Raw genomic sequence first — 57,359 nt, forward strand, 5'->3', positions numbered from 1 at the left:
TCGGCTTATTCTGCGAGCGAACGGTCCGCAAGCGGAAATAAGCCGAAAAAATCGGCTAAGTCGGCTAACTCCGCTCGGGAGGTTTCTATCCTTACGGCCCCAGCCGCCTGCCGAGCGCGGTGCCGTTCTGAAGCTTATAGGCCATCAGCGCGATTTCCAGCCCGACGCGCTTATGCGGCTCCAGAAACGGCTCGCCGATCAGCTCGGTGAGCTTATCCATCCGGTTGTACAGCGTCTGCCGGTGGATGAACAGCCGTTTGGCGGTTTCATGCTTCGAGCCGAAGCATTTGAGATACATGTCGAGCGTCTCCAGCAGCTGCAGGCGGCTCTCCTTCTCCAGGCGCAGGATCGCGCCGAGATGGTCCTGGACGAACCGGTCCAGGAGCTGCGGATCGGGAATGGCCTTGAGCAGCTGGTACGCGCCGAGGCTGGAATAGAACACGACCGGGCCGAGCTCGGTCACGCTCCGAGCCACCTCCAGCGCCTGGGCCGCTTCGCGGAAGCCGAGCGGGGCATCCAGCAGCCTGCTGCGCGGCTTGCCGGCGGCGGCGCGCAGCGCGAGGCCGTCGAGCTGGTCTTCGCCGAAGCGGCGGATGTCCTCCAGCAGCGACTGCGAGGACGAGAGCAGCCGGTCGGAGGCGGCGGCAGGCGGAGCCTCCAGCGCCAGCAGGAACTGGAGTCCGCCGCTGCGCGCCTGCACGCTTCCCTTGAGGCTGTACTTGCGGATCAGCGTGCGCAGCAGCACGGCCAGATCCCTCAGCGCGGCTTCGAGGCGGTCTCCGCCATCCTCGGGGGACCGCTCCTCAAGCTCCAGCTGCCCCGGCAGGCTGAGGCAGATGCGGTCCTGCGGGATTCGTCCGGTCAGCCCGATCATAGTGCGGGCCTGATCCTCGCTCGCGATCCGCCCTTCCTGCAGCTCCGGGATAAGCTGGTCCTGCAGCCGGTTGTCGTGCTCCCGCCGGAATTGGGTGCGGAGCATGAGAGCGGCGATAGCGGAGGCGGCCGCATCCAGATAAGGAGAGAGCTGCGCGGCAGCCTCCCCGTCATTGTCGGGCAGAGGCGTTCCGACCGCCGCGAGCAGCTGGCCGTAACAGGAAACGGGCCGCAGGAGCAGGCTGCCTCCGCTGTCCAGCGGCAGCAGAAGCTCGCTTTTCCCGTCGCCGAGAACGCCTTCGCGCTCCAGCCGGCGGAACGGGAAATCGGCAAGGCCGGGCGCACCGCCGGAGACAGGAGGCAGCTGCGGGTAATGGCGATCCGCTTCAAGGAGGGAATAAAAGACGATTTGCCGTCCCGTATCCCCATGAAGCAGGCGAAGGACGGGCATAATATCGCTGTGCTGGAGCGTCAGCTGCTGCAGGCGGCGGGAGAAGCCCTCCGCAAGGTCCCGATGGGAGCGCTGACGGTTGATGATGAGAGAGTGGATGTCTTGGGTGATTTCCGAGAACCGCACCGGATGGTCGAAAACGATGACGGGGAAGCCATGCTGCTCCGCCAGCTCGAGCACCTCCGCGGGAACCTCTTCGATGCTCGTCCCGAGCTCGAGAATAAGTCCTGCGGCTTCCTGGCGGATAAGCTGGCGCAAATAGTCGAGACGGTCCTGCTGGGCCTGCTTCAGCCAGAGGCCGGTCGTCAGAATCAGGTCGTCCCGGCTGATGAACGGGGCTACCTGCACGATTTCGATGACATGCACCCAGCCGACGCGCTTGCCGAGGCCTACCTGGCCGGCGGCGAGCCGGGCATGGGCGAACAAGGGACGCTGAAGCACGTCCCGGACATGCAGATCGGTTGTTTTCACTCGCTAAGACACCTTTCCGGGCAATCGCGACATGCCGACGGCGGCAAAGCTGCCAGAACCGTGTGAGCAATCGGCAAGAAGTCGAGCCCAAGGAGAGAAAATATCGACAACGTGTAAGATGCCAGACTTGGCCCCTTCCCGTATCATGACGGTAGAAGGCAATATCCATTATAGACGAGGTGGCTGTCCCATGAAAATCGGAATTCCAAAGGAAATCAAAAACAACGAGAACCGCGTCGCCTTGACGCCGATGGGAGCCGTTGAATTCGTGCGCGCGGGGCATACGGTGCTGGTCGAGCGCTCCGCCGGAGCCGAAAGCGGATTCGAGGACTCCCAGTACGAAGCCGCAGGCGCGGTCATCGTGGCGGAAGCAGCCGATGTATGGGGCAAAAGCGACATGGTCATGAAGGTCAAGGAGCCGCTTTCCTCCGAGTACGGCTACTTCCGCGAAGGCCTCATCCTGTTCGCTTACCTCCACCTCGCGGCCGAGCCGCTCCTTGCCGAAGCGCTCCGCGAATCCAGCGTTACCGCCATCGCCTACGAGACGATCCGAGTGAACGGTGCGCTGCCGCTGCTCGCTCCGATGAGCGAAGTAGCCGGCCGCATGTCGGTGCAGGTCGGCGCTCAGATGCTGGAGCGCGCACGCGGCGGCAAAGGGATTCTGCTCGCCGGAGTGACCGGCGTCAAGCGCGGCAAGGTGGCCGTCATCGGCGGCGGCATCGCCGGCACGAACGCGGCTCAGATCGCAGTCGGCCTCGGCGCGGACGTGACCGTGCTCGACACCAATACGAACCGCCTGCGCGAGCTCGCGCTCATTTTCGGCAACCAGCTGCAGACGCTGCAGTCCACCTCGCACAACATCGCCGAAGCGGTTCGCGAAGCGGATCTCGTCATTTCCACGGTGCTGATCCCGGGCGGCAAGGCGCCGAAGCTCGTCACGGAGGAAATGGTCCGCTCGATGCAGAAGGGCTCCGTCATCGTCGACGTGGCCATCGACCAAGGCGGCAGCGTGGAGACGATCGACCGCATCACGACGCATGACGATCCGGTGTTCGAGAAGCACGGCGTCCTGCATTATGCGGTCGCCAACATCCCGGGAGCGGTGCCGTACACGTCCACGCTCGCCCTGACGAACGCCACGCTGCCGTTCGCGCTCCAGATCGCCCGGTCCGGAGCCCAGGACGCCATCCGCGCATCCCAGCCGATCCGCGAAGGCGTCAACACGATGGGCGGCCATGTCACCTACGAGGCGGTCGCCCGCGATCTCGGCTATGCGTACAAAGCACCCGAAGAGCTGATCGGCTGACCGTCGATCCACAGATGCGAAAATCCCCGAACCGGACGGTTCGGGGATTTTTTTATTTAGTTGAACGCAAACCCAGCTGCCGGCAGCGCTGCCCATAGCGGATAAGAACGGACCCGCGAGCCTGATCGCATGAGGACTCCGGGAGTTCCTCTCCTGCGGATGGCGGCGAGTACTGCGTCAATCGCCGGAGGGAAGATGCGGAATGACGATCTCCTGAACGGGTGCGGGCTGATCCAGCGTGGAATCGGAAGGCTTGGAGCTGATGAATACCCTCATGTCATCCGCGGCTCCCTGCAGAGACTCGTCGCGCATTGGGATGGAGCGGAATCCGTCCGGCGAGGCGGCGGCAGAGGAAGCGGACAGGGAGCCATAGACCTGGAATATGCTTTCCACCCGCGAGCGGCGGCTTTCCTCGACGGACACGAAGACGAGCAGGCGGTTGTTCTCCAGGAGAGCCCGGTACGCTTCCGCATCCTGCTCGGGGATGCCGAGACCGACCAGGCCTCCGACGACGCTGCCCGCTCCTCCGCCGACGGCGGCTCCAGCGAGCACGGTGGCGATAGGGCCGGCGGCCAGCAGCGGGCCTATGCCCGGTATGAAGAGAAGCCCGGCTGTGGCCAGAATGCCGGCTGCGCCTCCGAGCACGATTCCCGCGGCGGCTCCGGCGGCCAGCCCTTCGGTTCCGTTCGTGCCGGACACGCCTTCGTATTCCTCGCTTCCCCGGCGCAGGACGGAAATGTCCTCTTTGGAGCAGCCTGCGGCTTTGAGCTCCTCAATGACGGCAATGGCATCCTTCTCGGAGTTGAAGATTCCTGCAATCGGCGTTGTCATGGTGTTTCTCCTCCTCTTCGTTTTTGGGTCGGCGTATGGCGCTTCAGCTGAATACTCGTAGATACACGGCTTCGGCTGGAGGGGAAACAGGGCGGACAAGCAGGGTCCGAGATTTATTTTTAGAACGTCCCGCCGGAAAAAAAAGAAGCCCCCGTAAAAACGGAGGCCGCTGAAAAAGTTGTCGCTGCGTTCGCGGATCATTCTTCCGATCGCTGTTGTCCCCGTATTTCTCCGATTCTTGCCATTTTTGCGGTCGAAATGCAGTGACAAAGGTCACCACATCGTTGCTCCGGAACGATTCCGCGCCTTTCGCTTGTTTTTCAGCGGCCTCCAAAAACAGGGGCATCCATAAGTCCGCTATACCCCGCAAAACGGGGGTTCATAAGTCCGCTCTATTTGGCGTCGTCCAGCAGCCGCTCGCCGGAAATGCCGGGAGAGGTCATCTGGTACGGATTCAGAATTTCGGTGATCTCCTCCGGGGTCAGCAGTCCGCGCTCCAGAATCAGATCGCGGATGGACAAGCCGGTGCGGAGCGCCTCCTTGACGAGCTGCGCCGCGACCTCATAGCCCAGATGCGGGTTGAGGGCGGTCACGATGCCGAAGGAGTTGTTGACGTACGTCTCGCAGCGCTCGCGGTTCGCTTCCATGCCCTCGACGGCGTATTTCAGGAAGACGTCGACGCCGTTGCGCAGAATTTTTAGCGATTGCAGCAGGTTGAAGGCGATGACCGGGCCCATGACGTTCAGCTCGAACTGTCCGGCCTCGCATGCCATGCAGATCGTATGGTCGTTGCCCATCACCTGGAAGGCGACCTGGTTGACGACCTCGGCCATGACCGGGTTTACCTTGCCCGGCATGATGGAGGAGCCAGGCTGGCGCGGCGGGAGCATGAGCTCGGCGAGGCCGACGCGAGGACCGGATGCCATCAGGCGGATGTCGTTGCAGATCTTGGACAGATTGACCGAGCATACCTTCAGCGCGGCCGACAGCTCCGTGTAGCCGTCGCTGTTCTGGGTCGCGTCCACAAGATCCTCCGCCGCCTGGATCGGCAAGCCAAGCTGCTCCTGCAGATGGCGGATGACCGACTCGATGTATTCCGGCTTTGCATTGAGGCCGGTTCCGACGGCGGTCGCTCCCATGTTGACGGTGAGGATGTTGTCGGCCGAACGCTTGATGCGGGCGATGTCGCGCGCCAGGACGGCCGCGTAGGCGCCGAATTCCTGTCCCATCCGGATCGGCACCGCGTCCTGCAGATGGGTCCGGCCCATTTTGATGACGTCGTCGAACTGCACCTTCTTGTCCATGAACCCCGCATGGAGCGCTGTCAAAGCGGTCAGCAGGCTCTTGGTGAGTCCGAATGCCGCGATCTTGAGCGCGGTCGGAATCGCGTCGTTGGTCGATTGCGACATATTGACGTGGTTGTTCGGATTGCAGTGGAAATAATCGCCCTTCGGATAGCCGAGAATTTCCAGCGCCCGGTTGGCGAGAACCTCGTTCATGTTCATATTGATCGAAGTGCCTGCGCCGCCCTGGATGGAGTCGACGAGGAACTGGTCCGCGTATTTGCCGTCGATGATATCTTCCGATGCCTTGACGATAGCCTGGCCTACGGCAGGCTGCAGCAGGTGCACGTCCATATTGGCCCTGGCCGCCGCTTTCTTCACGTGAGCGAGAGCCGTCAGCAGCTCATGATGGATCGGCACGCCGGTGATCGGGAAATTCTCGACCGCCCGTAAGGTCTGGATTCCGTAGTAAGCGCTTTCGGGAACCTGTTTCTCCCCTAGAAAATCATGCTCGAGCCTGAAAGCCATTGTTCTCATCCCTTCTTGGATCCCTGTCCCAATCAATTGTAGTGTTTCCTGGCACGCTCCTATCATACCGCATTCTACATGGTTCGGGTATGCCCCCTCGCGGACGAAGCATAGAATGGAACAAAAGGAGGCGACGGCACATCATGAGTCCAACCGGCAACCATCCCGTCACCGATTCTGTCATCCGCCAAACGGAAGCTTACGGGGCGCGCAACTACCATCCTCTGCCCATCGTCATCAGCCGGGCGGAAGGCGTCTGGGTCGAGGATCCGGCAGGCAGCAGGTACATGGATATGCTGAGCGCCTACTCGGCTCTCAACCAGGGGCATCGGCATCCCGCCATCGTCCAGGCGCTCAAGGACCAGGCCGACCGCGTGACGCTGACCTCGAGAGCGTTTCATCACGACAAGCTCGGAGAGTTCTACGAGAAGCTGGCTTCTTATAGCGGCAAAGGCATGATTCTGCCCATGAATACAGGGGCAGAGGCAGTGGAAACCGCCGTCAAGGCAGCGAGACGCTGGGCCTACGACGTCAAGGGCGTGCCCGACGGGCTCGCGGAAATCATCGTCTGCGAGGGCAATTTCCACGGGCGCACGGTCACGGCCACCTCCTTCTCCTCCAGCGAGGAATACAGGCGCGGCTTCGGACCGTTCACGCCGGGCTTCCGGGTCATCCCTTACGGCGACCTGCCCGCTCTCGAAGCCGCTGTAACGGAACATACAGCCGCATTCCTCGTGGAGCCGATCCAGGGAGAAGCCGGAATCGTCATTCCGCCGAACGGCTATCTCCGAAAGGCCGCCGAGCTCTGCCGCGCCAGCAGCGTCCTCTTCGTCGCCGATGAAATCCAGACCGGCTTCGGGCGCACGGGCCGGCGCTTCGCCTGCGACTGGGAAGGCGTGGAGCCGGACGCCTATCTGCTCGGCAAAGCGCTCGGAGGCGGCGTCTTCCCCGTCTCGGCTGTCGCGGCGGATGCCGGGCTGCTCGGCGTGTTCGAGCCGGGCTCGCACGGCTCGACCTTCGGCGGCAACCCGCTGGCGGCCGCAGTCGGAATTGCCGCGCTCGAGGTGACGCAAGGGGAGCGGCTGGCGGAGCGCTCCGACGAGCTGGGAGCTTACGCTGCGGGACGCCTGGCCCGGCTGGCCAGCCCGCTCGTGCGGGAGGTGAGGGGCAGAGGCCTCTTTATCGGCATCGAGCTGTTCACGGAAGCCAGGCCGTATTGCGAGAGGCTGATGGAGCTGGGCCTGCTGTGCAAGGAAACGCATGAGCGGACGATCCGGCTGGCGCCGCCGCTGACGATAACCCGGCAAGAGCTCGATTGGGCGCTGGAGCGGCTGGAGCTCGTTCTGACCCCTTGAGCTCACGTCCGGATTGCGACGGCCTATAACGACGCCTTTAACGAAGCAGCAGCCGTCCCTCGGCCGCATCTTGTGCGGGAGAGGGACGGCTGCTGTATTGTTCGGACTTAAATATAGCTCAAGCCTGCCGTGTAAGGGAACGGAATCGGGAAATAAGGCCTCAGCATCCGAGCCTGCTCTTGGGTAAAAGGGAGCCTTGGACCGCTCGCCGGATCCGCCGGGGTCTGGACGGCGACCGCCGTCTCGGCGGAGGCATCCGCCCCGGAACGGCTGGTGGACCGGGTAGACCCGGCATCCGCTTCCGGAGCGGCACCTTGCCGGACGAAAGCGTCGGGACCGTCGTCCAGCTCGGCATCGGGCCCGTCGAACAGCAGCGCCGTCCACTCGCGCATGGAGAGCGGGATCTCGTCTTCTCCGAGCCGGAGCGCGAATTCGCCGCTGGGGCTGCGGACAGGCTCCATTACGGAAGGGGCGGCCAGCCCGTTTTTCCGCCTGCCTTCCAGATAGGGGCTCAGCTGCCGCCACAGCAAGGGGAGGTCGATGATTTTCACCGTCCCTTGGTTATGGCTCCCGGAATACAGGCTGCCTTGCAGCAGCAGCTGCATCTGCGTTTCGTGGGAGCCGACGAACAGCAGCAGGGAGGGAAGCCTCATCTCCTGCATGGCGGCCCTCATCGCGGCCAGCGCCTTGAAGTCGTCCCCGCCCCATTCCACGACGAAAGGCTCCATGTCCGAGCCGGCGGGGATAGGCCCGGAAGCGATGACGGCGTATGCGGCCAGCTCTCCGTCCTCCTCCAGGACAAAGGAACTGTGCGTGAAATCGTACATGCTCGCCACTGCCGCGCTCCGGAGCTGACCGGCCAGCTCCGCGACGCTGCGCCGGTAGGCGGCGGGCTTGGCGTTGGAAAGCGAGTGGAGACGGAACCAGTCGGAGGGCCGCAGAAGTCTCGCTCTCGGATCTGCTTGCGGCTGGACGCCGGCTTCGAGCCGGTAGCGGCGCATCGAGCCGAAGGCGTGGCAGCCGTTGCGGCGGTATAGGGAGCGCGTGCCGGAGATCAGCATAAGCGAGGCTCCGATGGCTTCGGCTTGATGGAACGCTTCGCCGAGCAGCACGCTGGCATGGCCTTGCCCGCGATAATCGGGATGGGTGCATACCGATCCGAGCGCGCAGGCGTCGAGCACGGCGTCCCCGACGGCGATCTGCTGCGGCACGAAGCCGATGAAGGAAACGACTCTCCCTTCCTCGATCACGCCGAGGGACAGGCCCAGAGCCGGGTCGAATATAGCGGGGAACGATTCCCCCATCGAGCGCTGGCCGGGATCCCGGAAGACGAGATCGGCGAGCTTGACTGCCTCGGCGAGCTCCAGCTTGTCCAGATGCTTCAGCTGCTTCATATGGAGCACTTCCTTCCGCAGGTGGATTTCCAGGCTGTGCCGGACGATCGGCTCCCGTCCTGTCCCGTCAGGGCCGATCGCCCCAGGGACAGGAAGGTGCGGATTCGAGCCCTTCAACACCCTTTTAAACGCATCCGGCGCACTCTAAAGCCGAAAGGTGCTTGCTGTCTTTTTATACCATGCCTTTTGCCGCGCCGGCAAATGCGCCATGCCCATGAAAAAAAACGGCAGGCCTGGCAGGCCTGCCGTTCAAAACCGGTCAAGAAGGCTGCTGAGCGCGTTGCTGCTTGCGGCGCTCCGCTCTTGATGTGAAGCGGAAGATCGGATCCAGCACCGCGTACACGCGCTTGCTCTCCTTGGTGAACAGCGGTCCCAGGATAGCCAGGATCAGGACGTAAAGCGCGGCGAACGGCTGGATGATGCCCGACAGGCCGCCGGCTATGGCCAGGTTGGCCATGATGATCGAGAACTCTCCGCGCGCCACGATCGTCAGTCCGATCTTGGCCGATGCGTACGGCGGCATCCCGGCGCTGCGGCCGGCCAGCATGCCCGCGGCGAAGTTGCCCGCCAGCGTCAGGGCGACGGCGATCAGAGCCATCCAGACGGCTCCGCCAAGGGCGGTCGGGTCGATGGTGAGGCCGAAGCCGAAGAAGAACAGAGCGCCGAAGAAATCGCGGAACGGCAGGATCAGCTTCTCGATTCGATGCGCATGCTTCGTTTCCGCGAGCACGAGCCCTACGAGCAGGGCGCCGATCGCTTCCGCGACATGGATCGTTTCGGCGAAGCCGGCAATGATGAACAGCGCCGCGAAGACGACGAGCAGGAACAGCTCGTTGGAGCGGATGTCCAGCCATTTGTTCAGCAGCGGAACGATTTTGCGGCCGACGAACAGCACGCCGAGCATGAAGAACAAGGCGATGAGCGCCGACAGGATTACGCCTCCCACCGAAGAGGAGGAGCTGAGCACGAGGCCGGAGACGATGGAGATATAGACAGCCAGGAAAACGTCCTCGAACATGATGATGCCGAGAATCATCTCCGTCTCCGGGTTGGCCGTCCGCTTGAGATCGACCAGAACCTTGGCGACGATGGCGCTTGAGGAAATGGTCGTGATTCCCGCAATGATCAGCACCTCGGCAAGCGGAAGGCCGGTGAGGAAGCCGAACAGCAGGCCGACGGTGAAGTTGATGCCGATGTAGATGCTTCCGCCCACGGCGATCGACTTGCCGGATTTGAGCAGCCTTCCGACCGAGAATTCGAGTCCAAGGTACAGCAGCAGGAAGAGGACGCCGATGCGGCCGAAGAAGTCGATCAGCTCGGCGCTGTGGATGAAGCGGAGATCGAAGTGGCCCCAGTGGAAGGCGTGCGGTCCTACAGCCATGCCGATCAGGATATAAAAAGGAATGACCGAAAATTTAAGCCAGGAGGACAGGATGCCCGCCATGGCGACAAGAGCGATCGCCAAGCCGATTTCCAGTACGATATGCTCCATGGTCACTCACATCCGTTCTTCAGGATGTCCCGGAACGCCTTCTGCTGTCCGCGTTCGCCTGCGACGATGAGCAGCGCCTCCTCGGTCAGGACCAGCTCGGGTCCCGGATTGATATGCTTGCCGCCTGACCGGTCGACTACCGCCAGAATGCTCGCGCCGGAGCGCTGCCTGACCTGGAGGCTGCCGATGGACTTGTTGCGGCATTGATATCCCGGCTCGACCCGGTACCACTCGATGATGAGGTCGTCCAGCGCCATCTCGATGCTTTCCACCGCGCGCGGCTTGTACTGCATGCCTCCCAGAATGGAAGCGATCATGCGGGCTTCGTCGTCCTCGAGCGTGAAGACGGGGAGGCTGTCATCGTAATCGTCCGTATAACGGAAGCATTCCCGCCGTCCGTCGTCATGCACGACGATGACAAGCTTGTCGCCGCCGATCGTCGTCAGTACGAATTTTTGCCCGATTCCGGGCAGATAGGTTTCACGGATATCCATTAGGAAATCCCTCCTGTTCATGAAATGTCTCATGGTCTGCTGGTTATAGAATGCCTAAATAACCTCTTTCCAATCAAAGGCTGCTCAAGAAAAGAAAGGCACGGTCAAAGCGCAGGGGAGAGCCAAGCCAGCCCTTGGAAAAGCAAGGGAGCGGCAAACAGGCCTCTGGAAACCGTGGAGCAGGACGAAGGTTTGGGAAGCGGTCATGAGTCTTCTACAAGCAGCTTGGCGCCATGGATCCTTTCAGGACGGGAAGAAGCTTCTGGGACAGGAGTCTGCGCTCGATGCGCGGGGAAAAGCTGGCCTTGAGAGGGAAGCAGGAAGACAGCAGGAACAGGAGCATGAAGGCTCCCGGAATTTTGGCGGTCTTCGGCATCGGCTTGGTCTTGAGGATGGCTGCGGCCTCATTGCTCGCGCTGGCGCTGGATCTTACCGTTGTGTGGATGCCGGTTTCCAGGCTGCGGACTACGGTCGCGGCGGAAGAGCTCTCGGCTGCTTCATGAATGCCGAGCGGAGGAGTGGGAGTAAACAAAGTCATGATGAGCACGATAAAAACCGATGAAAACAATCGATAGAACGAGCGTGAGTGCATCATCATGATCTTTTCCCCCTTTTTCCGTCTATTACCCTAATTATAAGCCGAAAAAGCGCCAAAATGCAAAAAAGACCGGTTCCCGCCGGACAATCCGGGGGAGCGGCCTTTGCTTCGGAGGCTTCGAAATCGAAGCCGGAAGGCTAGAATTTGCTGTCGTCGATGCTGTCCAGCCAGCCGTTGATCTGGCCGATGACGCTGGTGACGGCGCCGTCCTGGAAGGGCGAGATCAGTCCCGCGCTGGCCACGAGGCCGGTGAAGGATTTGCTTCCGCCGAGGCGGCAGAGCGCGAGATAATCCTGCCATGCGGTCTGGAAGTCCTCGCCCGAGCGCTTCCAGAACTGGAACGCGCACAGCTGGGCAAGCGTGTAGTCGATGTAGTAGAACGGCGTATGGAAAATATGGCTCTGCTTCTGCCAGAACCCGCCGCGCTCCAGGTAATCGTTGCCGTCGAAGCTTCTTCCCGGACGATAGGTTTCCTCGATTTCCAGCCATTTGGCTTTGCGCTCGGCAGGCGTCGCCTCCGGATGCTCATAGACGAAATGCTGGAATTCATCCACGGAAACGCCGTACGGAATGAACGACAGCGCCGAATCGAGATGGTTGAAGCGGTACTTGTCCGTATCTTCCTTGAAGAACAGCTCCATCCACGGCCACGCGAGGAATTCCATGCTCATGGAGTGGATCTCGGCCGCTTCCATCGTCGGCCAGAGGTATTCGGGAATGTCGAAGCCGCGGCTCATGTACACCTGGAAGGCATGTCCCGCTTCATGGGTCAGCACGTCGATATCATGCGAGGTGCCGTTGAAGTTGGCGAAAATGAACGGCGACTCGTAGGAGCTGATATACGTGCAGTAGCCTCCGCCTTCCTTGCCTTTTTTGCTCAATAGGTCCAGCAGCTCGCGGTCGGACATGAACTGGAAGAATTCGTCGAGCTCCGGAGCCATCTCCTTGTACATGCGGCGGCCGTTGTCGAGAATCCAGTCGGGATCTCCCTTGGGCGTGGCATTGCCGCTGGAATAGTTGAAGTCCTCGTCGTAGTAATGCAGCGTATCGACGCCGATCCGCTTGGCTTGGCGCTCGCGCAGCTTGATGACGGCCGGGACGATGTGCTCGCGGACCTGGCTGCGGTAGCCGGCGACCATCGCCGCATCGTAGTCGGTCCGTCCGAGGCGGTCGTACCCGAGCTGGACGTAGTTCTCATAGCCGAGCTTGCGGGCGATGGAGGTGCGGACTTTGACGAGATCGTCATAGATGCGGTCGATGACGGGCTCTTTTTCCGCAAAAAATCCGAACCGGGCTTCGCTGGCGCTGCGGCGCACCTCGCGGTCGGTGGACTGGGTGTAAGGAATGAGCTGGGAAAGCGTCAGCTCCTGGCCGTCGAACGGGATTTTGGCGGATGCGATCAGCTGGCCGTACTCCGTCTTCAGCTTGTTCTCCAGCTGCAGATCCTCGATGATTTCCGGCTTGAAGGTTTTAAGCGACAGCTCGGCGATATCCAGCAGCTGCTTGCCGTATTTGGCTTCCAGCTCCGAGCGGAATTGAGATTCCGTCAGCGCCCGGTAGAAATCCGTCGTGTACTCCTGGAGGACAGGGCTGAGCTCGTCCGCGTACTCCTGCTCGGCTTTGTAGAATTCATCGTTCGTATCCACGGAATGGCGGATATAGACCAGCTGGAACATGGACTCGACATCGCTGCGGCTTTTGTTGAAGGCGGCGATGGCCTCATCCTGGGCTTCGAAGCTTGCTGCCTCGCGGATCGAGGCGATCAGTTCCTTCAGACGGCCGGTGACGGCCTCGCGCTCGGGGCGCTCATAACGGTATTCGCTGAATTTGACTGCCAATGAAATCCACCTCTTTGGATAAAAGGATATGTACTGGTTTCAATTATAGCGGAATGAGATGGCGGTGATTAGGGTTTTTTTGGATTAATGCGAAAAGGCTGGGGGAAACGTTCGGCACCGAAATCGGCTTGCTATGCGAAAAGGCCGGAGGAAACGTTCGGCACCGAAATCGGCTTGTTATGCAAAAAGCCCGGAGGAAACGTCCGGCACCGAAATCGGCTTGCTGCGGCTGTAACCGTCGATGATAATATGGTATGGTTGGACGAGTGAAAAACGTTGGTGGAGGTTGCGGAAAATGAGCATGCGCGCAAATGGGACAGAGCCGCGGATTACGGTCGTGGGCAGCCTGAATATGGATTTGGTCATCAGCATGGACCGGATGCCGGTCGAAGGGGAAACGCTTGCAGGACGGGAGCTGCACACGCTGCCCGGCGGCAAGGGGGCCAACCAGGCAGCGGGAGCGGCGAGGCTTGGGGTTCGAACCGGCATGATCGGGCAGGTCGGAGACGATGCTTTCGGACGTCAAATGCTCGACCAGATGAAAAAGATGGGCGTACAATCGGAAGCCATCGGAGTCCATGAATCGGCGCCGACCGGAATTGCTTCGATCTATCATACCGAGGATGACAACTGCATTGTCATCGTAGCCGGAGCCAATGGGGAATGCACCGGCGAGTGGGTAGAGCGGCACCGGGAGCAGATCGAGCAGTCCCATGTGCTGCTCGTGCAGCTGGAGGTTCCGCTGGATGCGGTGCGCCGGTCGCTGGAGATTGCCCGTGCGGCAGGTGCCGCCACGGTGCTCAATCCGGCGCCCGCACAGGAGCTGCCGGCGGACCTGCTTGCCCTGGCGGATTATGTCACGCCGAACGAGACGGAGTTCGCGGCTCTTTCCGGCAAGGAGCCGGCCAGCGATCCGGAGATCGCAGAGGCGCTCGGGGTATGGCAGCGCGAGGTCGGCAGCCGCGTCATTCTGACGCGCGGCGGCGCGGGCTGCTCCTTCCTCGGCGAGGACGGCAAGCTGCAGACCGTGGCCGCCCCGAAGGTGAAGGTCGTGGATACGACCGGCGCCGGAGATACGCTGAACGCGGCCCTGTGCGTGAAGCTGGCGGAGCTTGCGGCTGGCGGCGGAAGCGCGCCGAATGACGGCGAGCTGCGCGAAGCGCTGGCGTTCGCCGTGCAGGCCGCCTCGCTGTCGGTCACGCGCTTCGGCGCGCAGGACGGGCTTCCGTCCCGTACGGAAGTGGACGCGGCGCTGGCTTCGGCCCGCTAGGCGGGGGGCAGGCTCTCCGCGGAGCGCGGGGCGCGTCGCTGCAGTAGGGCCGCAGACAAGCGAGCTGCGTTGCCGCTGCGCGGCTGGGTGGCGCAGACAGGCCGAAGCGCGAGAAGCATCGCTGCTGCGTGGCCGTACGGGCGCCGGCAGAGGGGCAGCATTGCCCGCTTTGCATGTCCGTAAGGGGATCCCCTGCAGAGGGGGGAGCAGCATTGCCGCTGCGTGGCAGTATGGGCGCTTGCAGTTTAATTTAGGGGAATCCAGTGTCATAACAACGAAGTGGGTACAAAGTGCTGGACTTTTATCGGACATAGGATCCGTTATTTTGGAATAACCCCCATAATTTTTGACTTATCGGACATAGGATCCGTTATTTGGCGGAAAATGAGCTGAAAACAGCCTTTTCACTCAAAATAGCGGATCTGATGTCCGTTAAATTTTTTATAACGGAGTAAATGGCCTAAATAACGGATCGTATGTCCGATAGAACGGCATCACATCTTACTGGCTCCTAAACTGGCCTTGCATCAAATCGGAACAGCCGTCCGGAGAGCACAAGTGCAGGGCAGTTAACTAGTAAGATAACTTCCGAGAGTACGTACGAGAATAGTTAGGTTAACCAGCAAGAAAGTCCTCGCCATGAATCGACGACCTTGAAGAGCAAAAGCTTGAGTTAGTTAGTTGGCTATCAAGATCATTCCCGCTATGAAACATCAACATGAAACGTACTGGCACTAAGGTAGTTAACCCGCAAAACAACCACGAACCTGCGACATTGAAGCGCAATGGATGAGTTAGTTGGCCAACAAGATCATTTCCTCCATGAAACATCGACATGAAGCGTACGAGCAGAAGGTAGTTAACCCGCAAAACAACCCCCGCCACGAACCTCGACATTGAAGCGCAATGGATGAGTTAGTTGGCCAACAAGATCATTCCCGCTATGAAACATCAACATGAAACGTACTGGCACTAAGGTAGTTAACCAGCAAAACAACCACGAACCTGCGACATTGAAGCGCAATGGATGAGTTAGTTGGCCAACAAGATCATCCCCGCCATGAAACATCGACATGAAACGTACTGGCATTAAGGTAGTTAACCCGCAAAACAAACCCGTTATGACCATCAGCCTTGATGAACATGAGCATGAATTAGTTAATCAGCACGATAATCCCCACCATGAACCATCGACCGTAAAGCGTACGAGCATGGGCTCGTTAACCAGCTCAATATACATCTCGCTCAAATTCCCTTAAAGCCAAATTTGATAGGACCGTATGCGTTTTGTGCCGCTTGCCGCTCTCAACAGCTGAAGCGAGGCCAGTTTTCCGAGAATCCGCCTGGCGTGCCTGTCGCTGACCTTGATATGGGCTGCAAACTCCAGCGGACTGAATGGGCGCAGAATCCGCCTTGCATAGCGGAGAGCCTCGGCCTCGGCTGCCGTAAGGGAAGCCGACAGATCCGTGCTTACGAATTTGCCGATAAAAGCCAAAATCAGCTGCTGGCATTGCTTGGGCTCGTCCACAATGGACGGGTAGGCTATCGGCAGGAATATCCACCCGTCCAATGCCAGCAGGCAGTGACGTCGGCAGAGATCCTTGAAGCGTCTAACGTCCAAATCCCTTGCATGAGGTCCGTAACCTTGGATTTCTATGCCGCCTTTGGCGTTTCCGGGTCTATAGGCCAGATCCAGGTACCGATAGCCGTTGGCAAAATCTCTCACTTCCCACTCGGGATACAAATGTTCAAAGTGGCCGACGGAAGGAAACCAGACCGTTCGGAGGAATTCAACCGTACCATGTCCGAGACCGACTTCGAGACGCTCTCTCCTGCGCGGGTTTTCTTCTTCCTGGATGTTCTTGCTCAGCCAAGCCTCGTATTCCGTCTCGAATAAAGATTGCATAGCTATCACTCCCTTTAGATTGGTTAACCAGGTATGATGCAACCCATCCAACGGGCAGAAAAAAAGCCGCCCTGGCCGCAGCAAAGCTGCGGACCAATGGCGGCATGTTCTTCATGACCGGCTGACAATATGGGGGTGAAAATGAAGTGCTAAAGATGCAAGCCCTTGCTTGCTGCCGAATCATCCTTGCAGACGAATCATCCTTGCTGCCGGCTCATTCTGGCAGGACAACAACCGGCTCATCCGCGTCAGACAAACAGGGGATGGACGATGGTCCGGTTGATAACCCCGGCAAGCTCCTCCGGCGTATAGCCGGTCTGGTCGCGAAGATGGTTCAGCGATTGGGGGGCGAGCGTCGATATGAGCAGATGGGCGTTGATGGGCGGACAGACTCCCGCTGCGGCAGCGCCGGTATCTACGGCCTCCTGGAGCAGTCCCTGCACCGTGCCGAACAGGAATTGGTAAGGAGGAGAGTCGAAAAAGGTCGACATTTCCTTCTCGCATCTGCGTCCGGCGAAAATGGCGGCGTAGATCGTTTCCATCAGCTGGATATTGTTCATCAGATTCAGCACAAGCTCGCGGATGACGAGCGTCGCTCTCTCTTTCACCGCCAAGGAAGCGTTTTCGGTTAGAGACCGTTGGACGTCTTCCTGAAGCCCGTTGAAATAATCTTCCATCAGCTCCATGCACAGCTCGCCCTTCTGTGAAAAGCGGCGGTAAAGCGTGCCTTGGCCGACACCGGCCGTCTTGGCGATCTGATGCATGCTCACGGCGTCGACGCCGTGCTCGGCGAACAAGGCGCGGGCCGTTTCTAGAATCGACTCGCTGAGTTCCTGGGACTCCTTGCGCTTATAAATCGAAGACATGAACGTCACATCTTTCTATAGCAAAATAGCCGTATTGACACCCGGACAATTGTCCGCTATAGTCAATACGTTCATTAGCGGACAATTGTCCGCTGTCAGTCGGGGCATCGTTGCTCAGTGTCCATATTGTATCTTTTTGCTGGCAGACGGTCAATGAACGCGACAAAGAGAAACCACGGAAACCGTGGAAACAAGGAGTGGGAAACCGGTGTCGAGCCAACCTCAAGCCTCACCTTCCGCAGCAGCGGAAGTATCCATGCGCGCCATCATGGTGCCGCTGGTCGCCATCATCATCGGCATGTTCATGGTCATTTTGGACGGGACGGCGATGAACGTGGCGCTGCCCCAGCTGCAGCAAGATTTCGGCGTCACCTCGCTGACTCTGGTCCAGTGGACGGTAACCGGCTACGCGCTTGCCCAGGCAGCCGTCATTCCGCTCGCCGGCTGGCTGTCCGACCGTTTCGGGGCCAAAACGATCTTTCTCGTCTCCGTCATCTTGTTCACGGTCGGCTCGGGCCTCTGCGCCTTGGCGACGACTGTGGATCAGCTGATCATTTACCGCGTGCTGCAAGGGCTCGGCGGCGGCATGGTTGCGCCGATCGCCATGGCGTTCACCTACCGAATCGCTCCTCCAGGCAAGGTCGGAGCCGTAATGGGCATGATCGGCATTCCGATGCTGCTCGCTCCGGCGCTCGGCCCGGTCGTTGCCGGCTGGCTCGTTCAGGACGTATCCTGGCACTGGATCTTCCTCATCAACCTGCCGATCGGCGTCGTCGCCGTCCTGCTCGGCCTGCGCACGCTGCCTGCCATCGATCGGCAGAGCGTTCCGGAGCTTGATATCAAAGGCATGATTTTCGGCCCTCTTGCCTTCGCCGGTCTCGCCTATGGCGTATCCGAAGGCGGCACCGACTGGGGCTCTGCGCGAACGATTACCGGCCTTGTTGTCGGTGGCGTATCGCTGATTATCTTCATTATCGTCGAGCTTCGTCGACGCAATCCGCTGCTTGAGCTGCGGGTGTTCAAATCCGCCAACTTCTCTCGGGGCGTCATCGTCCAGTGGATTTCCCAGATCGCGCTCTTCGGCACGATCTTCATGATTCCGCTGTTCCTCCAAACCGGGAAAAACTATACGCCTCTGGAAACCGGCCTCGTCTTGCTGCCGCAAGCGCTGGCGGCGGGCCTCTTCATGCCGATCGGAGGCAGGCTGTACGACCGCATCGGCGCTCGTCCGCTCGTCATCAGCGGGCTGACCCTGATTACGGGCGCAGCCTTCCTGTTCTCCCGCATTACCGTCGACACCGGCGTATCGGGCATGATCCTGCCGCTGGTCCTTCTTGGCGCCGGCATGGGCATCTCCATGATGCCGCTCAACACGCATATCATCCAATCGGCTCCGGCTCATCTGGTCGGACGCGTCACCTCGCTGACGGCCGCGCTTCAGCAGGTCATCTCGTCGCTGGCCATCGCCGGATTGTCCACTTACGTGACGAGCCGCATCAAGCATTATTCGCCGCAGCTCGGCCAGGATCCCCATAAGCTGCTGACAGCTTCTTATGGCGATACCTTCGCGATTCTGATCTGGGTCGCCGTGCTCGGCGTTCTCGTCGGATTCCTGCTGAATAAGCCGAAGCCTCAGAAAGGCGCGGACGGAAGCGAACGGAGTCCGGAACCGCAAATGATGATGGGCGGCCACTGAAAGAGACGTGGGCTGATGTCTTCAACGGCTAATCGCCATGGCACACTTGCTCTTGCCTGATTCTTTCTACAAAAAGCAGAACGCCCTCCGGCATGGCCGGAGGGCGTTCTGTATTTCAAACCAACGAAGGTCGAGCCCGGAACCTTGTTCCAGAAGCGTTCATGCCATGCTTGAGTCTCCAAGCAGCACCGCTTGATTCATAAACCGCCCATGCACCGCTTGTCTTAAACCTCCCATGCGCCGCTTGATTCATAAACCGCCCATGCAGCGCCGCTTGTTTCCTGCAGCGCCGTTTCTTTTCGGGAAGCTATTCCGGGCGAGGAGCGGTCCGGGAGCTGCCGGGAAACGGGTAACGCGAGCACCAGAGCACCCACCAGACCAGCAGCGGTTGAAACGCCAGCCGGAGCCAGAGAGCCGCAGGGGAGGTGTGCTCGGTTCCGGGAAACGGAATTCCTTGGGCCGCCGCATATATATTGGCAGGAAAAATGAGGATCAAATACAGCGCTGCAACCCTTCCAGTCCAGCCGCGCGCAGCCGGAAGGAGAAGCAGCACGGCAATGGCCGCTTCCAGCACGGCCGTCGCGTAAATGATCGGGACCCGCAGCGGGACCCAGCCGGGCAGCATCGAGGCGAAGCCTTCCGGCTCGCGCAAATGGTACAAGCAGGCTGAAATCATGAGAATGGCGAACAGGATGAGGCCGACCAGACGAGGCCATGTCGTGCGATGGGCTTTGGACAGGGATGGAGAGGGCATAGGAATCTCCTTTAAGCTTTCATAGGTCTGTGCATTCATACACGCCAACCATGCCCTTTGAAGCACTCGGGAACATGGAATGGAAAGGATGCGCTTCAAACCCAAACATCAAGAAAGCTTGCGGAAATCCAGGATAAAGGCCGCCAAAGAGGCGATCGCCGCAAGAGGCCGGACATGGTTCCGCGGAAGCCGATTATCCGGATAGAGCGCCCAGTTGTCTAGCCCATCGGCATCCGGCACGGCCGCGCTGCCAAACCGTCACATTGAACCATAGCGCAACCAGGGGGTTCATGATCGGGAGGGAAGGCATGAGGCCTGCCGGCTGGCCGCCTCTCTACAACCGGTAGCTCGCAAAGGGCTCGCCGTAGCGGAACGGGCGGCTGATCCGCTCAAGCTCGTCCTTGATGGACGGCTCCAGAGCAAGCTCGAGGCTGCGGAGGTTCGCCTCCAGCTGCCTGGCGCTTGTGGCGCCGGCGATGACGCTCGCCACGGCCGGCTTGTCCAGCAGCCAGCGCATCGACAGGGCCGCGGGCTCGCATCCGGCTTCCTCGGCCAGCTCGGATACGTCTTGGCCGAGGCCGATATAATCGCCCTTCATGAAGCGGCCGAACGCCGGATCCGTCTCCAGCCGGGAGCCTGCCGGGGCGTCGGCTCCAGCTGCATATTTGCCGGTAAGGATTCCGCCTGCGAGCGGGAAGTAGGGAATCAGGCCGAGGCCTTGATCCAGACATAAAGGCACCAGCTCGATCTCGGGCGTACGGTCGGCAAGCGAGTAGCTCGTCTGAATCGAGGCATAGCGGCTCAGGCCGAGACGATCGCTGATTCCGAGCGCTTTCATGAGCTCCCAGGCCTGATAATTGGAGGCGCCGATGTACCGCACCTTGCCGGAGCGGACCATGTCATCGAGCGTGCGGAGCGTTTCCTCCAGCGGGGTCTCGGGATCGAACGTATGGATCTGGTAAAGATCGACATAGTCCGTTCCGAGCCTGCGCAGGCTTCCTTCCAGCTCCGTCATGAGATGGCTGCGGGACGCTCCGCGGCTGTTCGGTCCTTCGCCCCTCGGAAGCCCGGCTTTCGTCGTCAGAACGATGTCGGCTCTTCGGCCCTGAATGGCTTTGCCGATGATCCGCTCGCTTTCGGTGCCGGCGTAGATGTTGGCGGTGTCGATGAAATTGATGCCGTGGCTGAAGGCGCTGTGCAGGATCGAGATGCTGGTCTCTTCATCGGCTCTTTTTCCGAAGGCGTTCGTGCCGAGACCGATGGCCGACACGCGCAGCCCGCTGGCGCCCAGCTTGCGGTATTCCATGGTTATATTCCTCCTTGACTGGTGATGGACGGCCCGGGCCGGGCCGATGCCGCGAATATTCCAACGCTTCCAATCCATACTAGCGCTAGGCCGGCTATATTGGCAATCCGAGTGAATCGAGGTGCAGCAAACGATGAAAGCCTGGAAGAGAAGATCACCCTCCGGTAAAAGACGGATATCGCCGGCAATGGCGTCCGTGCTGCTGCTGGCTGCTATTGCCGTCGCCGGGGCCGCAGCCGCTCCGTTCCGTCTCGACAAGGATGTCGTGGACGATACGACGGTCGTCAGCGCATCCCAGCTTGCCAAGCAAGCCGACTGCATCGCCGTCGGCCGCTTCTCGGACAGCGACCGGATGGTTCTGACCGACCGCACGGCTCCTCATGGGAGGCTGGTTAATTTTGTCCAGCCGTTCACCGTGGAGCGGATGCTCAAATGCCCGTCCAGCAGCACGGTCCGAATCATAACGACCGGCATCGAGCCGTTGCCGCCGCCTTCGCAGACGGAGGCCAACGAGCGGTATCCAGGAGCCTGGGCATCCGGGCCGGACTACCTGATCTTCCTCAAGAAGCTGGAAGGACAGGACGGCTATCAGGTGCTCGGCTTGCTGAAGGGCGTATACCCGATTCAGGCTGGAAAGACGGTGAGCCTGGAGCGTCAAGGCTTCCCGGAGCTGAACGGAGTGTCCAAGGAAAATCTGGAATCCGTCGTGAAGGGACTTGAAGGCCGCTGAGCTTGCGGCTGAATTATATCACAGACGGGCCGGAAGCCGCAGGCTTCCGAAGCGGGAGCAGCAGGATGCGGCTGCCAGGCAATGGACTCGGCATAGGCTCCGAACCGGCGGGAGCGAGCCGCTTCAGCAGCTCGGATGGAATGGCGGACAGGCTGCGGCTGTCCGCCATGAGCGCTGCTGCCCGATCCGGCCTTGCGATCATCGCTCCGTATGCGGCTGCAGCCGTCCTTTCCGGACCGCCGGCAATGGAAATGAGCCGCTGGCCGGGACGAAGAGGCGATCGATTCAAAAGCTTCCTCAGACCGGGGAGGTCCGGGCGTGCGATCAGCAAAGCATCCGGAAGCAGAACAGCCGGAAGAGGACTCCCGGAAGCCGGGAGCTTGCGGCGGGTCGCTTTTGGGGAGCGGGAAAATCCGATCGCCCGCAGCCGCGAGCATAGCGCGGTCAGGAACAGCCGGGGATCGCTGTTGAAATCCGGCGAGCCTTCAGGGCTCCCGTACCGGCAGCTCTCGTAATTCACGCGGATAACCCTGGCTCCCGTGCCGCGCAGGCAGCCGCAGAAGGCGGAGGTGCATCCGAGCGCCAGCACCAAATCCGGCTTGGATGGACGGGAACCGTCCGCGAGGCCGAGATGGAGCGGCGAGCCGGAGGGCAGCGAGTCCAGGCCTCCCAGGCTTGCTGCGGCGGGAATTCCGGTCAGCTCAAGCAATTCCCGGAGCTCTGCGGCGGCGCCGGAGAGGCGGACCCCCGCCCCGACAGCGAGGAGCGGACGTTTAGATACGCGCAGGCTGTCGATCAAGCCGTCGAGGTCGGAATCCCGAATCGGGGGCTCCGAGGCGAGCAGCTCCCAGTAGGCCTCCGATTCCTTGAACGGCTGCAGCGGAAGGGAATCGGCGTTTTGCTCCAGAGTGATTCCGGTCAAGCGGAACGATGCCCGGAGAGAGCGGGCGCGGTCAGCTAAAAAGAGGGCTTTGCCGATCTTGGCGTACAGGTCTGCAGCGCCCGCAACAGCGTCGAAAGAGGCGGCGTCCTCCGAATGGAACGGAGGCGTCGCTCCGTCGGCAGCAAGCCTGCCCGACGGCAGGGCAGGAAATCCTTCCTTCTCGCTGTATAAGAGCAATAACAGCGCAGTGCAGCCGCCTTGCGGCCCGCTTGTCCCGATGACGGCCGCAGGCCGGCCGGCTGCAGCCGAACAGCCTTCGGCCGCAGCCTCGGCCAAGGCGAGATCCGGCAATCCTTCGGCGGCGATGCCGGAGCGGGCCGCAGCGGCGAGTAAGGATGTCTTCTCCGGCGAAGCGGCGGACCGGTCATGGAACAGATGACGGATTCCGTGGCGGGCGAGCAGGTTCATGACGGCATCCGACAGTTTCATACCCGTTTGATGTCACTCCTTTGGATGGGATCTGGCAGCCGGTCATTTCAAGGAGCGGCTGCCGAGCAGCCGCTTCTTCTTCTCTATTTACATATGTTTTCAAGCCGGTCATGGAATGGGACATTCGGTGATTTCACCGGATCCGGACGTGAAATCGGGCGGATACGCAAAAGAAGGCGGCCCGGATATTCCGGACTGCCCTCGGTTCTACCAGGTCCGCGGACCGATGAGGTCGGCGAAGGTGGTCGTTTTGGGATAGGATTTGGCCAAAGCCATGCCTTTGCGGGCTTCGGAGCGGACGGCGGCGAGCTCGGGACTGGAATAGAAGAACAGCACCTTCTCGTCGCGCCGGTCGACGGGCTTGATCGGCTTGTCGTACAGAATGAACGCGGCCCAGGCGTCGGCGATGTCCTCTCCCGCCTGATAGGCGCTGGCCTCGCGGAAGAACAGCTTCGTGTAGATGGCGGTCATGGGCTTGCCGGCCCGCGCATCCCGCACGACTTCCGGCGTCCAGAATTTGCTGTAGTACCGGGTCATCAGCGAGTCCTTGCGGAAATAAGCCCATTGGCCGCTTCCCGGAGCGGGACCTCCATATGCCGAGCCGATGATTCCGCCCGCTCCGTCCGCAGCCGCGGACGGCGAACCCAGATGGTCCAGCTCGGAGCCGCCGGGACCTTGCTGGGTGACCAGGCGTCCGAGCTCATGGGCGAGCGCCCAGCGGGTGCGCTCCTTGGCTCCCGGCGTCAGGTCGGAAGGATCGAGAACGAGCCGGACCTGGGCTTTGCCGATCGTTTCCGTCCGGGAGACGGCTCCCCGCTTGATTTCCAGCCGGAACTGCCTGATGAGGGACAGATAGGCTTTCGGATACATGGCTTTTACCTGCGTCCACAGCTGCTCGGCGGCGGCCTGCTGCATCAAGGTGACTTTATATCCGCTCTCCGGATGCAGGTTCAGCCCCCCCGCGGCGCTGATGTCGTAAAGGCCGGCCGGAAGGGTAGAGCCGTAGATCTCGCTGCCTTTGATCCCGATCGCGGTCCGGGCGGCGGCGGGCAGAGCTTCGATCAGATCGGCCACTTCCTGGTGGCTCTCCAGCATGTCGGCGTACAAGCCGTGCTCATACTGCTGCAGGCCAAGCTCGGCTTTCTCCTCGAGGCGGTTGTAGGCGGATGGCGGCAGCACAGGCTTCGCCGCCGCCAAATACTTCGATATGCCGCTGAAATAGGCCGTGCCGGCCAGCGTGCCGGAAGGGCTGTCCGGAGCGGTCAGGCCGCTCTCGGAGCCGCTGCCGCTGCCGGATGAGCCGGAGGAAGCGCTGCCCGTGCCCGTCCCGGTCATGCGGCGGGCGCCGGCGTAGCGCTCCTGCCAGTATGCCGAAGTGAGGCTCGACAGCTTGACTCCATCCACCGTGGCGGCGGCGAACTCGCGGTTGCCGGTATAGATGCCGGCGAAAGTAATCGCGGAGCCGCTGCGGAAAAAGACGGCGTCGCCCGGCAGAAGCAGGCTTTGTCCGCCTACGTCGGCTCCCTGCTTGAACTGCTCCGCGATCGTGCGCGGCAAGTTCAAGGCCGCGGGCGAGTAGCGGTAGACGTAGTAGAGGAAGCCTGAGGCGTCGAAGCCCGTTGGCGACGCGCCGCCGTAGGCATAGGGAGTGCCGAGCTGATCCAAGGCGTAATCGGCGATTGCTCCCGCAGCTTGCTGGCGGTCAGCGCTTCCTGCTGCCGATGCCGCCTGCGGGCTGCCGCCCGCTTGCGTTCCCTGCGCCGCCGGAGCGGAGCTGCCGCCTGCTTGCGTTCCCTGTGCAGCCGAAGCTGCGCTTCCGCCCGCGCCTGACGCCGCCGAGACTGCGGGCGTCTGCGAGCCGCCGAGCATGCCTGCGGAAGCCTTGGCTGCGGTTCCGTCCGCATAGGCTGTGCCCCGGGTCTCCGGTTCCTCATGGCCCGGCTGCTGAGACCGCAGTCCCTGCCCGCTGGCAACGGGAGATGTCTCTTGTCCTGCTTTTGCTCCCGATTCATAGGATGCCGTGCCCGGAACCGCGTAAGCGGCCCCTCCCCCTGCTGCAAGCATGGCAATGGCCGTACCTGTCCAAATGATTCGCCTCAATAGGCTCACTCCTGACTGAATCTTGGTGTATGTAGGACGAATTTCGTCAAATCCTTCCGTATTATAACAGGATAGCGATTGAAGATAATCGGACCTAGGGCGCAAGACATATATACAACGATATCCAGTTATCGAGATATTGAGGCCTTTATTATCCGTGAAAATGGAAGGATAAGGATCGGAACCAAGGCCCAACGGCTCAGCCAGGAAGAATTGAAGGTATTTTGTGGGTCTTTCGAACCGTAATTTTTTGCCGATCGCCGCAGCGCCGAATGATTCCAATAGGGGCGCAATCAGGTATAATGAGGCATAAAGATCGTCGGCGGACCGGATATTCGCCGGCGGGCGCGGCTCAGGCCGCAGGAGAGGAGGAGCATCGATGAACGATTCGAAGGTCATCTCGTTCCGCGGGGTGACCAAGCAGTACGATGACGACGTTCCCGTGCTGAAGGATGTCAGCTTCGACATCGAGCGGGGCAAGTTCTACACGCTGCTGGGGCCGTCAGGCTGCGGCAAGACGACCATTCTCCGGCTGATCGCCGGATTCATGGAGCCGACGGCCGGGGAGATTCTCATGGACGGCAAGAGCATCAACTCGGTCCCGGCCAACAAGCGGCAGGTCAATACGGTCTTTCAGGACTATGCGCTGTTCCCGCATCTCAACGTTTACGACAACGTCGCCTTCGGGCTGCGCATCCGCAAGCTCAAGGGAGCGGAGATCGAGCGCAAGGTGAAGGAAGCTCTCCGCTTCGTCAACCTGGAGGGGTACGACAAGCGCGAGATCCGGGAGATGTCCGGCGGCCAGCGGCAGCGGGTGGCGATCGCCCGCGCCATCGTCAACGAGCCGCAGGTGCTGCTGCTCGACGAGCCGCTCTCGGCGCTCGACCTCAAGCTGCGCTACGAGATGCAGTACGAGCTGCGCGAGCTGCAGCGGCGGCTCGGCATCACGTTCATCTTCGTCACGCATGACCAGGAGGAAGCACTGGCGATGTCCGACGAGATTTTTGTCCTGAACAAGGGGATCATCGAGCAGAGCGGCACGCCGACGGATATCTACGACGAGCCGATCAACCGGTTCGTCGCCGACTTCATCGGGGAATCCAACATCGTGCCGGGACGCATGCTGGAGGACTACAAGGTGGAGTTCGCGGGACAGGCCTTCACCTGCGTCGACCGCGGCCTGCGCCGGGGAGAGCCGGTCGAGGTCGTGCTGCGTCCGGAGGATCTGGAGATGAAGCCGGCGGACGAGGGCCAGCTGCGCGCCGTCGTCGAGACCCAGCTGTTCCGCGGGGTGCATTACGAGATCATCTGCCGCGACGACATCGGCAACGAGTGGATGGTCCATTCGACCCGCAAGGCGATCGTCGGAGAGATCATCGGGCTTGATTTCGAGCCGGAGGCGATCCACGTCATGAGGTTCGGAGAGTCGGAGGCTGACTTCGACAGGCGTCTGGAGGGGTACGAGGACGCGGACGGGACGCGCGAGTCGGCCGAAGCGGGCGGAGCTGCCGGCGGCACGGATGCCGCGGGCGCGGCCGGAGGAGGAGCCGAGCCGGGCTCGGGAGCGCCTGAGCCGGCTTCCATCGAGACGGGCAGGCCCGGAGGGAACAGCTAGTGGCCGTCCGCAACCGCAACTTCTTCCTCGTTCCCTATGTCCTGTGGATTCTGCTGTTCGTGGCGGCGCCGATCGCGCTGACGCTGTACAAGTCCTTCTTCGATGTCGACGGAGCGTTCACGCTGGACAACTACGTCCGCTTCTTCACGCCGGTCTACCTCAAGATGACGCTGAGCTCGTTCTGGTACGCGTTCCTGATCACGCTGTTCTCGCTGCTGATCGCCTACCCGGCCGCCTGGCTGCTGACGCGGACGAAGCACAAGCAGCTGTGGCTGCTGCTCATCATCTTGCCGACCTGGATCAATCTGCTGCTCAAGGTGTACGCCTTCCTGGGCATCTTCGGGACGTACGGCGCCGTCAACCGGTCGCTGGAGTGGCTCGGCATCGGGGCGCAGCAAATTCTGTTCACCGATTTCAGCTTCGTGTTCGTCTCGGTCTACATCTTCATTCCGTTCATGATCCTGCCGATCTTCAATTCGCTCGAAGAGCTGAATCCGTCTCTCGTGTTCGCGGCGAGGGATCTCGGCGCATCGCCGTGGACGACGTTCCGCCGGGTCGTGTTCCCGCTGACGCTGGACGGCGTCAAGGCCGGCTGCCAGGCCGTGTTCATCCCGGCGCTGTCGCTGTTCATGATCACGCGGCTTGTCGCCGGCAACCGCGTCATTACGCTCGGCACGGCCATCGAGCAGCATTTTCTCGTCACGCAGGACTGGGGCATGGGCTCCACGATCGCGGTGTTTTTGATTATCGTCATGGTGCTGATCATGTTCGCAGCCGGTAAACGGGAGGTGAGAAGGTAGAAGTGAATGCCACCAGAAAATGGCCATGGTCCAATCTGTATCTGATCGCGGTCTTCGCGGTCATGTACGCGCCGATCTTCTATCTGACGTTCTACTCCTTCAACAGCGGCGGCACGATGCACGGCTACGAAGGGTTCACGCTGGATTGGTACAAGGAAGTGTTCGCCGATACCCGGCTGCTGATCATCGTGCTGAACACGCTCGTCATCGCCCTGCTGTCCGGCCTTCTGTCGACGGTGCTCGGCATCGTCGGCGCGCTCGCCATCTATGAGGTGCGACGGCGGCGGAACAAGAACACGCTGCTCAGCTTCAACAACGTGCTGATCGTAAGTCCCGACGTCATCATCGGCGCCTCGTTCCTCATCCTGTTCACGATGATCGGCATCCGGCTCGGCTTCTTCAGCGTGCTGCTGTCGCATATCGCCTTCAGCGTCCCGATCGTCGTGCTCATGGTGCTGCCCAAGCTGCAGGAGATGAGCCCGACGCTCATCGATGCCGCACGCGATCTCGGCGCGAGCCGCTGGCAGGTGCTTACGGGCGTCGTGCTGCCGTTCATCCGTCCGGGCATCTTCGCCGGCTTCTTCATGGCGCTGACCTACTCGCTGGACGACTTCGCGGTGACGTTCTTCGTCACCGGCAACGGCTTCTCCACGCTCTCGGTCGAGATCTACTCGAGGGCGCGCCAAGGCATCTCGCTGTCGATCAACGCCTTGTCGACGCTCATCTTCCTGTTCACGATCCTGCTCGTCACGGGGTATTACTTCATCACCCGGCGGAGCGGGGCGAGAGCCGGCTCGGCGTCGCGCGGCGGCGTCATGGCCGGAGCGGGAGAGGGGGAATCGCGATGAAGGGCTTGATCCAGGCTTTCGCCGCCATTCTGGTCGCCTCTCTCGGCTGCATGTACCTGGCTTCCTACCTCAATTCCAGCCAGGGATATTCCGGGTCCAATACGCTGACCATCTACAACTGGGGCGATTACATCGATCCCGACCTGCTGACCAAATTCCAGAAGGAAACAGGCATCACCGTCATCTACCAGACGTTCGACTCCAACGAGGCGATGATGACGAAGGTGCAGCAGGGCGGCACGACGTTCGACGTCGCGGTCCCGTCCGAGTACGCCATCGACAAGATGAAGCAGGAGAACCTGCTGCTGCCGATCGACCACGATCGGCTGCCCAATCTCAAGCATATCGATTCTCGTTTCCTGAATCTAAGCTTCGACAAGGACAACCACTATTCCATCCCTTATTTCTGGGGAACGGTGGGCATCATCTACAATCCGGAGCTGACGCCCAAGGATCTCGTGTTCGACAGCTGGGACGACCTGTGGGATCCGCGCCTCAAGAACAACCTGCTGCTCGTCGACGGCGCGCGCGAGGTGATGGGCTTCGGCCTCAACAGCCTCGGCTATTCGCTCAACGACCGCAAGGAGGAGCATCTGCAGGAAGCGCTGCGCAAGCTGCAGAAGCTGACGCCGAACGTGAAGGCGATCGTCGGCGACGAGATCAAGATGCTGCTCGCGAACGAGGAAGCGGCCGCCGGAGTCGTCTGGTCGGGCGATGCGTCGGAAATCATGGACGAGAACGACAAGCTCGACTACGTCATTCCGAAGGAAGGCTCCAACGTCTGGTTCGACAACATGGTCATTCCGAGGACGGCACGCAATCTCGACGGAGCCTACAAGTTCATGAACTTCATGCTCGATCCGGCCAATGCCGCCCAGAACGCCGAGTACGTCGGCTACTCCACGCCGAACAAGGACGCGATTCCGCTCCTGCCCGAGGAAATCTCCTCGGACGAGCGCTTCTATCCGCCGGAGGAGCTGACGGGCCGGCTCGAGGTGTACGACAACCTCGGCAAGCGCATGCTCTCGCATTACAACGAGCTGTTCCTGGAGTTCAAGATGCACCGAAAGTAAAGGGCGTTCCGGGCATCCGTCAAATAAAAACCTGTTCCCGCGCATGGCTTCCAGGCGTGCCGGAACAGGTTTTTTTGTTCTTTCCTCCTCTCCGTGACGGAGCTTGCCGCGCAGAAGAGAGGGAAGGGCGGGCGGCGTGTGGAAGGATAGGGAGCAAGGGAAGGAATTCGGATATAAACGCATGGAGGAGAGAGCTGCATTGCCGATCGCACTGATATTCGACATGGACGGAACGCTTTTTCAAACGGACAAGATTTTAGAGATCTCCTTGCAGGATACGTTTGATTACTTGAAATCGCTTGGCGAATGGTCGGGCGCGGCTCCAATCGGGAAATACCGCGAGATCATGGGGGTTCCGCTGCCGGTCGTATGGAAAGCTCTATTGCCCGACCATACGGATGGCATCCGGCATAGGGCGAACGATCACTTTCATGTGCAGCTGATCGCGAACATTGCCGGCGGCCGAGGAGCCTTGTATCCTCACGTGATCGAAATATTCGATCGATTGAAGCAGGCCGGCGGCCCGATCTTCATCGCAAGCAACGGGCAGGTCGAGTATTTGAACGCGATTGTCAGCTATTACAAGCTTGACGCTTGGATCACGGAAACGTTCAGCATCCAGCACATCCCGTCTCAAGACAAGGGAGACCTGGTCGGCCATATCCTGAAGAAACATGACATCGAACAGGCAGCCGTCGTCGGCGACAGGCTGTCCGACATCCATGCCGCGAAAAAGAACGGCCTCATGGCGGTAGGCTGCCGCTTCGACTTTGCTCAAGAAGACGAGCTCAAGCAAGCCGACGTCGTCATCGATGATTTGCTGGAGCTGGCGGAGCTGTTCGATTTGCAGCCCTTCGGCCCTCATCGTAGATAGAAGCGCGTTTTTGTCGAGGATTCAGGAGCCCGAGGCAACTTTTATCCGCAAGCTCCGTCTAGAGAAAGGAGACTGGGAGTAAACCCCAGACGGGGAGGAACCGCTGCCGGTTATTCCGGCGGGATTCCTGCTCCACTACCTTCAACGATGGAAAGGATGCATGCCCATATGTTGACTTCTACCCGAAAAAACTCCGCTCTGCGGCTGTCTTCCGCGCTGCTTGGCGTATCCCTGCTGCTCGGAGCGGCGATTCCCTCCGCTCCTGCAAGCGCCGAGGCGCCGGTACTGTCCGCGCCGGGCTACGCGCCGGCAGCGCTGAACGCGCCGCTGGCCAAGCCTCTTTGGACCGCCCCGATCGACAAGCCGGGGCCGCAAGGCTTCCTGTACGCGACCAATGCGGTCGCGGAGAAAGGAAACGTCTATTCCGTCATGGGCGGAAAGCTCCTTGCCCGCAGCGCCGAGAGCGGCAAAGAGAAGTTCCGTTACGGAACGGGACTTCGACCCTTTGTCGTGTATGAAGGCAGTTCCGTCTATGTCGTGCAGCGGGACGGCAAGATCGCCGCTCTGAATGCCGCAACCGGCAAGCTCAAATGGACATCGTCCGCAGGCGGGCAAGAGGAAGGACGCACCCCTATCGTGCGCGGCGATACGGTGTACGCGACGACTGGGAATGTCGTCACGGCGTTCCGGGCTTCCGACGGCAAAAAGCTGTGGAAGCAGACGGAGAAGTCGGCAAGCTACGCGCCTTATGAAATCCAGGAGCATGACGGGGTCGTGCTGATGTCCTATGTCGTATCCGGGGCCATTACATCGATCCAGCTGGACGCCGTGGACAAGGGAACGGGCAAGCTGCTGTGGAAGGCGGACTCTACGAGCAGCCTGCTCGACGTGAAGGACGGGAAGGTCTATGCGGTCAAGGACGGCTTGCCCAATGCCGATCTGGACGCGACACCGAACCGCGTCTTCAAGGTCTCGGTGCTCGACCTGCGAACGGGCAAGTCGCAGGGAATCCGGGAATACGGCTACAAGCTGCCGGGCCAGCCTCCCTATCCATACGGAGGAGAGAGGGCATTTCTGGACGGAAGCGACCTCTATCTGGATACGGGCGCGAATGTGCTGAAGTTCGACTTCAGCCGGTACGTCCCGGGCCAGAAGCCTTCAAAGACATACGCCAAGCGCAGCGAGCGGACGGAGCTGGCGGGCAAGCCGGCATCCGGCAGGCTGTTCCTGGTGGACCGGGACAGCGGAGCGCTGCGCGGGCTCAAGACTGCCAACGGAGATCCCGTGTCCTGGGCAGGAGACAATCCTGCGGTCCGCACGGAGGTGTTCGGCAACGGCGTCTACTCCGCCCAGTCGGACGGCTTCCTGTATGCGTTCAATCTCCAAACGACGGATCCCGTCCTGAAGGTGAATGCGGGATCCCGCCTGTTCGGACCTACTCTCCGGACCGGCTCGATCCTGATCGTGCAGACGGACGGCAAGCTCATCGCCGTCCGCATCCCTGGCGCGCTGAACTAGCAAGTCCCGCCCCTTCAGGCTGAAGTTATGAGCTTCGAGCCTGCCGATAGGCTGAAGTCCCCGAGGAAGATCACATTGCCGCCTTCAGAAGGCGGCGGAATTGTGGCCGGCCGAGGGGGTTTTTTTCTAATCCCGGAAGCAGGTCGAGGAGCTGGCGGAAGCTGTTTCGTTCGGGCGTATGGACAAGCCGTTGATGGATGAACGGGATGGAATCTTGTCCGGGATGGCGAAGGCGCCTTGAGAATATAGGCATAGCCGAGCCTTGCGGTGCAAGGGAGAGATATCTTCCTTCAACGAAATGAGAGATTGGCGGGAGGCGGGATTTGCGGTACGATAGGTGAATTCGATGTATTTCGGCCGGGCGGGATTGGGCGGATCGCTCCCTTTCCGCATCCGCGGCTGAATCCAAGGAGGATGCATCTTGCCGACCACCACTGAAGACCATCCGCAGCCGGGCCAAGAAGGAGCTTCTTCCCGACAGCCGGCCGGCAGCCAGGCAGCGGTCTCAGCCGGGCAGCCGGACGCCGGAGCGGATTCCGCAGCGCCGCGCCGCTGGGGATTGGCGATCATGCTGGGCTCGCTCACGGCGATCGGGCCCTTTTCGCTGGATATGTACTTGCCGGCGCTGCCGGAAATGACGGCCGAGCTCGGCGGGACCAAGCTGCTGGGGCAGCTCAGCCTGACGTTCTGCATGCTCGGCCTGGCTGCCGGGCAGCTGCTGGCCGGTCCGCTCAGCGACGCCCGGGGCCGCAAAAAACCGCTGCTCGTCGCTCTCGCCAGCTATGCGGCTTCCTCGCTGCTCTGCGCCTTCAGCGGCAGCATCGCGATGCTGCTCGCCTGCCGGCTGATCCAGGGCCTCTCCGGAGCAGCCGGCATCGTCATCGCCAGAGCGGTCGTGCGCGATCTCTACTCCGGCAAGGAGATGACGCGATTCTTCTCGCAGCTCATGCTGATCAACGGCGCCGCCCCGATTCTGGCGCCGATCTTCGGCGGCCAGCTGCTGCGCTTCGTCAGCTGGCGCGGGACGTTCGTGTTCCTCGCCATTCTCGGCATCATTCTGCTGGCGGCCGCATGGCTCGCGCTGCCGGAAACGCTGGCTCCGCAGCGCCGCGCCAAGGGCGGGCTGAGGCAGACGATCGGCAGCTTCGGCTTCTTCCTGAGGGACCGTTCCTTCATGGGCTTCGTGCTGACGATGAGCCTCGTGTCGGGAGCGATGTTCGCATACATCTCCGGCTCGTCCTTCGTGCTGCAGCAGCTGTACGGGGTGTCGCCATCCCAGTACAGCTTCATCTTCGCGCTCAACGGAGCGGGAATCATCATCGCCTCCCAGTTGACCGGAAGGCTGGCAATGAGCATGAACACGGAGCGCCTGTTCCGCAGCGGCGTCCTGATCGCCCTCTGCGGCGGCGCCGCTCTGCTCGCGACCGTGCTGCTGGGAGGAGGCCTTGCTCCGGTGATGGCCTCCCTGTTCATCGTCGTGTCGAGCGTGGGCATCGTCGGCACGGCATCGACGTCTCTGTCGATGCAAAATGCCGGCAGCGCCGCAGGCAGCGCATCCGCTCTGATCGGAATGCTGCAGTTCGCCGCCGGAATGGCGTTCTCGGCGCTGTCGGGACTCGGAGGCGAGGGCAGCGCCCTGCCGCTCGCGATTGTCATCGCCGCCGCCGAAGCTCTGGCCCTGCTTGCGATGGCGACGCTGCTAGGCCGCCGCCGTACCCGCTGAGGCCTGCCGCCGGCCAGCGCGTCCGGTCAGGGCGGGCATATACGCTGGACGGAGGCTGCCCTCCGTCCATATTTGAACCCCAACGGCCCCGCGTGGATCCAGGTACGCATCCGAGCTTGTCGGCTCCTTGCTGGAGGCGATCCGCTTCTGGCTGCGGTTCGAATATATCGGCATCCCTTCGGGACCGTATTCTTCATCGCTCAGGCCAGCCGGTTGTTCCAGCTGGCCTTTTTTCCATTTCCAGTGGATTCATGCGGCATGGTTTTGACCTTTTGCCCGTTTTCCTTGTCTCCCGGAAGCAGCCGTGCCGCGCCAGGGTTGGATCCTCCAGCCGCTTTGTCATGAAGACTGCGCTCGGATTGCTCCTTTTGTCCCTCGATCCCTCCTTTCCATATGGTACAATTAGGAAACAAGCCTGGCCGCGCGGGAGGGAAGCCGAAATGGGCAAAACCAAAGTATTCATCAGCTCCGTCAACGAGGACGGATTGAAGCCGCTGCGGCGGACGGCTTTCCGGGAACTGGAGAGCCTCGGCCATGAACCGCTGATGTGGGAAGAAAATCTGGGCCCGTGGCCCTCCTATCTCAACCCGGTGGAAAAATGCCTGGAAGCGGTCGGGGAGTCCGACCTCTATGTGCTGTTCATCGGAACGAAGGCAGGGACCTACGATCCCGTCTCGGGCATCACGGTGACCCATTCGGAGCTGATCTCGGCGCTCGACAAAGGAATCGCGGCTCTCGTCTGGGCCGACGCGCAGGTGAAGGCCCGCTTTTTTGCCACCGTGGCTCACCGGCTCGATGCCTATATCGACCGTTCGGTCGAAGAGACCGGCCAGTATCCCGATAATGGCCGGCTGCTGGATTATCTCCGCACCTGCGAGGAGGCGGACGCCCATGTCGATCCCTATGTCTGGCTGCTCCTGTACGACCTCCGCCAGCGCGGCATCTATGTGGAGGACCTGGCGTCAGCGGTTCCGATCGACTGGAAGAGCTACTTCAGCGATCTGCTGCGCCGCGGCCTGCTGCTGCTCCCGCTGGAGCCGTCCATCATGGACAACAGCCTGCGGCTGGAGCAGGCCGGACAAAGCTTCGACCTGATGACGGCGCTGCTGCCGCAAGTCCGGCTGGAGCCTCCGGGCAGCTGGGCGGACTGGCTGGGCACGGTCAGCCAGCGGCTGCAGGGCCGCCAGGTGAAGCATGCTTATGGCAGCTGGAGCCGGGAGACCGTCGGACATTATGAAGCCTGCAACGGGGCTTCTCTCTACCGGCATGAGGGCGGAGAGCTGCGCTTCGTCGCCTGCTGCGGGCAGACGTCGGCGGTGCGGGCGTTCGCCCTGGACGATCAAAGCTCCTATATCGCGCTCACGTACGGCATGGGAAGCCGGGCCGAGGGCGTATACTACAAGGAAGCCCGCCAAAAGTTCTTTTACTGTGTCCGCAGCGGCCCTTACGTGGCGACATTCCATTTTCCGGCGGGACCGTCCTGGAGCAACCTCCGCTATATGCGCTACAAAGACAGCGTGAATAATGCTATAATAGGGCCTAACACGCAGATGATCCGGCTGGTGAGCTTATTTCTGGGAGGGATGCGGCAATGAAAAGCTGTGTATGGGTATCCAAGAACGGCCGAGTATCCGAAGCGGACGGCATTCAGCCCCGGGACGCGCTCCTGTTCGCCACCGGAACGGCAACCTCGGAGGACCTGCTCCTGCAGCAGAGAATAGCCGCCGAACAAAATATCAGACTGATCCGGTCGAGGCTCGCGGAAGCGACCCGGCGGTAGCGGTTGCATGAATCCGTCCCCCGTGGCGGATTTTTTGCTGCATCGCGGGATGTGCCGACTGCGCAAGGATGCCAAGTCAGGAAATGGAGGCGCATGCGATGGTTTCGGAGCTTGAACTGATCGTCCGGTCGACGGAGATCGATGTGAACGGGCATGTGAACAACGCCAAGTACCTGGAGTATCTGGAGTGGGGACGGGAAGACTGGTACGAGCAAGCGGGACTGGATTACGCAGCCTTCCTGGAGATGGGCATCCAGACGGTGACGGTCAACGTGAACATCAACTACAGGCGGGAATGTGTGCAGGGAGACCGCCTGACGGTGCGCACGCATCCGCTGCGGGCCGGCCGGACCAGCTATGTCCTGAAGCAGGAGCTCGCGGATGCGGCGGGAGTCGTGAGGGCCGACGCCGAGGTGACGAGCGTCTGCATGGATGCGGCCGAGCGGCGCAGCAGGGAGCTGCCCGATCGGCTGCGAGAGGCGCTTCAGGCCGCGGACGCATAGGATCGAGGAAACGTTTCAACAGAGGGAATCTAGAGGGGGAATCATCATGACAGGCAAACTGATCTTTTTCGATATCGACGGAACGCTGCTCGACCATGACAAGAACATCCCGGCTTCCGCCAAGGAATCCGTCCGGCTGCTCCAGGAAGCGGGCCACGAGGTGGCGATCGCGACGGGACGCGGACCGTTCATGTTCAAGGAAATCCGCGAGGAGCTCGGCATCGAGTCGTTCATCAGCTACAACGGCCAGTATGCGGTCCGCAAGGGCGAGGTGATCGTGCGCAATCCGATCCGTCCGGAATATTTGCAGCGGATTACCGAGGCCGCCGCAGCCAATGACCATCCGATCGTCTACATGAACGAAGAGACGATGAAGGCCAATATCGAGCAGCATGACTACATCGACGAGAGCATGAGCTCGCTGGCGCTCAAGAACAAGGTCATGGAATGGGACAAGGAGTATTACATCGGGCGCGAGATCTACCAGTGCCTGCTCTTCTGCACGATCGGCGACGAGCTGAAGTACCGGGAGACGTTCCCGGAGCTGGACTTCATCCGCTGGCATCAGTTCTCGATGGACGTGCTTCCGCTCGGCGGCTCCAAGGCCAAGGGCATCGAGGCTTTCGTGAAGCTTGCGGGTGTCCGCCCGGAGGATGTCTACGCGTTCGGCGACGGGCTGAACGACATCGAGATGCTGCAGCTGGTGCATAACAGCGTGGCGATGGGCAATGCGATCGAGAGCGTGCAGAAGGCGGCCAAGCATGTGACGAAAGATGTGGCCGAGGACGGCATCAAGCATGGCCTGGAGCTTGTCGGCCTGCTGTAGGCTTCGGCAGGCATGTATCGGATCGGCGGAAGGCGGACCGCTTCGCGCCAAGCTGGTTGGTCCATAGTAACCGTAGCTCCCGATGCATGTCGAGAGAATGAATACGGATGCATAGCATAGGAATGAACGGCGATGCCTAGCAAAGCATGAGTTGGCGTAGCAAAAGGCATAGCGATACCATGCACGCCAATGGCATGGCGATGCCATGCACAAAAAAACCAGCCGTCCAACGGCTGGTTTTTTGATTCCGTCTTGTCAGCTGCGGGCTTGAGCCGTCCGGGTTACCCGCCGCTCGAGATGCCGGGTGCGGATGAGGATGGCTGCGCCGACGAGCATGAGCCCGTTGATGACGAACACGTATCGGATCGGAATCCAGCCGCCCAGCAGCCCTCCAATCATCGGGCCGAGCATCGTCGCCAGCTGGGTCGCGGACTGGTTCAGCCCGAAGGCGCGGCCGCGGAATTCCGGCTCCGTCACTTTCACGATCATGGCGTTCAGGGCCGGATACACACCGGCGAAGCAGAGGCCGTAAAAGAAGCGGAGCACGCCGAAGCCGACATAGCTGCTGGAGAAGAATTGCAGCAGATTGCCTATTCCGCCTCCCATCAGGCCGATGACGAGCACATTCGTATAGCCGATCCGGGAGCCGAACTTGCCCCACTGGGGAGCCGCGATCAGCGTCGCGATGCCGACGGCGGAGAAGATGATGCCGGAGAGCAGCGTGGCGTCGCTCTTGCCCGCTCCAAGCTCGATCACATAGACGGTCAGCAATGGCTCCAGGATCATGACGGAGAACGTGCCCAGCGCGACCAGTCCCAGCATCGTGACGAAGACGCGGTTCGAGAAGGCTTCCTTCAGATCCTGGCGGACCGAGGAGCGCACCGTCTTGCGGTTGAAGTTCTGCTCCTTGACGAAAAAGACGGCGATCAGCGCGGAGACGAGCACGATGCAGCCCGAAAAGACGAAGCTTTCGCGGTTGCCCATGTAATGGCTGACGATGCCGCCGATGAGCGGCCCTAGAATGCCGCCTGTCGCGCCGGAGGTCGCCATGATGCCGAGCGCGTAGCCGGTCTTCTCTTCCGGAGTATTTGTCGCCACGAGCGCGATTGCCGCGGGCACGTATCCGGCGAGCAGGCCCTGGCCGATGCGAAGGAGGAGGAACAGATAGGGATCGTGGATGAAGAAGGTGAGCATGTACAAGGCCGCAAGGGCGAAGCCGGAGCGGATGAGCATCGGCCGCCTGCCGTATTTGTCCGAGAGGGAGCCCCAGTAGGGCGCGATCAGCGCGCTCGCGAGAAACGTGATGCCGAAGGCGAATCCGGACCAGAGCGTGAGCCGGCTCGAGACGCCAAGCTCGTTATGCAGGAAAATCGGGATGAAGGGGATGGAGATCGAGTAGGCCGTGCTGCAAAAAAAGACGCCGGTCCACAACACAAGGAGGTTGCGCTTCCATAAGAATGAATCCGCCATGAGGGGTATCAAATCCTTTCTGGGGGCTGGCTGGACCCTGGTTCTAGCCTATATTGGGTTCGAAATTATTCCCGAACTCGGTTGCTTGCGGTGTTCTCCGATCGTTGCCGTCATCTTCCATTCTACTCCTCCCCCTCTCGGAATCCAACCCTCAAAGGCAAGTTGGGCGCAGGGTCAATCCCGGGTATGCCGATTAGCTTCAGCTGAGTTTCGGTAATAATAGCAGAAGAAAGCTATGCCGGAAGGAGACGGAAAAGAGTCATGCGATACGATGTCGTCATTGTCGGGGGCGGACTTGCGGGACTGAGCGCGGCGGTTCAGCTGGGCCGCTACAACCATAAGGTGCTGGTCGTCGATTCCGATAACGGGAGATCGAACTTCTGCCTTCGTTACCAGAATCTGATCGGCTGGAAGAACGGGGTCGGCGGTCCGGAGCTGCGCAAGGCGGGCAAGGAGCAGGCGGAAAAGGTCGGCGTCAGGTTCGTCAAGGGAAAAGCCGTCACAGCGAAGGCGGACGGAGCGGAAGCGTTCGTCATCGAGACGGATGCCGGAGAGCGGTACGAGGGGCGGAGGCTGCTGCTGGCGACAGGCGTCATGGACAGGCTGCCGCCGCTCGAGGGACTGGTTCCTTGTCTCGGCATCAGCATCTACGTCTGCCCGGATTGCGACGGCTACGAGCTGTCTGGCCGGAGAGCGATCGTCATGGGCTCGGGAAATCCGGGAGCGCATATGGCGGATATCCTGACTTATTGGACGCAGGATCTGGTCTATGTGAACCATGAGCAGCAGGAAGTCGCTCCCGATCTCATGGACAAGCTCCGGCAGAAGGGCGTCGAAATCATGGAGGAGCCGATCCGCCGCCTGATCATCCGGGATGAGCAGCTGCAGGGAATCGTCCTGGAGTCGGGCAAGGAAATCGAGGGAGGCAAGGCATTCGTCGCCTTCGGCGGCAACGAGGTGCGTTCCGGACTGGCGGCGCAGCTCGGCGTCGCGCTGCACGGCAACCGCCATATCGAAGCGGATCCGCGCACCAAGATGACGAATGTCCGGCATGTGTGGGCTGCAGGCGATGTCCTTGCGCATTCGGAGCAGGCTTCCATCGCCATGGGCGACGGCTGCCAGGCGGCGATCTGGATACACAAGAGCCTCATCGAAAAGGATGGGAGCAAGGCGCTGAGGCCTTTGGAGGCGGCGGCTGAGCAGGGAATAGAGTTGGAGGAATGCAGGAATGTAGGAATGTAGGAATGTAGGAATGTAGGAATGCAGAATGTAGGAATGTAGGGATGTAAAATGTAGGAATGTTGAATGCTGAATGTAGGAATGTTGAATGTTGAATGTAGGAGAAGGGGAACGTTTTGCTGCGCATTGGAAACAGGCTGTGGCTATACTGATCAGCAGTTGCGGGCAACCGTCTGGTTCAGACAGGGCTGACGAATGGCAGGAAGCTTTGCTTCCGGCGATCCGGCAGCCCTCTTTGTGGTCGTGAGAGGTGTCCAGGAGACGAAGCGGCCTATTAGTTGGATTATGGGAGATACAATAGGATGTTGGTAGGAACGACAAAGACGGGTTTTCCGCCTTATTCTTTGAGTTTAGGAAAAATAGGAACGAGTAAGACGAATTTTTCGTCTTACTCCTTGAGTTTAGGGGAAATAGGAACGATTTAGACGAATTTTTCGCCTTATTCCTTGAGTTTAGGGGAAATAGGAACGAGTAAGACGAATTTTTCGTCTTATTCCTTGAGTTTAATTGGAAGCCAGCGTTTAGGATGTCCAGAAATGGAGCGGGTTCTCCGACAATCTGAGTGTGCATGTTGTCGTGGCCCATTCACCGGACCTGACCGTGAAATTCCGGAAACGCTAATCAGCGTAACAGTTGCCGATCCCGTTTCGGACGGGTGGCCGATCTTTGTCATGACGATTCGGATATCGGCCAGTGGACGTTGGACGGGTTCAGTGTCTACATGCGGCGGTTCTTACAGTCGAGCCGCCCAGCGCGATCCAGCCTTTCGCCAAGCGAGACTTTCCAGCTCTCCAACCGGTTGCTGCGACCGCCGCAAAGGGCTGCGCAAATCCGGACGATACCGTAGAGGCACCAGACCAGTTCGTACGAAGCGCCCACGTCTCTTTCTATGATGGCGCTGGGATTGTTTCGAATCATGGAAACCCTCCTTTCTCCTTATGTCCGTTGTCGGTGACAGCGTATCAAATCGGCCCGCATGAATCCACTTTTTTACATTTTATTGACGGAATGGCTCATCATCTTCCTTTTTCCGTATACCGGCGTTAAAATGAGGCTCTAGAACAAATGTTTGGAGCCGCCGAACAACGGAGGAGGACAGGCGATGCCGTTCCAGTTCAAGGCCGGGGATTATCCCGACACGCCCGGCTGCTACCTGATGCGCGACGCATCGGGCCGTCTGCTGTATGTCGGCAAGTCCAAGAAGCTGAGGAGCCGTCTGCGTTCCTATTTTCATACCAATCATAAACGCAAGCGGCTGAGAGAGCTTGTCGGCCTCATCGATTCCATCGAAGTGCTGCTCGTCAACAACGAAACCGAGAGCCTGCTGCTGGAAAACAATCTGATCAAGATTCATAAGCCGCCTTACAATCGAGCGCTGAAAAAGGACAATAGCGGCTACGCCTACCTGATGCTGACCGCCGAAAGGATTCCAAGGCTGGACGTTTACTATCGCGACCGCCGCGAGCAGGGGAGCGAGACCGCCTCTTCCGCCGAGGCGGCTGGTCAAACATGCCGGCCCTTCCAGTCCAAAGAATCGAATGCTCCGGGCGCCTTGAACGCCTCGAACGAGCCTAACGCTCCCGGCGCATCAAGAAGCGGGTGGAACTCTTCAGCTTCAACAGCCTCGGCTGCGGGCAAGAACAGCGCGACGAATGCGGGACTGGAGCCGAAGCGCTTCGGGCCGTTCGCGAGCGCCCGCTTCCGCAACGAGCTGCTGGAGTTCGTCGCCGACCACTACAAGCTGCGTTCCTGCACCAAGCTGCCCAAGCGGGCTTGCCTGCTCTACCACATCGGCAAATGCAGCGGAATATGCGAAGGCCATATCACCGAGGAGGAGTACGGCGAGAAGGTCAAGCAGGTATCCGAGCTGCTGTTCAGCGGCAGCAAGGAGGCGCTGATCGCGCAGATGTACCGTCAAATGGGCGAATATGCCGAGCAGCTGAAATTCGAGAAAGCCCAGAATATGCTGGGCCATATCCGCAACCTTGAGAAAACGCCGGACAAGCAGATCGTCGACCGCGAGACGAATGTGAACCAGGAGGTTCTGTACTTCGGCGAGGAAGGCGTCATGATCGCCAAGGTTCAGGAAGGCATGCTCCGAGACCTGCAGCTGCACGAGCTGGAGCGCGGGTACGGCGAGGCGGCCTGCGACCGTTTCCTGATCCATCGTTATCGGCACAACACCAAGCCGGACGAGCTCATCGTCAATGCCGTGTCCGATCCGGGAGCGGTTCGCAGGGCGCTCCGCATGCCCGGAGAAGGCCGGGCCCGCCCGCTTCTCATTACGCAGCCCAAGCGCGGATTGAAGCATGCGCTGCTGCAGCTGTGCAAGGAGAACTACGAGTATCGGAAGGGCGGCGGCTGACAGCCGGCCATTGGAGCTTAATTCGGAATGAAGGCTTGCCACCGGATAGTGAGCCTGTCTTCGGACAGCAAACTTCTTCGATAGCAAGCTTGCCTTCGGACAGCAAGCCTGCCTTCGGACAGCAAGCTTGCCTCCCGGATTTCGAAGCTTGCTTATCCTCCTTCTTGGGTAATAGGACATAGTTTGAACGCAGAGGCCGGGATTTGGAGCCGGCGGCGAGCGGAGACAGATCCGTATCGTGCAGGCTTGACCGGATTCAGGCTATTCTGGAGAGGAGGCGCAGCCATGCAGCAGCCGTTGATGCTCGTTACCGGAGCGAATTCCGGCATGGGTCTGGCTACGACCGTCGAGCTTGCCCGATCGGGAGCAAAGGTCGTCATGCTTTGCCGCGACGCTCGGCGCGGAGCGGAGGCGAGGGAGGAAGCCATCCGGCGCAGCGGATCGGGAGATATCATGCTGATGACAGCCGATCTCGGTTCTCTCGACAGCATTAACCGGTTCACCGAAGATTTCCGTGCCCGCTACTCCCGGCTTGACGTGCTCGTGAACAATGCCGGGGTTGTCACCGTGAAGCGGGAGACGACGGAGGACGGCTTCGAGCGGATGATCGGCGTGAACCATCTGGGTCATTTCGCGCTCGTCCACGGATTGATGGAACCGCTCCTTGCAGCGGGGAGCTCACGGATCGTAATCGTCTCCTCCGGCGCCCATAAGGCGGGCAGCATTCATTATCCCGACCCGCATCTTACAAAAGGGTTCAATGTCGTCAAGGGGTATGCCCAGTCCAAGCTCGCAAACCTGCTGTTCGCGCTGGAGCTGAGGAAGCGCTACAGCGATCGAGGGATTCGCGTGCATGCCCTTCATCCGGGGGCCGTTTCGACCAGTCTTGGCGTCAGCCGCGACACCGGCTTCGGCAAGGCTGTCTACAAGCTGCTGAACCCGTTCTTCCAGACGGCTGAGGCAGGCGCTTCTACGGCCATCTACCTGGCGCTGTCGGAAGAGGGAGGAGAGGAAGGAAGCCTGTATTATATCAAAAGCAAGCCGGCCGAGCCTTCCCGCAAGGCTTTGGATGAAGAAATGGCCGCGCGGCTCTGGCGATGGAGCCAGCAGCAGACCGGCTTGGTCTGGAGCGAGCCGCCGGCAGCCGTACTCCGCTGAGCTGCGGGATGCGAGCGCTTAGGTCCCAATAGACAAAAAGGCAGCCGGAACTTCCGGCTGCCTTTTCCTTGTATGGCCGAGCGAAACCTCTCTTACCCGGTCCTTCAGCCTTCACGCCCCAGCTTCACGCTCCAGCTTCACACTTCAGCTTCACGCTCCAGCTCCACGCTCCAGCTCCACGCTCCAGCTTCACGCCCCAGCTTCACGCCCCAGCTTCACACTCCAGCATCTCGCACCAGCTTCTCACCATCTTCTCGCTCCAGCCGTTCATCGTCTTCCAAGCTTCTCATGCTTGCGGCCGGACTGCCGCCAGGAAATCCTCCAGCCTGCGCTGGAACAGCTCCGCCTCGTCGAACAGCAGGCCGTGCCCGCTCTTCTCGAACCGATAGGCGGCCGCTCCGGGCAGAGCGGCCGCGAGCTGTTCGGAGGCGGCTCGCGGGACAATGCGGTCGTGAACGCCGTAAAAGACGGCGGAAGGCAGCCCTGCGAGCCTGTTCAGCTCTCCGCTCAAATCCTCGGCCAGCGCCGCCTCGGCCCCCGAGACGGTTCCGGACAGCGAGGCTTCCAGCCCGAGCGAGGCGAACCAGCTCATGAATTCGGGGCTGTGGTAGCGGTAAAACATTTGTTTGGCATACCCGGTCACCATAGCCGGACGGTCGGCCTTGGCTTTGTCGATCAGATCCTTCGTTTGAGCCGCATTCAAGCCATGGGGCCACTCGGCGCTCCTGGCAAGGGAGACGGCGGCGGAGACAAGGGCGAGTCCGGCCAGCTTCTGCTTGCCGTGGCGGACCGCATACCGGATCGAGGCTCCTCCTCCGGTGGAGAAGCCGGCCAGCACAAATCGTTCAAGGCGGAGCGACTGTCTGATATCTTCCAAATCGTCAGCGGTCTGGTCATGGGAATAACCGTTCCATGCGGCGTCCGAACGGCCGAAGCCTCTCAAATCCGGAGCGATGCATCGATAGCCGAGAGCGGGCAGCCGCGCCAGCTGCGCATCGAAGATCCGATGGTTCAGAGGCCATCCGTGAACCAGCAGCAAGGGAACGCCTGCGGAGGGGCCGGAGACATGGACATAGAGGGCGGTGCCGTCCCGGGTTTCAATATAAGGCATGCTGGACCTCCTTTGGACCAAATAAGACTGGACTAAGAGGATATGTCCGCCTTCTTTTTCTTATGAGAAATGTTCTTTCCCTTTTCCTCCTCGCAGAGGCTTCTATTCGAATTCCGGACATGCGATTATACTGGGATTAGACAGAGAGTGGACAAGGAGAGTGTGAGGAGAAATGGAACCTATGACCCCTGATCAGAAAACGGAAATCATCCGTGAAGAGAAATTCGAGATCGTAATCGTCGGCAAGCGGGACCGGGATCTGCATGAGCTGATCGGCAGGCTCGACGAGGAGCTGCTGGAGCGTTATCCCGCCGATGAGATTTTCGGGCTTGATTTTGACAGTCCCAAAGCGGATGAGACGACGTTCGCAGTCGCCTATCTCGGCAGCCGTCCGGTCGCCTGCGGGGCGTTCCGTCCTCTGGAAGAGCCGTATGCGGAGATCAAGCGCTTCTTCGTGGAGAGGGACAGCCGCAAGCTGGGCATCGCTTCCCGCATGCTGGCCTATCTGGAGCGCAAGGCAGCCGAGGCCGGACATGCCGTCATGAGGCTGGAGACCGGGGAGGCGCAGCCGGAAGCGGTCGGCTTGTACAGCAAGTTCGGCTACGAGGTCATTCCGGCATACGGCGAATACGCCGGCTGCGAATCCAGCCTGTGCATGGAGAAAAAGTTGAACAATCGATAGATCGACGCCGGAAAAAAAGGCTGCCGGAGAACTCCTTCAACCTTGCAGGAGATAACCGGCAGCCTGTTTGTTTTGATCATCTGTTACGGTTTCAAAGCGACCTTGATGCAGTCTTCCTTCTTGGTGTCGAACACATCGTATTGATGCTCCGCCTCGCTGAGCGGCAGGCGGTGGGTGATGCTATCCGTCGGATCGAACACGCCTTCCTTGATCTGCTTGTACAGCTCGGGCACGTAGTGGATGACGGGGGCTTGGCCCATGCGCAGACTGATGTTCCACTCGAACAGGCTGTATCGGAATAGACGAAGTAGGCGCCTGTATCGTGATTGTCGTTGGAGTGGCCGCATTGGCTCTCCATCTGGTTCTGGCAGAAGAAGCATTGCCCGCCGTGTAGCCCTAATTTGAGTTTCCAACCGGACTGTATGTAGAATGAAAACATAAGGAGGCGGGAGCCGGGATGAACAAATTCAAATGGCTGTCGGCAGCCGCATATGCCGCCGTTCTGGCGGCCGTCTACTTCTATCATCAGCCGATTATCGCCTGGATGAAGGCTGGCAACGCCCCGGCGGCGCTGATGGCCCTGGCGGCGGCAGGCTTCGCTTTCTTTCCGATTATTCCGTACGGAATCGTGATCGGCGCGCTTGGCTATATGTACGGTCCTCTCGCGGGAGGGCTCATCAGCCTGTTCGGGGCATGGACAGCGGCGCTGCTGATGTTCGGCGCGCTGCGCTATTTCTTCCAGGACAAGGGACGCCAGTGGCTGGGCAAGGTCAGGCAGCTGGACGGCTTCGTGCGCATGACGGAGCGCCATCCCTTCCTGTCCATCCTGATCGCCAGGATGATTCCGGTCATTCCGCAGTATGCGGTCAACGCTTATGCCGCCGTCGCGGGGATTCCTTTCGCGCTGTATGCGGCGGCTTCGGCGCTTGGCAAGGTGCCCGCCATGCTTGTCTATGCGTACGCCGGCCAAAGCCTTGCCGCCCATCCTTCCCGCATCGTCGCCCTGGCAGTGGGGTATATCGCTTTTCTCGGGCTGGTCCTGATCGCCTACAGACGTCTGGCGTCGCGTTCCTGAGAGAGGTTGAATGAGACGGACCCTTCTCGGGTAGAAGAAAGGTAAGGGAACGATGCGGGCGGCCGATCCGGGGGAACCGGAAGCTGCCGGCGATCCGACACGCGCTCCCGGACCAGGGAACAGGAAAGGTGCCGACATCCATGGGCTATGCCTTTATCGCGCTTTACTTGCTGATCATCCTGATCGTGCTCCGTCTCAGCACGATCCTGCTCGTCATGACCGGCATGGAGCCGAGCCAGTCCAGCTTCCAGGCCGCATCCATGCTGACCGGAGCCGGCTTCACGACGTCCGAATCGGAGCTCGTCCTGCGCCACCCTGTCCGCCGCCGGATCGGTCTGGCGCTCATTCTATTCGGCGCCTTCTCCTTGGCGGTGCTTATCTCGGTCATCAGCAGCCTGATCTCCGAGAACGACCATATGTCCGTGCTTGCGGCTGTGGCTGCCCTGCTCGCCTGCGCCTGGCTTCTTCTGAGAGTGCCTGCGGCCAACCGCCGAGTCGCCCACTGGATCGCGAACCGGGTTCCGTCCCATACGGAAGGAGCTCCGGTTCCGGTGGAGGAGCTGGCGGACGACCTGCACCAGGAGGACGTCATGGGCATCCAGATCGCGGAGGATTCGCCATGGCTCGGCTTGACCTTGAGGGAAGCGCTGCCCGAGGGCGAGGAGATCGTCCCTCTGGCCATCAAGCGCGACGGCCGCAAGATCCGCAAGGACCGTTGGGAGACGCCGATCGAAGCCGGCGACTTCGTGCTGCTGTATGGCGAGGAGGAAGCGATCCAGGCTTCTTGCCGGGCGGTTTCGGCTTCCGGGGCGCCGTCAAGGAGGAACGCCGATGACGGTGAGGAAAGGTAGGAAATTCGACTACGGAATGGATTTCGCAGCCATCGATTTCCGCAGTCGGCCCGAGCTGTACACGGTCGGCAGGGGAGAGCAGGGCGTGCTCATGATCGAGCCGTACAAGAGCGAGATTCTTCCTTTTTGGCGTTTCAAAACACCGGATGCAGCGGAGGAGTCCTCCCGAAAGATCCTGGAGCTGTTTTGCGGTTATAAGGAAACAGCTGACTTTCCCGGCATGGACATGGCACGCAAATTTCTGCAGATGGGCTATACGAGAGCGAGAAGGTACGCCAATCATCGGAGCGGCCGCAAGTACGACCCGGAGACGGGAAAGGAATTGCCGCGGGAAATCGACGAGGTTAAGGCCCGTTCCGCAGCTATTTTCAAGGAAGCCTGGGATTCAGCCCGGAAAGACCCGGATTATATTCGAATGAAGCAGGAGCATATAATCAATTACGAGCAGGAAGGTTAGGCTTTCTGTCCCAAAGGAAGGCAGGAAAGAACGGATGGCTTTGACGGAAATGAACGAAAACACCTTCCTCGCGCTTGGGCGCATCCACCGCAGGGAGGCTCTTTTCTTTTCGACGCCCTTATGCGGAACATGCCGGGTGGCGGAGAGGCTGCTGGAAGCTGCCGCTTCCATCGGCGGCACGGTGCCGGTGAGCAAAATCAATATCAACTTCGCTCCGAAGCTGCGCGAGAAGTGGCAAATCCGAAGCGTGCCCGCGCTTGTCATTCTGGAGAACGGCCAGCCGGTCGAGACCGTCTATGCGATGCAATCGGCGGCAGCGCTGTTTATGAGGCTGAAGAAACCGGGTATAGAGGCTTAATGGAAGAACCTGGGCCTAAAGGGCTAAAATCTTTCTTATTCATGGGAAAATATCTTTCATGAGTAAGAATTCATTTCTTTTTGTAACCGCTTGCTATGACATGGAGGAGAAAATTTTCGGCATATAGTTCAAAATGAGCAGATTATAAGTTATGATAGTTAACATATTCTTATTGAAAAAAGCGTAACAGCACGATCAGCCTCTTACTTTCACTTTATCGGAACGGAGGTATGCCATGATTTCTTTCCGGCAGGTCAACAAGCACTTCGGGAATTTTCATGTCCTTCAGGACATCAGCCTCGATATCGCCGAAGGCGAGGTCGTCGTCATCATCGGGCCTTCCGGATCGGGCAAAAGCACGCTTCTGCGCTGCATCAACCGGCTGGAGGACATCTCGGACGGCGTGCTTGAGGTGGACGGCGCGGCCGTGCATGACAAGGGGACGGACATCAACGCTCTCCGCCGCCGCATCGGCATGGTTTTCCAGCATTTCAACCTGTATCCGCATCTCAAGGTCATCGACAATATTACGCTCGCTCCGGTGAATGCCGGAGGGGTAAGCAAGGAAGAAGCGCGCAAGACCGCCAAGATGTATCTCGAAAAGGTCGGCATTCCCGACAAGGCGGATTCATACCCGTCCGAGCTGTCGGGCGGCCAGCAGCAGCGGGTTGCCATTGCCAGAGGCCTGGCCATGAAGCCCAAGATCATGCTGTTCGACGAGCCGACCTCGGCGCTGGATCCGGAGGTCATCGGAGAGGTGCTCAGCGTCATGAAGCTGCTCGCCAAGGAAGGCATGACGATGGTCGTCGTTACCCATGAGATGGGCTTTGCCCGCGAAGTGGCGGACCGGGTCGTGTTCATGGACGGCGGACGGATCGTCGAGGAAGCGAAGCCGGCGGACTTCTTCGAACGTCCGCAGCAGCCTCGCGCCCGCGACTTCCTGAGCCGGGTCATCAACCACTAAACCAGATAAAGAAAAGGGGAAACGGACAATGAAGAAAAACAAGCTTTGGGGCGCAGGCGCGACTATGCTGCTGGCAATTGCCCTCGTGGTTTCCGGATGCGGCGCGAAAAACGACAACAACGGAGGCGGCTCCGCAAGCAACGATTCCGCAAGCAACGGTTCCGCTGGAGGCAGCGAGGAATCCGGCATCATCAAGGATATCAAGGACCGCGGCAAGCTCATCGTCGGCGTCAAATACGACACGAAGCTGTTCGGCCTCAAGGATACGGCTTCCGGCAACGTCGAAGGCTTCGACATCGACATCTCCAAGGCGATCGCCAAGAAGATCTTCGGCGACGAGAGCAAGATCGAGCTCAAGGAAGTAACGAGCAAGACCCGCATCCAGATGCTCGACAACGGCGACATCGATCTCATCGTCGCGACGATGACGATTACCGACGAGCGCAAGAAGCAGGTCGACTTCTCCGACGTGTACTTCAAAGCCGGCCAGTCGCTGCTCGTCAAGCAAGGCAGCCCGATCACAGGACTGAAGGACATCACGAAGGATTCCAAGGTGCTTGGCGTCAAAGGAGCGACTTCAATCAAGAACATCGAAGACAAGGTCCCGGGCTTGCGCGTGATGCAGTTCGAGAATTACCAGGAAGCTTTCGCCGCTCTGAAGGCGGGCAAAGGAGATACGCTCACGACCGACAACGCCATTCTGTACGGCATGGCCAAGCAAGATCCGGGCTACACGGTCGTAGGCGGCACGTTCACGGATGAGCCTTATGGCATCGCCGCCAAGAAAGGCAATACCGACCTTGTCGCTCTGGTCAACGAAACGCTGAAGGAAATGAAGGACAGCGGCGAATACGCCACCATCTATGAAAAATGGATAGGCGAGAAGCCTCCGACGGAGTAGGCCTATGCTGGACTTCTCGGTACTGACCAACAACATTGACGATTACCTCGAAGGATTCAAGTATACGATCTATGCCAGCCTGCTTGGGCTGGCAGGCAGTTTCGTGCTCGGCACGCTGATCGCTGTGTTCCGCATTTCGCCTTTTGCGGCTCTTCGCGGCTTCGGCACGGCTTATGTGGAATTTTTCCGCAATATTCCACTGCTTCTGGTCGTTTTCCTTTTCTATTACGGTCTGTCTTCGTTTGGGCTTCAACTGGATGGGTTTACCTCCGGAACTCTGGGACTTATGGTATACACGTCTTCCTTCATTGCCGAAGCGATCCGTGCCGGAATCCAGTCCGTACCGGCAGGGCAGATGGAGGCAGCCCGCTCGACGGGATTGACGTACGTTCAGGCCATGAGATTCATCATTCTGCCTCAGGCAGTCCGTATCGTAATTCCGCCGATCAGCAACCAGTTCCTGAACTTGGTCAAAAACTCCTCCATCCTGGGAGTATTCGCCGGATTGGATCTCATGTATTTCGGCGATCAAGTAAATCTGGACACTTACGATGCGGTCAGCACGTACTTGTTCGTAGGAATGTTTTATCTTATTTTGACTTTTCCGCTTGCCTATGCGACCCGCGTATTGGAGCGGCGGATGGCCAATGCGGCTTAGGTCGGGAGGAGGACGCGACATATGGACTTTGGAGGCGCCTATTCCTGGCATAATCTGCGATTTATACTGGAAGGCTTCGGCTATACGCTGAAACTTGCCTTTGTTGCTATAATATTGAGCTTTGTTCTGGGCGTTGCGAGCGGAGTCATCCGTTACGCGCGAATTCCGGTTTTGTCGGCTATCGTCGGCGCGATTGTAGAGACACTCCGCAATTTGCCGCTGCTGCTGCTCATTTTGTTTGCCTATATCGCGCTTCCCCAGATGGGCATCAAACTATCGATTTTCTGGGCGTCTGTATTGGCACTGACGGCATTCGAGGCTGCGATGATTTCCGAAATTGTCCGCAGCGGGCTGGCGTCTGTCCATAAAGGACTGATTGAAGCAGCGCGCTCCTCGGGTCTCACGTACATCCAGACCCTCCGGCATATCATTTTGCCGATAGGTCTTCGCCGGATGGTTCCGCCTACAGTCAGCCAGTTCATCTCGCTGCTGAAGGACACGTCACTGGCCGTCATTATTTCCGCGCCGGAGCTCATGCACAATGTAGGCATTGTGAGAGGCCAGCAGGAATCATACTTCTTCCCGGTTATCTTCCTCGCCGCCCTCCTCTACTTCCTCGTCAACTACGGCCTCTCCCTGCTTTCCAAGCGATTGGAAGTCAACGAGGGAGCACGCCGCAAGCCGACCGGCAAGAAGGCGGGGCCGGGAGCGGGAACCAAAGCAGCTGCAGAAGCCTGAACATCCCGACGGGGCATGGACATCCATGCCCCGTTCGCTTTACAATGAACTCACTTGCCGTCCACTTTATGACAAACGGGGTCGAAAACATTCATGACAGGGGACATCTTCGCTTTAGTGGCGGCCGGGGGGTTTCTTGCCGCCTTTGTCGATTCTGTCGTCGGAGGCGGAGGCCTCGTCTCCGTGCCCGTCCTGCTGACGGCCGGGCTGCCGCCGCATCTGGCGCTCGGGACGAACAAGCTTGCCGGCACGATGGGCTCGCTTACGAGCACGCTTGCGTTCATGCGCTCCGGCAAGGTGGAGATGAGTGTCGTCAAGCGGCTGTTCCCGCTGACGCTCATCGGCTCAGCATGCGGCACGCTGCTCTTGCAAGCGGTGCCATCCGCATGGCTGAAGCCGCTTGTCGTGGTGCTGCTGCTGGCCATCACCGTCTATACGCTGCTCAAGCGCAGCTGGGGCGGCGAAGGCGTTTACCGCGGCAGCCTGACACGCCGGGCGGGCTTGCTGCTGGCTGCCGCGGCTCTGCTCATTGGCGGCTACGACGGCTTTTTCGGACCCGGAACGGGATCGTTCCTCATCTTCGCCTTCCTTATGGCAGGGTTCGACTTCGTCCGAGCGGCGGGAAATGCCAAGGTGCTCAACTTCGGCAGCAACATCGCCAGCCTCATTACGTTCGCAGGCCTGGGAAGCATCGATTGGACAATCGGCCTGACGATGGGCGTCTTCATGGTCGCCGGCTCGCTCGCCGGATCCCGGCTCGCCATCCGCCAGGGAGCCAAGTACGTTCGGCCCCTGTTCATTGCCGTCAGCTCGTTGTTGATCCTCAAGCAGATCTGGGATCTCGCATCCCGCTAATCTATCGATGAAGGGAAGTCTTTCGATGGCACTTATCCAATGCGATTTTTTCTCCGACGTTCTCGGCTTGTCCTGTTCCATGAACGTAATCCTGCCGCAGCAGACGACCCGTCAGATCGGGATGGAAGGAAAGGCGGGAGAAGGCGGCCGCTACCCGGTGCTGTACCTTCTCCATGGCCTTTCGGACGACCATTCCATCTGGCTGAGGCGCACATCCATTGAACGGTATGCAGCCGGACTCGGCCTTGCCGTCGTCATGCCGGCCGTGCATCGCGGCTTCTACACGGACATGCATCGCGGCGGGCGGTACTGGACCTTCGTAAGCGAGGAGCTGCCGGAGCTCGCCTGCCAGTTCTTCCCGATCTCGCGACAGCGGGAAGACAGCTTTGCAGCCGGCCTGTCTATGGGCGGATACGGAGCGATGAAGCTGGGCCTTGCGCGCCCGGACCGTTTCGCGGCCGTCGCCAGCTTGTCAGGGGCGATGGACACCCGCCGCCGATACGATCAGGGCGTGACGGAACGTCAGGAGATCGAGAATATATTCGGTCCGGAGGAGCAGCTTCCCGGCAGCATCAATGATCTGTTCCACTTGGCGGAGCAGACGGCGGCGCTCCCGGCGGAGCGGCAGCCGATGCTGTATCAATGCTGCGGAACCGAGGACTTCTTGTATGAAGAGAACGTCGAGTTCAAGGAGCATGCTCTTCGTCTCGGCCTGCCGCTTCATTATGAGGAAGGACCGGGCGAGCATGAATGGGGATATTGGGATGCGGCGATCCAGCGCGTGCTGGCGTGGCTCCCGCTCAAGGAAGAAGCGCGCTCGTAGGAGCGCGCTTTTTTTCATGGGAAGCCGGCTTCCACGGATTGCCTGCAACCGTAGAGCCCGGAGATGCGTCAAAGGTAACATAGAGGAAAAAGACAATGGGCAGACTGCTTCTGTGCGCATTGTAATCCCGCAGCATTTCCTTGGGAAAACGAAAAAAGCTCCCCGAAGGGAGCTGATCGATCCGGCAGCGGCCGAGCTTGTCCTAGAGGACGCGGCGAGCCGTGTTGTAGTGGTCTTTCCACCAGCCGGAGTTGATGGTACTGGTCGTGACGCCCGGCTTGCCGTAGGTGTGAACGATTTTGCCGCCGCCGATGTACATGCCGACATGCGTTACAGGAGAGTAGAAGAAGACGAGATCCCCGGGCTTGAGGTTGCTCTTGGAGACGTAGGTGCCGACCTTGGATTGCGCTTTGGACGTACGCGGAAGCGTGATGCCTGCTTTCTTGTAGGCGTACTTCATCAAGCTGGAGCAGTCGAAGTACTTGGTCGTGCTGGTCGAAGCGCCGAATTTGTAAGGAGTGCCCATCTGCGCTTTGGCGGCATTGATGATGGTCGTGGCTTTCGAGGAAGCCGATGCGGTTGCCGCCTCTGCTTTCGGTGCCGACAGGAGAGCGCCTCCGGAAATGGCGATGCTAAGTGCAATCGCAGCGGCTGCGATTTTTTTTGTAAGTTGATTGAGGTTGTATTTCATGATGTATGATTCCTCTCTTCTTGTGGAAGTATTGGAGCGGCTGATCAATTCCGCATAAACACCATAACACAGCTGAAAGCTGCCAACCCTTTCCTCTGAGACCTAAGAACTAGATTTCATGCGGCTTTCTGGCCTTTTGTGAGAATAAAATGAGAAACCTCTCATATCGGTTTAAGCCTTCTTTCAGCTGGCTTTAAGCCCGAAAAGGCGCCAAGCAGACCGGTTTCCGGTTTGCTTGGCGCCTTTGTCATCCTTTCCTTCCGCGTTAGTAGAGCTTATGGACGACATCCTCGAATTCCGGCTCCCTCATCCGGATATCTTCCAGCTCCCCGTACTTTTCAAGCTCACGAAGCACCTGGACGCTGCTGGAGGTTTTCAGATCGCATTCAAGGACGAGCGTACGGTCTTCAAGGGATTTCAGGCGGATGCCGGCAGCAGCTGGGGAGAGCGGCTCCGGACCATGAAGTCCGCCTGCCGCCTCCGTGGCGCTATCGCCCAGGCTTTGAAGCTCGCCGGCCGCGGCCGCGGCGCTCTCCGCCTGCCGGAAGGTCACCTCCATGACGGCGGGCAGCCCGATGCGGGCCCGCAGCTGCGCGATGCCGCCATCATAGTCGAGCTTGCCTTTGCTGATGACGAGCACCCGGCCGCACAGCTGCTCGATATCGTCCATATCATGCGTCGTAAGAAGGATGGTCGTCCGCATCCTCTCATTAATATCGCGCAGGAGAGAACGGATATCCCGCTTGGATGCGGCATCGAGGCCGATCGTCGGTTCATCCAGAATGAGAATGGACGGCTCATGCAGCATCGCCGCCGCCAGATCGCCTCTCATCCGCTGGCCGAGCGACAGCTTGCGGACCGGCGTGTCCATGAAATCCGACAGGCGCAGCAGGTTCTCAAGCTCTTCGATCCGGTCTTTTTTCCGTTCGGGGGTCAAGCCGTACATAGCGGCCAGAATATCGTAGGAATCGCGCAGCGGCAAATCCCACCACAGCTGGGTGCGCTGGCCGAACAGCACGCCGAGCGTGCGCGCGGCTTCCTTGCGCTTGCGGTGGGGATTGATTCCCCCCAGCCTGACTTCTCCTTGGGTGGGATGCAGAATTCCGGACAGCATTTTGATGGTCGTGGATTTGCCGGCTCCGTTCGGACCGATGAATCCGGCGAATTCGCCTTCAGGAATCGTAAAGCTGATGTCCGAAACGGCCTGTTTCGGAATGGAGCGGCGGCTGAACAAGCCGCGCCGCTTGGCCGATGCATCCGGGTCCGGCACCCGGAATTCCTTTGTAAGTCCGATCGCCTCGATCATTTCCATTCTCCTTTTCTTCATGAGCCGGTGCTTTGATAGCGCGACAGGCCGAATTTCCACAGCTTCAGGGACAGGAGGAGCATCACTCCCGATACGGCGACGCTGAGTCCGAGCGTCCAGGCGCCATGGGTGCCGCGAATGATATAGAGAGCGGGCATATAATTAATGAAGGCGACCGGAATAAGTCCGGTAAGCAGCCCCTGCAGCCAGCCTGGATAAATGGTGAGCGGATATTGGGCGGCAGTTCGGGCAGCGTCTTCGGTGAGCACCTGAAGCGCATCGATCCGGGTCAGCCAGAACCCGGACGAGGCTGTCAGCAGTCCAATTCCGAACATAAGGACGGCTCCCGATGCGATAGCGAGTACCGTCAGCGGGATTGCGGTCCAGATGGCGGGATCGTCTTCAAAGATCGCTCCGAGAGAGATGGCGAGCATGGACGCGCCGAGCAGCGTCTCGCCGAATCTGGGAGAGAAGTTTTGCGTCATCAAGATCAGCAGCACGGGCGCCGGGCGCAGCAGCAGTCCGTCGAGATCGCCGCTGACGAGGTATTTCTCCAGATGATGGACATCCGATGCGAAGCTGCGGTACATGGCTTTGGACAAAGTGATTACGGCATACAAATAGCCGGATTCTGCGATGCTCCAGCCCTGAATCGTGCCGAACCGGTGAAGCACGACAGCAAGCAGCGCGAACTCGACCGCATTGATTATCGCCGCGGCGGCAGTGCCGACCCAGAAGTTGAATGTATACTGCATCCGGCTTCGGAAGCTGGAGCGGATCAGAATGCGGTACATAGTCATGAATCGGCTCCATTCGGCTCGGTTCATCCGCCTTGCACCTCCACCCTGCGCCGCATGAAGCCGGTGACGGCCAGGCAGGCGAAAGTGAGCACGACGGACCAGATCAGCGACGGATAGATGGCGGCGATGCCGTCGTAGCCAAGGTAGATCCGGCTCGGTATGTAACTCAGGCTGGGGTAGAAAGACCAGCGGCTGATCCATCCCAGCCAGCCGGGCAGCCACTCGATCGGGATCAGGAAGCCGGACAAGAGAGTGGAAAAAGCGTAGTTCAGCCACTGGAACCAAGAGGATTCCGTCGTCCAGAGCGCAGCTGCGCCGATGAGATAGTGAACGCAGATGGAGAGATAGGCGGCGCAGACTACGGCAGCCGCCGAGGCAGCGGCGGCAGGCAGGGCAGGGAGCCGCAGCGGAACGGCGAACAGGTAGACGATGTACATCGGCAAGCTTTTGTACATTGCCTGGTAAGCGATCTGTCCCCATTCCCTGCACATCAGCTGGTAGAACAAATGCACCGGCCTGGCGAGCTCGGTCGCGATCGCTCCGGTACGTACGAGCTGCGGAATTCCGAGGCCGTTGGAGGTGAAGGAAGTCACCCATAGGAGGCACTGGTTGAGGGCTACATAGGACACAAGACCGGAAAGCCCGTAAATTCCGAGATCCTTGGTCTCGCCGATTCCGGTCCATATCGACAGGTAGATGAAGCCGAACAAGGCGCTGGCAACGTTGTGAAGCAGATGGGATGCGCGGTATTGCAGGTTGCGGTTGAAGCTGGCGCGAGACAGCGCATAGAAAAGCATGAGTCACCTCAGTTCTTCAGATAAGGGGATATCCTCCAAATTAGGTGAAATGCGTAAGAGAGCGGAAGAAGATCATATACCAATACATGCTTTCGGCGCAATCCCTTTTTGACGCATTTTTCCGTATTCTCTGGACAACATAGGAAAGATACGGAAGGGAGGAGTCCAACAATGCCGCAATGGCTGGAAATCGTGTTTCGAACGCTCAGCTCGGTGGTGGTCATGTTTATCGTAACGAAGCTGCTCGGCAAACGCCAAATCTCCCAGCTTTCGTTGTTTGAGTACATAACGGGCATATCCATCGGCAATATCGCCGGCTATATCTCCATGGACACCGATACGCAATGGTATCTGGGGTTTGTCGCGATCGGCACTTGGTCGCTTATGTCGATCGGCATGGAATATGCCACGATGAAAAGCCGGGCTGTCGGCGGTTTTGTCGACGGAAAAGGAACCGTGCTCATCAAGAACGGCTCCATTCTCGAGAAGAACCTATTCAAGGAAAAGCTGACGCTCGACGAGCTTCTCGAACAGCTGCGAAAAAAGAGCGTGTTCAAGGTTTCTGAAATCGAATTTGCCGTGATGGAAAAAAGCGGGGAGATCAACTTGCTGCTCAAAAAGGAAAACCAGCCGCTGACGCCTTCCATGCTAGGCTGGAAAATGTCGAGGGAGCAGGAGACGCAAACCGTCATGATGGACGGTCAAGTGCTGCAGGAGCCGCTCAAGGAGACGGGGCTGGACGAGGATTGGCTGCGCCATGAGCTGGCCAAGCTCAAGGTGAAGCCGGAAAACGTGTTTCTGGCGCAGGTCGACGCCAAGAAGCAGCTGACGGTACAAACGGGTTCACTGGACGGCTCGCTCGAACCGAACAGCCTGACGCCCAGACAGCAGCTGCTCGCAACGCTGCAGCAGGCCAAGGCGGATCTGGATCAGTTCGGCCACTTCGCCCGCACCGACGAAGAAAGGGAGGCCCTTCTGTCCGGATCGCGCCAGCTGGATCAAGTCATCCGCCTCGCGCAGCCGGAGCTGAAGTGACGCTCCCCGTGTTGTTTCTATATTATATAGAAGCTTGTCAGCGATTCTGGCTGGCGCCGCCGGCGTCGCCGGGATTGCCGAAGCTTCCGGTCTCCGGATCGGAGCCGCTGTATTTGCCGATGATCGCCTTGCCGCCGTTTTTATCGGCCTTTTGCTTGATGATCTGCAGAGGAACGGGCATTTCGTTGCCGCCGGCAAAATGCTTCTGCACCAAAATGTTGAACGGCTCCACATAAGGGCTCAGATCGCTGCCGGCCCAGGATTCGCGGGAGTACTCGACGAATTGGTTCACCAGATCGCGATTGGCCGTAATGTGAACCTCCTGAACCGCAGGAGCGAGCTTGCGGACGCGCACGGCGATCGTCTGCTTCAGCTTGCTCGAGAGCTCGTTGTGGTCGTTGACCGAGAAATACGAATTGTAGGGTGTGACAAGCTGGCGGTTGTCCCACTTGTCGCTGCCGGTCTGATGGTTGTAAACGCCCTCCATCCAGCCGCCGTTGTTCTGCTCGCGGATGACCTTGCTGCCGCTGCGGACCGCATGGGTGGCTGTG

The 57,359-nt window shown here is 59.9% G+C and carries 51 protein-coding genes and 2 pseudogenes (1 of these 53 running past the window's edge); 31 read left to right on the forward strand and 22 right to left on the reverse strand.

Annotated elements, in window-relative coordinates:
• Positions 1–91: 91 nt before the first annotated feature.
• A complete protein-coding gene (locus PHU01S_RS16600; RefSeq protein WP_127508620.1) occupies positions 92–1,795 on the reverse strand; it encodes a PucR family transcriptional regulator in 1,704 nt (567 codons plus the stop codon).
• 190 nt (positions 1,796–1,985) lie between these two features.
• Between PHU01S_RS16600 and ald the strand changes: the two genes are divergently transcribed.
• Positions 1,986–3,101: an alanine dehydrogenase gene (ald, locus tag PHU01S_RS16605; RefSeq protein WP_127508624.1), complete on the forward strand. Its 1,116-nt coding sequence runs from the start codon at positions 1,986–1,988 to the stop codon at positions 3,099–3,101.
• Positions 3,102–3,278: 177 nt separating this feature from the next.
• Here the strand turns inward: ald and PHU01S_RS16610 are convergent, their stop codons facing one another.
• On the reverse strand, positions 3,279–3,932 hold the full coding sequence (locus PHU01S_RS16610) for a general stress protein (protein WP_127508627.1): 654 nt from the start codon (positions 3,930–3,932) through the stop codon (positions 3,279–3,281).
• Between the two features lie 392 nt (positions 3,933–4,324).
• A complete protein-coding gene (gene aspA / locus PHU01S_RS16615) occupies positions 4,325–5,752 on the reverse strand; it encodes an aspartate ammonia-lyase (protein ID WP_048749881.1) in 1,428 nt (475 codons plus the stop codon).
• A 134-nt stretch (positions 5,753–5,886) separates the two neighbouring features.
• Here aspA and PHU01S_RS16620 point away from each other — a divergent pair, with 134 nt between their 5' ends.
• Positions 5,887–7,098, forward strand: coding sequence for an ornithine--oxo-acid transaminase (locus PHU01S_RS16620; RefSeq protein ID WP_127508630.1), 1,212 nt, complete (start codon positions 5,887–5,889; stop codon positions 7,096–7,098).
• Positions 7,099–7,205: 107 nt separating this feature from the next.
• Here the strand turns inward: PHU01S_RS16620 and PHU01S_RS16625 are convergent, their stop codons facing one another.
• The 5 genes from PHU01S_RS16625 to PHU01S_RS16645 all read right to left on the reverse strand — a co-directional run bounded on the left by PHU01S_RS16625 (position 7,206) and on the right by PHU01S_RS16645 (position 12,914).
• Entirely contained in the window at positions 7,206–8,492 is a 1,287-nt protein-coding gene (locus tag PHU01S_RS16625; RefSeq protein WP_127508632.1) for a GNAT family N-acetyltransferase, read from the reverse strand.
• 259 nt (positions 8,493–8,751) lie between these two features.
• Positions 8,752–9,984 carry a cation:proton antiporter gene (locus PHU01S_RS16630; protein ID WP_049869054.1) on the reverse strand — a complete coding sequence of 411 codons (1,233 nt, stop codon included), beginning with the start codon at positions 9,982–9,984 and terminating at the stop codon, positions 8,752–8,754.
• A gap of 2 nt (positions 9,985–9,986) precedes the next feature.
• Positions 9,987–10,478, reverse strand: a complete 492-nt coding sequence (locus PHU01S_RS16635; RefSeq protein ID WP_048748754.1) for a cation:proton antiporter regulatory subunit — start codon at positions 10,476–10,478, stop codon at positions 9,987–9,989.
• 214 nt (positions 10,479–10,692) lie between these two features.
• Positions 10,693–11,076 (reverse strand): hypothetical protein, encoded by a 384-nt coding sequence (locus tag PHU01S_RS16640; RefSeq protein WP_021881905.1) that lies wholly within the window; start codon positions 11,074–11,076, stop codon positions 10,693–10,695.
• Between the two features lie 137 nt (positions 11,077–11,213).
• Positions 11,214–12,914, reverse strand: coding sequence for a M3 family oligoendopeptidase (locus tag PHU01S_RS16645; RefSeq protein WP_048748755.1), 1,701 nt, complete (start codon positions 12,912–12,914; stop codon positions 11,214–11,216).
• 295 nt (positions 12,915–13,209) lie between these two features.
• Between PHU01S_RS16645 and rbsK the strand changes: the two genes are divergently transcribed.
• Positions 13,210–14,184, forward strand: a complete 975-nt coding sequence (rbsK, locus tag PHU01S_RS16650; protein ID WP_246029260.1) for a ribokinase — start codon at positions 13,210–13,212, stop codon at positions 14,182–14,184.
• 1,255 nt (positions 14,185–15,439) lie between these two features.
• On the opposite strand, the gene PHU01S_RS16655 is transcribed toward rbsK, so the two are convergent.
• Together PHU01S_RS16655 and PHU01S_RS16660 are read right to left on the reverse strand one after the other, a co-directional pair.
• Entirely contained in the window at positions 15,440–16,090 is a 651-nt protein-coding gene (locus PHU01S_RS16655) for a hypothetical protein (RefSeq protein ID WP_049869055.1), read from the reverse strand.
• Between the two features lie 248 nt (positions 16,091–16,338).
• Positions 16,339–16,956, reverse strand: a complete 618-nt coding sequence (locus tag PHU01S_RS16660; protein WP_048747034.1) for a TetR/AcrR family transcriptional regulator — start codon at positions 16,954–16,956, stop codon at positions 16,339–16,341.
• Positions 16,957–17,212: 256 nt separating this feature from the next.
• Between PHU01S_RS16660 and PHU01S_RS16665 the strand changes: the two genes are divergently transcribed.
• Positions 17,213–18,652 (forward strand): MDR family MFS transporter, encoded by a 1,440-nt coding sequence (locus PHU01S_RS16665; RefSeq protein WP_048747038.1) that lies wholly within the window; start codon positions 17,213–17,215, stop codon positions 18,650–18,652.
• Between the two features lie 307 nt (positions 18,653–18,959).
• Here the strand turns inward: PHU01S_RS16665 and PHU01S_RS16670 are convergent, their stop codons facing one another.
• Together PHU01S_RS16670 and PHU01S_RS16675 are read right to left on the reverse strand one after the other, a co-directional pair.
• Complete coding sequence (locus tag PHU01S_RS16670; RefSeq protein ID WP_049869056.1) at positions 18,960–19,406, reverse strand: DoxX family protein; 447 nt, start codon at positions 19,404–19,406, stop codon at positions 18,960–18,962.
• A gap of 334 nt (positions 19,407–19,740) precedes the next feature.
• On the reverse strand, positions 19,741–20,712 hold the full coding sequence (locus PHU01S_RS16675; RefSeq protein ID WP_049869057.1) for an aldo/keto reductase: 972 nt from the start codon (positions 20,710–20,712) through the stop codon (positions 19,741–19,743).
• Between the two features lie 187 nt (positions 20,713–20,899).
• Here PHU01S_RS16675 and PHU01S_RS16680 point away from each other — a divergent pair, with 187 nt between their 5' ends.
• Positions 20,900–21,442, forward strand: a complete 543-nt coding sequence (locus PHU01S_RS16680) for a hypothetical protein (RefSeq protein WP_127508635.1) — start codon at positions 20,900–20,902, stop codon at positions 21,440–21,442.
• Positions 21,443–21,455: 13 nt separating this feature from the next.
• Here PHU01S_RS16680 and PHU01S_RS16685 read toward each other — a convergent pair whose 3' ends face one another.
• On the reverse strand, positions 21,456–22,814 hold the full coding sequence (locus tag PHU01S_RS16685) for a hypothetical protein (protein ID WP_127508638.1): 1,359 nt from the start codon (positions 22,812–22,814) through the stop codon (positions 21,456–21,458).
• A 207-nt stretch (positions 22,815–23,021) separates the two neighbouring features.
• The gene (locus PHU01S_RS16690) at positions 23,022–24,914 is read right to left on the reverse strand and encodes a C40 family peptidase (RefSeq protein ID WP_164763093.1); all 1,893 of its coding nucleotides are present in this window, start codon (positions 24,912–24,914) and stop codon (positions 23,022–23,024) included.
• A 379-nt stretch (positions 24,915–25,293) separates the two neighbouring features.
• Between PHU01S_RS16690 and PHU01S_RS16695 the strand changes: the two genes are divergently transcribed.
• From PHU01S_RS16695 to PHU01S_RS16745, 11 genes are all read left to right on the forward strand, one after another.
• Positions 25,294–26,529, forward strand: a complete 1,236-nt coding sequence (locus PHU01S_RS16695) for an ABC transporter ATP-binding protein (protein WP_127508643.1) — start codon at positions 25,294–25,296, stop codon at positions 26,527–26,529.
• Positions 26,529–27,329, forward strand: coding sequence for an ABC transporter permease (locus tag PHU01S_RS16700; protein WP_127508646.1), 801 nt, complete (start codon positions 26,529–26,531; stop codon positions 27,327–27,329). The genes PHU01S_RS16695 and PHU01S_RS16700 overlap by 1 nt, the downstream gene beginning before the upstream one ends.
• A gap of 62 nt (positions 27,330–27,391) precedes the next feature.
• Complete coding sequence (locus PHU01S_RS16705; RefSeq protein ID WP_076358877.1) at positions 27,392–28,177, forward strand: ABC transporter permease; 786 nt, start codon at positions 27,392–27,394, stop codon at positions 28,175–28,177.
• Positions 28,174–29,250, forward strand: a complete 1,077-nt coding sequence (locus PHU01S_RS16710; RefSeq protein WP_076358807.1) for an ABC transporter substrate-binding protein — start codon at positions 28,174–28,176, stop codon at positions 29,248–29,250. Before PHU01S_RS16705 ends, PHU01S_RS16710 begins: the two co-directional genes overlap by 4 nt.
• 199 nt (positions 29,251–29,449) lie before the next feature.
• Positions 29,450–30,124 carry an HAD family hydrolase gene (locus PHU01S_RS16715; protein ID WP_127508700.1) on the forward strand — a complete coding sequence of 225 codons (675 nt, stop codon included), beginning with the start codon at positions 29,450–29,452 and terminating at the stop codon, positions 30,122–30,124.
• 168 nt (positions 30,125–30,292) lie between these two features.
• On the forward strand, positions 30,293–31,642 hold the full coding sequence (locus tag PHU01S_RS16720; protein WP_164763094.1) for an outer membrane protein assembly factor BamB family protein: 1,350 nt from the start codon (positions 30,293–30,295) through the stop codon (positions 31,640–31,642).
• 421 nt (positions 31,643–32,063) lie between these two features.
• Positions 32,064–33,365, forward strand: coding sequence for a multidrug effflux MFS transporter (locus tag PHU01S_RS16725; protein WP_246029261.1), 1,302 nt, complete (start codon positions 32,064–32,066; stop codon positions 33,363–33,365).
• Positions 33,366–33,805: 440 nt separating this feature from the next.
• On the forward strand, positions 33,806–34,960 hold the full coding sequence (locus PHU01S_RS16730; protein ID WP_164763095.1) for a DUF4062 domain-containing protein: 1,155 nt from the start codon (positions 33,806–33,808) through the stop codon (positions 34,958–34,960).
• The gene (locus PHU01S_RS16735; protein ID WP_021881857.1) at positions 34,957–35,145 is read left to right on the forward strand and encodes a hypothetical protein; all 189 of its coding nucleotides are present in this window, start codon (positions 34,957–34,959) and stop codon (positions 35,143–35,145) included. Before PHU01S_RS16730 ends, PHU01S_RS16735 begins: the two co-directional genes overlap by 4 nt.
• A 98-nt stretch (positions 35,146–35,243) precedes the next feature.
• Entirely contained in the window at positions 35,244–35,648 is a 405-nt protein-coding gene (locus PHU01S_RS16740; RefSeq protein ID WP_076358880.1) for an acyl-CoA thioesterase, read from the forward strand.
• A gap of 46 nt (positions 35,649–35,694) precedes the next feature.
• Positions 35,695–36,474 (forward strand): Cof-type HAD-IIB family hydrolase, encoded by a 780-nt coding sequence (locus tag PHU01S_RS16745; protein WP_076358812.1) that lies wholly within the window; start codon positions 35,695–35,697, stop codon positions 36,472–36,474.
• A 255-nt stretch (positions 36,475–36,729) separates the two neighbouring features.
• Here PHU01S_RS16745 and PHU01S_RS16750 read toward each other — a convergent pair whose 3' ends face one another.
• A complete protein-coding gene (locus PHU01S_RS16750) occupies positions 36,730–37,944 on the reverse strand; it encodes an MFS transporter (protein ID WP_076358813.1) in 1,215 nt (404 codons plus the stop codon).
• 261 nt (positions 37,945–38,205) lie between these two features.
• Between PHU01S_RS16750 and PHU01S_RS16755 the strand changes: the two genes are divergently transcribed.
• The 3 genes from PHU01S_RS16755 to PHU01S_RS16765 all read left to right on the forward strand — a co-directional run bounded on the left by PHU01S_RS16755 (position 38,206) and on the right by PHU01S_RS16765 (position 42,706).
• Positions 38,206–39,186: an NAD(P)/FAD-dependent oxidoreductase gene (locus PHU01S_RS16755; RefSeq protein ID WP_127508655.1), complete on the forward strand. Its 981-nt coding sequence runs from the start codon at positions 38,206–38,208 to the stop codon at positions 39,184–39,186.
• A gap of 1,099 nt (positions 39,187–40,285) precedes the next feature.
• Positions 40,286–41,548 carry a GIY-YIG nuclease family protein gene (locus PHU01S_RS26705; protein WP_246029262.1) on the forward strand — a complete coding sequence of 421 codons (1,263 nt, stop codon included), beginning with the start codon at positions 40,286–40,288 and terminating at the stop codon, positions 41,546–41,548.
• A gap of 285 nt (positions 41,549–41,833) precedes the next feature.
• On the forward strand, positions 41,834–42,706 hold the full coding sequence (locus PHU01S_RS16765; RefSeq protein WP_127508659.1) for an SDR family oxidoreductase: 873 nt from the start codon (positions 41,834–41,836) through the stop codon (positions 42,704–42,706).
• Between the two features lie 286 nt (positions 42,707–42,992).
• Here the strand turns inward: PHU01S_RS16765 and PHU01S_RS16770 are convergent, their stop codons facing one another.
• Positions 42,993–43,817 (reverse strand): alpha/beta fold hydrolase, encoded by an 825-nt coding sequence (locus tag PHU01S_RS16770; RefSeq protein ID WP_127508663.1) that lies wholly within the window; start codon positions 43,815–43,817, stop codon positions 42,993–42,995.
• 181 nt (positions 43,818–43,998) lie between these two features.
• On the opposite strand from PHU01S_RS16770, the gene PHU01S_RS16775 reads away from it, so the two are divergent.
• Complete coding sequence (locus tag PHU01S_RS16775) at positions 43,999–44,499, forward strand: GNAT family N-acetyltransferase (RefSeq protein ID WP_048745285.1); 501 nt, start codon at positions 43,999–44,001, stop codon at positions 44,497–44,499.
• Between the two features lie 83 nt (positions 44,500–44,582).
• On the opposite strand, the pseudogene PHU01S_RS16780 reads toward PHU01S_RS16775, so the two are convergent.
• Positions 44,583–44,786 (reverse strand): annotated as a pseudogene (locus PHU01S_RS16780) (glutathione-dependent formaldehyde dehydrogenase); the annotation flags it as partial.
• Positions 44,787–44,956: 170 nt separating this feature from the next.
• Between PHU01S_RS16780 and PHU01S_RS16785 the strand changes: the two are divergent.
• The 10 genes and pseudogenes from PHU01S_RS16785 to PHU01S_RS16830 all read left to right on the forward strand — a co-directional run bounded on the left by PHU01S_RS16785 (position 44,957) and on the right by PHU01S_RS16830 (position 52,179).
• Positions 44,957–45,574, forward strand: a complete 618-nt coding sequence (locus tag PHU01S_RS16785; RefSeq protein ID WP_021878446.1) for a TVP38/TMEM64 family protein — start codon at positions 44,957–44,959, stop codon at positions 45,572–45,574.
• A gap of 128 nt (positions 45,575–45,702) precedes the next feature.
• On the forward strand, positions 45,703–46,425 hold the full coding sequence (locus PHU01S_RS16790; RefSeq protein ID WP_164763096.1) for a TrkA C-terminal domain-containing protein: 723 nt from the start codon (positions 45,703–45,705) through the stop codon (positions 46,423–46,425).
• The gene (locus PHU01S_RS16795; RefSeq protein ID WP_127508671.1) at positions 46,406–46,882 is read left to right on the forward strand and encodes a DUF4385 domain-containing protein; all 477 of its coding nucleotides are present in this window, start codon (positions 46,406–46,408) and stop codon (positions 46,880–46,882) included. Before PHU01S_RS16790 ends, PHU01S_RS16795 begins: the two co-directional genes overlap by 20 nt.
• A gap of 34 nt (positions 46,883–46,916) precedes the next feature.
• A complete protein-coding gene (locus PHU01S_RS16800; RefSeq protein WP_048745282.1) occupies positions 46,917–47,240 on the forward strand; it encodes a thioredoxin family protein in 324 nt (107 codons plus the stop codon).
• Between the two features lie 235 nt (positions 47,241–47,475).
• Positions 47,476–48,204: an amino acid ABC transporter ATP-binding protein gene (locus PHU01S_RS16805; RefSeq protein ID WP_049869078.1), complete on the forward strand. Its 729-nt coding sequence runs from the start codon at positions 47,476–47,478 to the stop codon at positions 48,202–48,204.
• 28 nt (positions 48,205–48,232) lie between these two features.
• The gene (locus tag PHU01S_RS16810; RefSeq protein WP_127508674.1) at positions 48,233–49,105 is read left to right on the forward strand and encodes a glutamate ABC transporter substrate-binding protein; all 873 of its coding nucleotides are present in this window, start codon (positions 48,233–48,235) and stop codon (positions 49,103–49,105) included.
• A gap of 4 nt (positions 49,106–49,109) precedes the next feature.
• Positions 49,110–49,763 (forward strand): amino acid ABC transporter permease, encoded by a 654-nt coding sequence (locus PHU01S_RS16815; protein WP_127508678.1) that lies wholly within the window; start codon positions 49,110–49,112, stop codon positions 49,761–49,763.
• 21 nt (positions 49,764–49,784) lie between these two features.
• Positions 49,785–50,423 (forward strand): annotated as a pseudogene (locus PHU01S_RS16820) (amino acid ABC transporter permease); the annotation flags it as partial.
• A 171-nt stretch (positions 50,424–50,594) separates the two neighbouring features.
• A complete protein-coding gene (locus tag PHU01S_RS16825; protein ID WP_021878454.1) occupies positions 50,595–51,356 on the forward strand; it encodes a TSUP family transporter in 762 nt (253 codons plus the stop codon).
• Positions 51,357–51,381: 25 nt separating this feature from the next.
• Positions 51,382–52,179, forward strand: a complete 798-nt coding sequence (locus PHU01S_RS16830) for an alpha/beta hydrolase (RefSeq protein WP_048745280.1) — start codon at positions 51,382–51,384, stop codon at positions 52,177–52,179.
• Between the two features lie 202 nt (positions 52,180–52,381).
• Here the strand turns inward: PHU01S_RS16830 and PHU01S_RS16835 are convergent, their stop codons facing one another.
• The 4 genes from PHU01S_RS16835 to PHU01S_RS16850 all read right to left on the reverse strand — a co-directional run bounded on the left by PHU01S_RS16835 (position 52,382) and on the right by PHU01S_RS16850 (position 55,773).
• Positions 52,382–52,870 (reverse strand): C40 family peptidase, encoded by a 489-nt coding sequence (locus PHU01S_RS16835; RefSeq protein ID WP_127508683.1) that lies wholly within the window; start codon positions 52,868–52,870, stop codon positions 52,382–52,384.
• Positions 52,871–53,135: 265 nt separating this feature from the next.
• Entirely contained in the window at positions 53,136–54,197 is a 1,062-nt protein-coding gene (locus PHU01S_RS16840; protein ID WP_307721812.1) for an ABC transporter ATP-binding protein, read from the reverse strand.
• Positions 54,194–55,003, reverse strand: coding sequence for an ABC transporter permease (locus PHU01S_RS16845; protein ID WP_174806380.1), 810 nt, complete (start codon positions 55,001–55,003; stop codon positions 54,194–54,196). Before PHU01S_RS16845 ends, PHU01S_RS16840 begins: the two co-directional genes overlap by 4 nt.
• The gene (locus PHU01S_RS16850) at positions 55,000–55,773 is read right to left on the reverse strand and encodes an ABC transporter permease (protein WP_127508686.1); all 774 of its coding nucleotides are present in this window, start codon (positions 55,771–55,773) and stop codon (positions 55,000–55,002) included. The genes PHU01S_RS16845 and PHU01S_RS16850 overlap by 4 nt, the downstream gene beginning before the upstream one ends.
• 171 nt (positions 55,774–55,944) lie before the next feature.
• Between PHU01S_RS16850 and PHU01S_RS16855 the strand changes: the two genes are divergently transcribed.
• Positions 55,945–56,808, forward strand: a complete 864-nt coding sequence (locus PHU01S_RS16855) for a DUF421 domain-containing protein (RefSeq protein ID WP_048745276.1) — start codon at positions 55,945–55,947, stop codon at positions 56,806–56,808.
• 37 nt (positions 56,809–56,845) lie between these two features.
• On the opposite strand, the gene PHU01S_RS16860 is transcribed toward PHU01S_RS16855, so the two are convergent.
• On the reverse strand, positions 56,846–57,359 hold the 3' portion of the coding sequence (locus PHU01S_RS16860; protein WP_069202510.1) for a YhcN/YlaJ family sporulation lipoprotein. The gene runs 302 nt beyond the window's last position; only the last 514 of its 816 coding nucleotides appear in the window; its start codon lies off the right edge, out of view; it ends in the stop codon at positions 56,846–56,848.

Origin of the sequence: Paenibacillus humicus NBRC 102415, from assembly GCF_004000905.1 — a bacterium.
In the GTDB taxonomy this organism is placed as follows: Bacteria; Bacillota; Bacilli; order Paenibacillales; family Paenibacillaceae; genus Paenibacillus_O; species Paenibacillus_O humicus.

Coding starts and splice junctions, on each gene's coding strand:
- PHU01S_RS16735 (WP_021881857.1), top strand. CDS start 34,957: ATGAAAAGCTGTGTATGGGTATCCAAGAACGGCCGAGTATCCGAAGCG.
- PHU01S_RS16745 (WP_076358812.1), top strand. CDS start 35,695: ATGACAGGCAAACTGATCTTTTTCGATATCGACGGAACGCTGCTCGAC.
- PHU01S_RS16695 (WP_127508643.1), top strand. CDS start 25,294: ATGAACGATTCGAAGGTCATCTCGTTCCGCGGGGTGACCAAGCAGTAC.
- PHU01S_RS16825 (WP_021878454.1), top strand. CDS start 50,595: ATGACAGGGGACATCTTCGCTTTAGTGGCGGCCGGGGGGTTTCTTGCC.
- PHU01S_RS26705 (WP_246029262.1), top strand. CDS start 40,286: ATGCCGTTCCAGTTCAAGGCCGGGGATTATCCCGACACGCCCGGCTGC.
- PHU01S_RS16625 (WP_127508632.1), bottom strand. CDS start 8,492: ATGAAGCAGCTGAAGCATCTGGACAAGCTGGAGCTCGCCGAGGCAGTC.
- PHU01S_RS16730 (WP_164763095.1), top strand. CDS start 33,806: ATGGGCAAAACCAAAGTATTCATCAGCTCCGTCAACGAGGACGGATTG.
- PHU01S_RS16685 (WP_127508638.1), bottom strand. CDS start 22,814: ATGAAACTGTCGGATGCCGTCATGAACCTGCTCGCCCGCCACGGAATC.
- PHU01S_RS16665 (WP_048747038.1), top strand. CDS start 17,213: ATGCGCGCCATCATGGTGCCGCTGGTCGCCATCATCATCGGCATGTTC.
- PHU01S_RS16795 (WP_127508671.1), top strand. CDS start 46,406: ATGACGGTGAGGAAAGGTAGGAAATTCGACTACGGAATGGATTTCGCA.
- PHU01S_RS16845 (WP_174806380.1), bottom strand. CDS start 55,003: ATGAACCGAGCCGAATGGAGCCGATTCATGACTATGTACCGCATTCTG.
- PHU01S_RS16640 (WP_021881905.1), bottom strand. CDS start 11,076: ATGATGATGCACTCACGCTCGTTCTATCGATTGTTTTCATCGGTTTTT.
- PHU01S_RS16705 (WP_076358877.1), top strand. CDS start 27,392: ATGTACGCGCCGATCTTCTATCTGACGTTCTACTCCTTCAACAGCGGC.
- aspA (WP_048749881.1), bottom strand. CDS start 5,752: ATGAGAACAATGGCTTTCAGGCTCGAGCATGATTTTCTAGGGGAGAAA.
- PHU01S_RS16630 (WP_049869054.1), bottom strand. CDS start 9,984: ATGGAGCATATCGTACTGGAAATCGGCTTGGCGATCGCTCTTGTCGCC.
- PHU01S_RS16765 (WP_127508659.1), top strand. CDS start 41,834: ATGCAGCAGCCGTTGATGCTCGTTACCGGAGCGAATTCCGGCATGGGT.
- PHU01S_RS16815 (WP_127508678.1), top strand. CDS start 49,110: ATGCTGGACTTCTCGGTACTGACCAACAACATTGACGATTACCTCGAA.
- PHU01S_RS16610 (WP_127508627.1), bottom strand. CDS start 3,932: ATGACAACGCCGATTGCAGGAATCTTCAACTCCGAGAAGGATGCCATT.
- PHU01S_RS16655 (WP_049869055.1), bottom strand. CDS start 16,090: ATGCAATCTTTATTCGAGACGGAATACGAGGCTTGGCTGAGCAAGAAC.
- PHU01S_RS16635 (WP_048748754.1), bottom strand. CDS start 10,478: ATGGATATCCGTGAAACCTATCTGCCCGGAATCGGGCAAAAATTCGTA.
- PHU01S_RS16850 (WP_127508686.1), bottom strand. CDS start 55,773: ATGCTTTTCTATGCGCTGTCTCGCGCCAGCTTCAACCGCAACCTGCAA.
- PHU01S_RS16805 (WP_049869078.1), top strand. CDS start 47,476: ATGATTTCTTTCCGGCAGGTCAACAAGCACTTCGGGAATTTTCATGTC.
- PHU01S_RS16810 (WP_127508674.1), top strand. CDS start 48,233: ATGAAGAAAAACAAGCTTTGGGGCGCAGGCGCGACTATGCTGCTGGCA.
- PHU01S_RS16710 (WP_076358807.1), top strand. CDS start 28,174: ATGAAGGGCTTGATCCAGGCTTTCGCCGCCATTCTGGTCGCCTCTCTC.
- PHU01S_RS16785 (WP_021878446.1), top strand. CDS start 44,957: ATGAACAAATTCAAATGGCTGTCGGCAGCCGCATATGCCGCCGTTCTG.
- PHU01S_RS16770 (WP_127508663.1), bottom strand. CDS start 43,817: ATGCCTTATATTGAAACCCGGGACGGCACCGCCCTCTATGTCCATGTC.
- PHU01S_RS16840 (WP_307721812.1), bottom strand. CDS start 54,197: ATGAAGAAAAGGAGAATGGAAATGATCGAGGCGATCGGACTTACAAAG.
- PHU01S_RS16855 (WP_048745276.1), top strand. CDS start 55,945: ATGCCGCAATGGCTGGAAATCGTGTTTCGAACGCTCAGCTCGGTGGTG.
- PHU01S_RS16620 (WP_127508630.1), top strand. CDS start 5,887: ATGAGTCCAACCGGCAACCATCCCGTCACCGATTCTGTCATCCGCCAA.
- PHU01S_RS16680 (WP_127508635.1), top strand. CDS start 20,900: ATGGCGTCCGTGCTGCTGCTGGCTGCTATTGCCGTCGCCGGGGCCGCA.
- PHU01S_RS16740 (WP_076358880.1), top strand. CDS start 35,244: ATGGTTTCGGAGCTTGAACTGATCGTCCGGTCGACGGAGATCGATGTG.
- PHU01S_RS16835 (WP_127508683.1), bottom strand. CDS start 52,870: ATGAAATACAACCTCAATCAACTTACAAAAAAAATCGCAGCCGCTGCG.
- PHU01S_RS16800 (WP_048745282.1), top strand. CDS start 46,917: ATGGCTTTGACGGAAATGAACGAAAACACCTTCCTCGCGCTTGGGCGC.
- PHU01S_RS16750 (WP_076358813.1), bottom strand. CDS start 37,944: ATGGCGGATTCATTCTTATGGAAGCGCAACCTCCTTGTGTTGTGGACC.
- PHU01S_RS16660 (WP_048747034.1), bottom strand. CDS start 16,956: ATGTCTTCGATTTATAAGCGCAAGGAGTCCCAGGAACTCAGCGAGTCG.
- rbsK (WP_246029260.1), top strand. CDS start 13,210: ATGAGCATGCGCGCAAATGGGACAGAGCCGCGGATTACGGTCGTGGGC.
- PHU01S_RS16675 (WP_049869057.1), bottom strand. CDS start 20,712: ATGGAATACCGCAAGCTGGGCGCCAGCGGGCTGCGCGTGTCGGCCATC.
- ald (WP_127508624.1), top strand. CDS start 1,986: ATGAAAATCGGAATTCCAAAGGAAATCAAAAACAACGAGAACCGCGTC.
- PHU01S_RS16775 (WP_048745285.1), top strand. CDS start 43,999: ATGACCCCTGATCAGAAAACGGAAATCATCCGTGAAGAGAAATTCGAG.
- PHU01S_RS16670 (WP_049869056.1), bottom strand. CDS start 19,406: ATGCCCTCTCCATCCCTGTCCAAAGCCCATCGCACGACATGGCCTCGT.
- PHU01S_RS16830 (WP_048745280.1), top strand. CDS start 51,382: ATGGCACTTATCCAATGCGATTTTTTCTCCGACGTTCTCGGCTTGTCC.
- PHU01S_RS16755 (WP_127508655.1), top strand. CDS start 38,206: ATGCGATACGATGTCGTCATTGTCGGGGGCGGACTTGCGGGACTGAGC.
- PHU01S_RS16720 (WP_164763094.1), top strand. CDS start 30,293: ATGTTGACTTCTACCCGAAAAAACTCCGCTCTGCGGCTGTCTTCCGCG.